Origin of the sequence: Maribacter luteocoastalis, assembly GCF_048890225.1 — a bacterium.
GTDB lineage: Bacteria > Bacteroidota > Bacteroidia > Flavobacteriales > Flavobacteriaceae > Maribacter > Maribacter luteocoastalis.
Genome location: NZ_JBMFZG010000010.1, coordinates 1 through 57,671, shown reverse-complemented (window position 1 = coordinate 57,671; position 57,671 = coordinate 1). Strand labels below are relative to the sequence as shown.

Here is a 57,671-nt window from a genome sequence, read left to right as displayed (position 1 = left end):
AAATAAAGTTTTTATTGAAATCCCATAGTGTATTTATTCGTTATTTTTGGATATTTTAAGCTCATTTTGTCCCATTCGAAATAAAAATTCTAGAATTATTAATGTTTCTAAAAAGTTTATCCCTTGTCAATTATAAAAATTTTGAATCGAAAAATCTTGAATTCGATGCCAAGATCAATTGCTTTGTTGGTGATAATGGAGTAGGAAAAACAAATATTCTAGATGCAATATATCATCTCTCTTTTGGTAAAAGCTACTTTAATCCCGTTTCCTCCCAAAATATAAAACACGATGCTGATTTCTTTGTAATCGACGGACGTTTTGAAAAAAATGATCGGGAAGAAAAAATTGCCTGTAGCTTAAAAAGAAACAACAAGAAAATAATAAAAAGAAATGGTAAACCTTATGAGCGTTTTGCAGACCACATAGGCCTTTTGCCATTAGTAATAATATCTCCGGCAGATCGTGATTTAATTATAGAAGGTAGTACGGTAAGGCGTAAGTTTATTGACGGTGTTATTTCACAATCAGACAAAGAATATCTACAGGCTTTAATAAATTACAATAAGGTGCTAAGCCAGCGTAATGCATTGTTGAAGTATTTTGCCGTAAACCATACTTTTGACGCAAACACACTTGCTGTTTACAATGGACAATTAACCAATTACGGAAAAGTAATATTTGAAAAAAGAACCGCATTCCTAAACGTTTTCATTCCAATTTTCAAAGAACAGTATAAAGCCATTACAGGACAAGCAGAGGATGTAGACATAACCTATGACAGTAAATTATTATCACAAGAATTCAGCAAACTTCTGGTAACGAATTTGGATAAAGACAGAGCATTGCAATATACAAGTGTTGGCATACATAAAGATGATCTTAATTTTACCATATTGGACTATCCCATTAAAAAATTTGGAAGCCAAGGACAACAGAAATCATTTTTAATAGCCTTAAAATTCGCACAATTTCATTTTATGCAAGCCATTTCAAAAACAACACCTATTCTTATTTTGGATGATATTTTTGACAAATTGGATGAAAATAGGGTTTCCCATATCATCTCACTTGTCAACAAAGAAAATTTTGGGCAAATATTTGTGAGTGACACGCATGCAGAACGTACAGAGGATGTTGTAAAAAAAATACACCAGACCTATAAAGTCTTTAAACTGTAATATTGTAATCGATCATTACAATTTTGGATCGTTACCAAGAAAAGGTATTGTCGGATTTCATCGGGACTATAAAAGACATTAAAATTTAAACAGATGAAAAATTGGTTTATTATGTTGCTTACCTTTACCTTAATTTCATGTTCAGAAAAGGTAGCTCAGGAAGATTTAACTCTTATTAATGGATATTGGGAAATAACAAAGGTTATATTACCAGATGGAAACAACAAGGAATATAAAGTAAGCACCAGTATTGATTTTTTTAAGATAGATGGTTTAAAAGGATATCGCAAAAAGGTAATCCCAAAATTTGATGGTAGCTTTGAAACTTCTGATGATGCTGAGTTATTCACTATAAACAGAGGGAATGATTTGTTCCAAATACAGTATAAAAACAATTTGACCGAATGGCAGGAACATATTTTACTATTAAGTGAAGAAAAACTAGTACTGGCCAATGGTGAAGCCCAATACCATTATAAACGTTTTGAACCTATAAACATCACCTTATAATGCCAAAAAGAGAAAATGATAAAGTAAGTATGAAAGATGCCCTTTCGGCATTTATCCAAAAAAACAATCTACAAAACGGTATGGATAAAGTGGATGTTAGGACTGCATGGTCCAATGTAATGGGTAATGGCGTACAAAATTATACTACCTCTATAGAACTAAGACAAAATACCTTATTTGTAGCACTTTCCTCATCTGTACTTAGGGAAGAATTAAGTTTAGGCAGCTCCAAGATAATTCAAATGCTAAATGAGGAATTGCAAAAAGATTTAATAAAAAAGTTAGTATTAAGGTAATAACGCTTAAACTATACAATACAAAAAAGACCAGGCTTTTCGCACTGGTCTTTTTTGTATATAAACGTTTAACTTCTAGTAAATTTCCCTTCCTGAGAAATGAAAAGAACCTTCTATAGCGGCATTTTCATTACTATCAGAGCCATGCACAGCATTTTCGGCTATATCAGTTGCAAATAATTTCCTAATAGTACCTTCAGCAGCTTCAGCAGGGTTTGTAGCCCCGATTAAAGCTCTAAAATCCTCAACGGCATTTTCTTTTTCTAAAATTGCCGCTACTATAGGACCCCTAGTCATAAAAGTCACCAATTCACCAAAAAACGGACGTTCCTTGTGAATGGCATAGAACTCTTGTGCATCCCTAAGGCTTAGTTGGGTATATTTCATAGCTACGATTTTAAATCCAGCCGAAGTTATCTTTTCCAAAATAGCCCCTATATGCCCATTTTCAACAGCATCTGGCTTAATCATCGTAAATGTTCTATTTGTACTCATTTTCTTAAATTTTGGGCAAAAATACGTTTTTCCTTAGAATCCACAATTTTTAAGAAGAGTGTTGCGGCATTCTAACTACCATAAAATTCTCTCCTGTCAAATTAAATAATAAAGTATTGAAAGTGAATTATTATGTTTTTTTACAATTTCCAATACATCTAAATTCAAAATTAAAACTTTGGGCTTAAAGCTTATAGTATTAAATTGTATCTTTGCCCGCATGAATTTTGAGCACATAAATGCACTTAAAAAGCTACTCTCAACTCCCAGGAAAATAGCAATTATACCGCATAAAAATCCTGATGGAGATGCCATTGGCTCTACCTTGGGTTTATGGCATTACCTTGTAAACGAAGGTCAAACTGCCACCATAGTTTCTCCAAATGATTTTCCGAAATTTTTAAAATGGATGCCCGGTGCAGATAAAATTTTAAATTTTGAGAGGCATAATAAAGAAGCAAAGAGAACTATTGAAGAGGCTGATATTATTTTTACCTTAGATTTTAATCACCTTGGCAGGGTTGGGCAAATGGCTGATAGTTTGGAACAAGCCAATGCTATTTTTGTAATGGTAGACCACCATCAAGAACCATCTGACTATGCCATGATTATGTATTCTGATGTAACCATGAGCTCAACCTGTGAAATGGTATACAATCTAATTTCCTTGTTGGATGGTTTAGATCATATTACTCCTGAAATAGCCAATTGTATTTATACGGGCATCATGACAGATACCGGTTCATTTAAATTTAAGTCTACCACTAGTCATACACATAGGGTTATAGCAGATTTAATGGATAAAGGTGCAGAAAATACAGAGATACACCACAAAATATATGATACTAATTCTCCCAGCAAGTTGCACCTCTTGGGATGTGCTCTTAAGAATATGGTAATATTAGAGGAATATAGCACTGCCTATATCACTTTAAGTCAAGAAGAATTAGATCTTTACCACTATGAAAAAGGGGATACCGAGGGTTTTGTAAATTACGGTCTTACTTTAGACGGAATACGGTTTGCAGTAATTTTTATTGAAAACAAAGAAGAAGGTATTATTAAAATTTCTTTCAGGTCTGTTGGCGATTTTTCTGTAAACGAGTTTGCTCGAAAATTCTTTGAAGGGGGTGGACATAATAATGCCGCAGGGGGAAAAAGTGACAAAAACATGGAAGAAACAACCAGCTATTTCAAATCATTATTACCTCAATACAAAATAGCTTTAAAACAATGAAAAAAGGACTATTAATCCTTATTACATTACTGGTTTGTTGTTGTAAAGGGCCAGAACCCAGAAAACCGGTACAGCGAAAAAGTGGTAGTTTTTTTAAAGCTTCGGTAGAAAGAAGCAAGAAACTATTAGAAAATGAAGAAAAACAAATTCTACAAATTATAAAGAAAGATTCTTTAAAGCATTACACACATAGCTCTGCAGGTTCCTGGTACCACTACCTAAGCGTAAACGACACTACCGACTATACCCCACAAACAGATGATTTAGTTGTAATGACCTACAATTTGTTAAGCTTGGATAATGATACGATATACTCACAATCTGAAATTGGAATTGTCACGTATAAAGTAGATAAGCAAGAACTGTTTCAAGGCTTACGTGACGCTGTTAAACTATTAAAAGAAAAGGAAAAGGCAACATTTTTGTTTCCTTCATCTTTAGCGTTTGGTTACCATGGTGATAACAATAAAATTGGCACTAATGTTCCAATAAAATCAACTATATCCATTTTAAAAATCGAGAAAAATCAAAATAACATCGAAAATTAAATTTAAAACTATGATCAAGAGAATATATGTGGCCATGATCTTTGCATTAGCATTGGCAAGCTGTAAAACAAGTAAACGGGCAGACTTAGGAGATGGTATTTTTGCAGATATCAAAACAAATAAAGGCGATATCATTGTTAAGTTAGAACACGAAAAAACCCCGGTTACCGTAGCAAATTTTATTTCTCTTGCCGAAGGAAAAAACCCGTTTGTTAGCGAAAATTACAAAGGTAAAAAATACTATGACGGACTAACATTTCATAGGGTAATGAAAGATTTTATGATTCAAGGTGGTGATCCAACCGGTACGGGGAGTGGTAATCCAGGATACAAATTTATGGACGAGTTTAATGATTCTTTGGTACACAGCAAAAAGGGAATACTCTCCATGGCCAATGCAGGACCAACCACTAATGGTAGTCAGTTTTTCATAACACATGCACCAACTCCTTGGCTAAATGGAAAACATACTGTATTTGGTGAAGTCATAGAAGGAATGAGTGTTGTAGATTCTATAGCAAACGTGCCAACTGCAGCTGGGGACAAACCCATTGACAGTGTTAAGATGAGTACCATAGAAATCATTAGAAACGGAAAGGAAGCCAGGCGCTTTGATGCTGTAAAAGTAATGACCGAGTATTTTGACAATGAGGAAGAGAGGCTAGCTGCCATTGAAAAAGAAAAGGCAGAACAGCAGGCAAAAATAAATGCCATGAAAGGTGAGTTAGCCGCAGAAATTGCAGCTCAAAAAGAACAAGCAAAAACATTGGTATCTGGACTTAAAGTTTTGGTTTTAAATGAAGGGGATGGTGAAAAACCAAAAATAGGTCAAAAGGTATTTGTAATGTACGCTGGTTATTTAAACGATGGTACCTTGTTTGACAGCAACTATGAAGAAGTTGCACAGAAATATGGGAAATATGATGAGCGAAGGGCTCAAGGTGGTGGCTATATGCCCGTTCCAATGGATTATAGCCCAGAATCTAGATTAATTGCAGGTTTTAGAGAAGGTTTACTAACTATGAAAGTTGGAGACAAAGTTCGTTTGTTCATACCACCCCATTTAGGCTATGGTGAACAAGGTGGTGGTCCTATCCCGCCAAATGCTGATTTGGTATTTGATGTAGAAGTTACTGGGATACAGGAATAACATTCTAATAATGAATAAAAAGCCCCATTTAAAATATAAATGGGGCTTTTACTTTTTATACATTTATGGTGTGTTTTGAAGTATGGCCAACAAAAATTCCCAAAATTTCTGAACCGATCTTATACTTACCCTTTCATCTGGTGAGTGTGCCCCTTTAATTGTTGGTCCAAAACTTATCATATCCATATCTGGATAATTTTGTCCTAAAATACCACATTCCAATCCCGCATGGCAGGCCACTACCCTAGGCTCTTTTTTAAAAAGTTCAGTATAAATTTGTTTTAAGCCCGCCAAAATTTCTGAATTAGGATTTGGTTTCCAACCAGGATACGAACCTTTGAAATACACCTCAAATCCTGCCAATTCAAAAACAGATTTTAAGGAATTTGCTAAATCCATTTTAGCAGAATCTACGGATGACCTGGTTAAACAAGCGATTTCTATTTCTCCATCTTTTACACTGACCTTTGCAATATTGTTTGAAGTTTCTACCAAATCTTGAATGGAGGCACTCATTGCATAAACACCATTTTGGGCAGCATAAATACTTCGTATAAGCTTACTTTGTACGCTTAATCCCAACACTTTTTTAGCTGGATTACATGGCTGAATAGAAATCTCCAGCTTAGGTTCCATTATTGCTAGTTCCGTTTTAATTTCAGCACTTACCTTTTCTAGTTCAAATAGAAAATCAGCTGCTTGTGTTTTAGAAATATTAATGGCGCATCTGCTTTCCCTTGGAATCGCATTTCTTAATCCACCACCTTCCAACCAAGCTAACCGCATATTATATTTACTACCAACAAAAAGTAACCTGTTCATAATTTTATTGGCATTACCAAGTCCCTTATGTATGTCCATACCACTATGACCACCATTTAAGCCGCTTATAGTAATAGCATACCCAATATCGCCGAAGGAGGATTTTTTTTCGTTATAAGTCCTAACAGCAGTCACATCAATACCACCAGCGCAACCTATATCAATTTCATCATCTTCTTCAGTATCCAGGTTCAATAATATATCTCCCTTTAATAGACCTCCTTTTAGTCCAAAAGCCCCTGTCATTCCTGTTTCCTCATCAACGGTAAATAGAGCTTCTAGTGGTGGATGAGAAATATCATTACTTTCCAAAAGTGCCATAATAGCGGCTACTCCCATACCATTATCAGCACCTAATGTGGTTCCTTTGGCCTTTACCCAGTCATCCTCAACATACATTTCAATTCCTTGGGTATCAAAGTCAAACTCCGTATCCTTGTTTTTTTGGTGAACCATGTCTAAATGACTTTGCAACGTTATCATTTTTCTATCCTCCAAGCCTATTGTTGCAGGTTTTCTTATAATAACATTACCTACGTCATCGGTGAAAGTATCCAGTCCCAAAGATGTTCCAAAATCCATCATAAACGCTATAACCATTGCTTCTTTTTTAGAAGGTCTTGGTATTGCATTTAGCTTTGAGAAATTTGACCAAACCATTTTTGGTTCCAATTGCAATAGCTCTATATTCATACTTATGATATTATCATTCAAAAATACATACGGAAAAAGGATTTCACTATTTTTGAAGCAATGAAGATGAACTTAAAAACAGGTATTGCTGTTTCATTGATACCACAAATTATCCTGGTGAAATGGTTAGGCAACTATCCCGGGATTATAGAAAAATATTACAGTTTGGGTGTCTATCCCAAAGTTTCATCTTTTTTTAGAATGATGTTTGGTTGGATTCCATTCTCCATTGGTGATATACTCTACTTTTCTCTCACCATTGTAGCCATTATTTATGGCTATAGAAATCGTAAATTTATCTTTAGCAATAAGATTTCTTTTATAAGGGATGTTACAATGGTATTATCTATTGCTTATTTTACGTTTCACCTTATGTGGGGTTTTAATTATTACAGGGAGCCTCTATCCAAAAAATTGGATCTATCAGAAGCTAAAGACTATGAAGAGTTGGTTATATTCACCGAAGCATTAATAAGCAAGACCAATCAACTACAAAAACAACTAACAGGGGACTCACTACTAAGAGTTGAAATACCATATTCCCAAAATGAAATATTTGATAAAACCATTGATGGATATAAGGAATTATCGAAGCAATACGACTTCTTAAGTTATACCAAACCAAGTATCAAAACTTCTTTTTTCAGTACCGGATTAACCTATATGGGTTATGCCGGTTATCTTAATCCGTTTACAAACGAGGGGCAAGTTAATGGGGTATTGCCCAATTTTAGATTTCCAATAGTTACTGGTCATGAGATTGCCCACCAACTTGGATATTCAGCAGAAAACGAGGCCAATTTCATTGGTTATTTAGTGACAGCCAACTCGTCTGATCTTTATTTCCAATATGTAGCATATGCTTATGCTTTGGGGTATTGTTTAAGCGATATAAGAAGAGGTGATGTTACTGTTTTTGATAAAATGTTCGATAGTCTTCATCCTGGAGTTAAGGAGAACTTTAAGGAAATGTCAGTATTTTGGAGTAAATATGAAAATCCAATGGAACCCGTTTTCAAATCGATTTTCAACTCGTTTCTTAAGGCAAACAATCAATCACAAGGCATAAAAAGTTATAATGCGGTCGTATCCTTACTGGTAGCTTACCATAAAAAATATCCTTTAGAATAAACCAAAAAGAATCCCTTGAAGTGGAAGCTTTCCACAATATGAAGCTGAACATGAATGCTATTATTGAATTGACTACATATTGCCAGATAACTCGGCGATTACGCATTTCAAATACGATGATAAATCTACCAACGGTTTAAGAGAAACTAGTTTTGGGGTGGTTTTAACTCTAACATTCAAGATTGCATTGCTTAGGAAACAGTTGTACTTGTTGTCTTTCTTAAATGGTGATAGAACAAATACTAAAAGGAATTGGAGACCAGTCGGCACCGTATTTCTTACTTTCCAAAAGGATAATTAAAAAACAGTATTTAAAAAAGCTTAATTTAAAATCGAGCTTTTTATCAGTATTCCCATTATGGGTTTTTCATCGCAAACTTGCCCCCAAAATAGGCCATTGGAATATATGCCACTAAGATATCCAGAGCATTAAACCAGATAGGACCGTCTAGCATATACACGTTTACAGAACCTCCTATCAAAAAAAACACCCCAATAATGATGGCCATGGTCATCTTACGACTCGCGGCAATTTTAGCGGCTATAAAAGCCCCAGAAAAAGTACCGATAGCATGAGCTAAAAACGGAAAAATAAAATGTTTAGGCTCAAACAAATGCATGGTTTCCTTTAACCCATCCATAGTCGTGATATCACCACCTTCTGGCGGCGGAATAATACTACCGCTAATCATAACAATGAACATATTTACAATACTACCAACAATTACACCTACTATAACCGCAATTATATTTTTAAGTACCGGATTCATAATCAATTAATTATTGATTCAGTTTTTACTTGAATTCTATTATACCTCAACAAGTTAACTTATTTTTTCAACATTTATATATGCCCGTAGCGTTTTCAAAAAAACGGATAGCACCAATTAGTAAGGGACAAAATGTGCACCTCAAAAAGGAACATAAGTTACGCACTCGCCTATTTCATATTGCTTATCACGTGGACTCAAACAAACAAATCCGTCTGCTTTTGACAGGCTTGTTAAATCTCCGGAGCCATTTTCTACAACGGGAAGAGCGTGTAACTCATTGTTTTCCCAATGTGCCTTCACCTGTATAAATCTAGTTAAAAGAGGGGAAATTAGTAAATCGAAGGCAAGCTTAATGGTATTAGATGTTATTGGTATATTCCAAGAAGTGTGCAACCAAGGTAAAAAGTAAAGATGATAATTGGCAAAGGTGGAGACTGGATTTCCAGGAAAAGAAAATATAACAGTTTTTAGCTCTTTATGCACGCCAAACCAAAATGGTTTCCCTGGTCTTTGTGCCACGCGATGAAAAATTTTTTCCACTCCCAAACTTTCCATGACCTCCGGGATAAAATCAAATTTACCCTTAGATACCCCTCCACTCAATAGAAGAACATCATTCGCTTTCAGGGCTTTTTCTAAACCGATTTCAATACTACGCTTATCATCCTTTAAATGTAAGGAAGATGCTTCAATCATAGTTAAGGCAAGGGAAGCTTGCAAGGTAATACTGTTCGATTTTCTAATTTGATGCGGTTCTGGTACCACTTCAATATCCACCAATTCATTTCCTGTTGCTATAGCACATATTTTAGGATTCTTTTTCACCATTACCATGTGCTTACCAACAGATGCCATAACACCTATTTCTGCGGGTGATATTTTTACCCCTTCTTCCAATATTAAGTTACCCTTTACCTCATCACTTCCTTGGTAATGGATATTTTGTCCTTCATAAACCTCTTTAGTAATGGTTGCATATCCATCAGCAATTACCAAATGTTCGTACATGATTACCGTATCGGTATTTTCTGGTACAACTGCCCCAGTCATGACCTCCAAACAAGATGAAGCATTTATCAACTTTTGTTGTGGCATTCCGGCACTTGCAACACCTTCTATCTTAAATTTAGCATTCCCTTGATTAAAAGCCTTAAATTGAATGGCAATTCCATCTTTAGTGGCCCTATTAAATGGAGGGAAATCACGGTCGGCATTAATTGGTTCGGCCAATACCCGTCCCACACTTTTTAATAAGGGAATTTGTTCCACTCCCAAATCCAAGGAATGTTCCACAACGTATTTTATGGCTTTTTGAAATGTTATCATAGCAATAAATATAAAGAATATCAAAGCAGGTTAAATTACTTATTAGCATATTGAATTTTATATATACCCTTATTATAGGAGTTGTAATCCATTTACTAAAAGCACCCTAATCCCGACTATAAAAACCAGCAGTGCAGTTACCCTTTTAATACTATTTGCAGAGAGTTTTTTTAGACTGATACGAATACCTAATTGACCTCCAAAAAATACGGCAATCACTAAATACATAGTTTCTACCCAAGGCAAACTAAGCGAATCGGCCAAAACCAGACCAGCTAAGCCAGATATAGAATTGACTAAAATAAAGAAACTGGCTAAAGCTGCTATTTTAATAGCCTTGTCCCATTTTAAATGATTTAGTATGGGTGCCAAGAAAATACCACCACCAATACCTACAAGACCTGACAAAAAACCAATACCCGAACCTAACAAATAGCTGATAAATTTTGGATACTGTTTAGTCTCTTGTTTTGTTGTTTGAACCGAAAATGTCTGAAGTGCCAAAAACAAAGCTGATAATAGTAATGACACACCTAAAATAACGAAGAATATATTTTCCTTTAAACGAAATGAAGCGCCGATAAATGCCAAAGGAATGCTGGTTATTACAAATGGCACAAAGTCCTTTAGTTTAGCATGCCCATTTTTAAAATACAGGTATGTACTGCCAGAAACGACAATAAGGTTACAAACTAAAGCTATGGAACGGATAACAAAAAAACTTGAAAGAAATAGTGTTAATAATGCCAAATAACTAGAGCCCCCACCAAATCCTACTGAGGAATACAAGGTTGCTATGATAAAGAAACCAAAACACAGGAGCAACAAGTTCTCAATGGGTATTTGCATAGGAATTTATCTGGTTCATACCGCCAACTACATTAATAAATTCCGATTTTGGAAATAGTTCTTGCAATAAAAGTATTGCCTTTTGACTTCTAATACCTGATTGACAAATAAGATAAACTGGCTTGGTCAAATCAATACTATCGGTATGATCTTTTAAAAGATCCAAAGGAATATTTTTGGCTCCTTTTAAATGACTGTTTTTAAATTCTTTTCTAGAACGAACATCTATCAATTCCAAATCATTATCTACCAGTATATGATTAAATGCAATTGCCTCTACAGATTTTATAGGGACATCGCATTGAAAATCATATGATTTAGCCAGTGCTCGTATATTTAAATTTTCTAGCTTCACATCAAACTTTATTCTTTGTACACGCTGTGTAAGTCCATCGTAAAGCAATACTATTCCAGAAAGTACATCCCCTATTCCAGCAATTACCTTTACAGCTTCCAAAGCCTGTAGATTCCCGATAATGCCTGGCAAAATACCTAAAACACCATGCTCATTGCAGTTTGGCACTTCATTAGGCTTTGGCATTGTTGGGTACAAACAACGATACGTTGGTCCATTATTGAAATTAAAAACGCTCACTTGGCCTTCAAATCCATGCAACGCGCCATACACCAAGGGCTTTTTTAATACAACACAAGTATCGTTCACTAAATATCTAGTAGGAAAATTATCAGAAGCATCCACAACCAAATCATACTTTTCAATAATTTCCAAAGCATTGGAGGTATTTAAAAAAGTATGATAAACATGAATTGAGGTAGATGAATTTTGTGCTTTTAGCTTTTCCTTGATTGCGGCCACTTTAGATTGCCCAACTTGTTTTTCCGTATAAATAACCTGGCGGTGTAAATTAGAAATAGAAACGGAATCATTATCTACTATTCCCAAAGTCCCCACACCCATAGCGTTTAAATACATCAATACCGGTACTCCTAAACCACCAGCGCCAATAACCAATACACTTGCCTTAGCTAACTTAGCCTGACCTTCTTCCCCAAAACCCTTTAAGATGGCCTGTCTTTGGTATCTTTCTTGGTTCATATTGCCAATTTTTGCAATACCTTCTCATAATCCGATTGTGAATTGGCATTGGTCAAGACTTCTTTCCTCTTCGGAAACACCAATTTAATGTCATTATCAATAAGAAATTTACGTGGGCAGGTACCATTGCCGGCTTCCAAATACGTTGATGAAGCTTCAAATGACATTGGTTCCCAAATTGCACATAAGGGTTCTGGTAGTGGATTATCCTTATCGGCAAAAGCGGTTGCCATTTTTGTATTGTCCCTTTGAGCAATCAACTCCTCTACTGCTTGTTTATCCATTAAGGGCAAATCACAAGCCAATACTAACCATGCCACATCTGGATATGCTTTATGCGCAGAAAACAGACCATTATATGGCCCTTTGAATTTGTTTTCATCAACAATTACATCAAAATTGGCTACTTCGTTCTCTTGGTCGTCCCTTATGCTTAAAAACGCCTTATCACAAACCGATTCTAATAACCGATAAAGATATTCACGTTGGGGAACACCATGGTATGTAATTAGGCCTTTATCCTGGCCCATACGTGTACTCTTGCCTCCAGAGAGGACCAAACCAAATATTTTAACGTTGGAAGTCATTTTTACCACCTGTTTTTTGCTCCAGTTTAACTTCTGTGATTACAATATTATGGGACAATGCCTTACACATGTCATAAATGGTCAACGCCGCAACAGTAACCCCTGTTAGGGCCTCCATCTCAACACCGGTACGTTCATTACATTTAACGGTACATTGAATATCAAAGGCATTATTTTGCGGAATAATTTCAATATTAATTTTAGATAGGTTTAATTGATGACATAATGGAATTAATTCCGATGTTTTCTTTACCCCTTGAATACCTGCAATTACTGCTGTTTGAACTATGCTTCCCTTTTTTCCTAAAAAATCTTGGGCTGCCAATAATTTAAAAACAGCTGTGGGAAAAAGTACCCTCCCAGATGCAACCGCCATTCTTGTTGACGCAACTTTTTCGGAAACATCTACCATTTCTGCATTGCCCTCAGCATTTATATGTGATAGTTTTTGATCCATTATCCTCCAATTGAAGTCATAGAATTTGAAAACACCCCCTTATATTTTTCTTGCGCTTCAAATCCTGTTTTTGACCTTTTTCCTATAGCATCCAATACTTCCAATTTTATATTTTCTTCAGAATTTGGACCACGCATTATTTCCCTTAAATTGACACTTGCCTTGGCATACAAACAGGTTATAACATCTCCTGTTGCCGAAATACGCAAACGGTTGCAGCTACCGCAAAAAGTACGACTAAAACTAGGTATTACACCAAAAGTGCCTTTATAGCCAGGGATTTTATAGTTGATTGATGTTGATGTTTTTGGCGAGTCCAATTTGTAATAATTGGGATGTGCCTCTTTAATATGTTCCAATATTTTCTTGTAATCCCAAGCAATGGTCTGAAAAGACTTAGAACCACCATTAAACGGCATTTCTTCCAAATACCTTACAGATACATTATAATGCTTTGCCAAATCCAATATGGGCAATATATCTTGCGTATTCTGACCATCCAAGGCAATAAAATTAATCCGTACATTAAAGCCTTCAGAAATTAAACGTATTAGGTTATTATGCACAGTGTCATACTGGTCCCTTCTAGTTATGCGTTCAAAAGTAGCCCTATCAATAGCATCCAGACTAACATTAATATTTTTTATACCAAGCTCCTTTAATTCATTAATATAAGGGCCCACCAAAGTGGCATTAGTCGTTACCGATATATCTTTTAAACCTTCAAGATCTGCCAAATATCGTAAAAGCACCATAAGGTCCTTACGTACAAATGGTTCACCACCGGTTATCCTTATTTTATCAATACCCTGTGAGACTAAGATATCTGACAACCTACAAAGTTCATCAATCGTAAATAAATTGTTGTTTTCAGCAAAGTTGATACCCTCTGACGGCATACAGTAATTACAACGTAGATTACAACGATCTGTGACGGCTAACCGCAGGTAATTTATGGTTCTATTATGATTGTCAATTAGCATAAATAATTTAATCCTAGTTTAAAATAAATGTTTAAGCTTCTCCTAAGAACTACCCGAACTTTATGGATGGGCAGATACCCATACTGATTTATCCTTAAAAATTTCCTTTTTCCAAATAGGAACGGTGTTTTTAAGGGTATCAATCATAAACCTACAGGCCTCAAAACATTCTGATCGATGTGGTGAGGATGCACCTACAATAACAACGGGTTCCTCTACTTCTTTTTTACCAACAGCATGTTTTATCAAAACCTTGTTTAACGACCATTTCTCCAAAGCCTGTTCTGCGATTTTGTCCATTTCCTTAATGGCCATTGTTTTATAGGTTTCAAACTCCAAAGCGATAACTTCTTGGTTATTTGTAAATTCCCTAACAGCACCTATAAATACACATATTCCACCACTTTTAGGGTCGGACAACTCGGCATACGCCAAACCACAGTCAATATCATCAACTATTTCAATAATTTTTTTCATTATCCTCCGCTTACTGGTGGCATTATAGCCACCTCATCGTTCTTAGTCAAAGGTACGTCATCTGTAGCATATTCACTATTTACGGCAACTGCTAAAGATGTTAGTTTAGAAAATTCAGGATAGGTTTCCATCAAATTCTTTTTTAAAGCACCCACAGAACTAGGTAAATTGGTCGGTGATGTAAAAGCTATTTGTGATGCCCCAACAATATCTTTGGCAATTCCAAAAAAAAGTACTTCCATAAATTTACAAACTTGTATTTTTTTAGAAATCCAATTTAGGAAAAGTTAAAGGGACATCCTATTTGAAGATGTATTTTTAAGATAAATTAAAGAGAATTGCACACATATAACTACTTTCCAAACCGAAAACTATTTCATAAAACCAATTGCGATAAAAATAGTTGACAGATTAGACTATTTTTGTTTCAATGTATTTGAAAAAACATATCAGCAGTGTTCAAAATCCTTTGATCAAAAAAGCCCTATTGCTTAGGGATAAGTCCAGGGAGCGCAAGAAAACCGGACAGTTTATTTTAGAGGGAAAACGGGAGTTGGAAATTGCCCTTAAAGCCAATTATACAATAAACACGGTGTTATATTGTGATACATTGGTTGACATCTTAGAGATTAAAAAAAAATTACAGCTTAAAGAAACCGTTTCGCTGATATCCGTTTCTATAGAGGTTTATCAAAAAATAGCTTATAGAGATAGTACTGAGGGTATTGTGGCCATTGCAAAAGTAAAAGAACATGATATCGCCAACCTAAAGACAGTAAACAAAAATCCTTTGATTTTAGTTGCCGAGGCACCTGAAAAACCTGGGAATATTGGTGCTTTACTTCGTACAGCGGATGCTGCAAATTTAGATGCTGTAGTAATTGCGAATCCAAAGACAGATCTATACAACCCTAATATTATTAGGTCTAGTGTTGGCTGTGTTTTCTCAAGAAATATTGTAACTGCCAGTACTTCTGAAATTATCGGCTATTTAAAGAATAATAATATCGCAATATATTGTGCGGCACTATCCGCTTCCAAAGATTATACTGATGTAAATTTCAAAAAATCCTCAGCTATAGTAGTGGGTACGGAAAGTACTGGATTAAGTGATGAATGGTTGTCCAATTCAAATCAAAATATTATCATTCCCATGGAAGGTGCAATAGATTCCATGAACGTGTCTGTATCAGCTTCAATACTTATATTTGAAGCTAAAAGACAGCGAAAGTCAATCTAGCCGCTATGGCAAACTTGAATCTTAAGTCTTTAATTCCACTGAATTTTATGGGTAATCAACCACTTATTTTTATTTGTATAGTTTCAATTTTAATAGGTGAATACCTTTTGGCCACGGTGCTGAACTATTTAAATTCCAAACGTTTCAATGACCCTATACCTGAGGAGCTACAAGATATTTATAATACAGAGGAGTATAACAAATCACAACAATATAAAAAAACAAATTATAGATTTGGATTATTAACATCTACATTTTCGTTGGTATTAATACTAAGCTTTGTAGTTTTAGGAGGTTTTAAAGAAGTCGACAATTATGTTGCCAACACATTTGAAGCCCCATTGTTACAATCACTGTTGTTCTTTGGAATAATTATGATAGGAAGTGATCTATTAAGCACGCCACTTGCTTATTATCAAACCTTTATTATTGAAGAAAAGTTTGGTTTTAATAAAACAACGGTTAAAACATTCTTTTTGGATAAAATTAAATCTTGGGCAATGATCATTGTTATTGGAGGCATTATTCTTTCATTGGTATTTAAATTCTACCAATGGGCTGGTACAAATTTTTGGTGGTACACATGGATTTTAGTTGCTGCTTTTATCTTGTTCATGAATCTTTTTTATAGCAAGTTAATTGTACCGTTATTCAACAAACAAACACCTTTGGAAGATGGTGAATTAAAGTGGAAAATAGAATCCTATGCTAAAAAAGTAGGATTTGAACTTCAAAACATCTTTGTTATAAATGGTTCTAAAAGATCTACAAAAGCAAATGCTTACTTTTCTGGTTTTGGAAAAGAGAAGCGGGTCACGTTATACGACACACTAATCAATGATTTAGAAGATGAGGAAATAGTTGCAGTCTTGGCCCATGAGATTGGTCATTATAAGAAAAACCATATTGTTTTTAATCTCATCATCTCTGTTCTATTAACAGGGTTTATGCTTTTTCTTTTATCTTTATTTATCAATAATCCTTCGATAAGCATGGTGATTGGTGTAGAGAGACCAAGTTTCCATGCCGCATTAATTGGTTTTGGAATACTTTACAGTCCAATTTCTGAGTTTACTGGCCTGTTAATGAACTATATATCAAGAAAATTTGAATATCAAGCGGACAACTTCGCAAAATATACCTTATCCGCATCGCCCTTAATCTCATCGTTAAAAAAGTTGTCAAAAAATAGTTTAAGTAATCTTACTCCCCATCCAGCTTATGTTTTTATGAATTATTCGCACCCCCCGCTGATCAATAGAATCAGAAATTTAAAGGCATAATTTTTGTTGTACAACAGTTAGGATTATACTAACTTTAATCTAGTATGACACAAATAACATTAGAGGAAGAAAACAAACTTATTGCACAGCAATACAAAGAATTACTCCGTATTAGTTATCAGAACCTAACAGATGATGACAAAAAGCTTATACGTAGCGCATTTGAAGTTGCTGTAGACGCGCATAAAGACCAACGTAGAAAATCTGGTGAGGCCTATATCTTTCATCCCATATCGGTTGCCAAGATTGTTGCCTCTGAAATTGGTTTGGATGCGGTTTCCATTGCATCGGCACTTCTTCATGATGTTGTTGAGGATACTGCTTATACCTTAGACGATATTGATAGAATATTTGGTGAAACGGTGGCTCGTATAGTAGATGGACTTACTAAAATATCGCACTTAAAAAAGGATATGAACATCTCCCAACAAGCGGAGAATTTTAGGAAGATGTTACTTACGTTAAATGATGATGTTAGGGTTATCATAATTAAAATAGCGGATCGATACCATAATATGCTCACCATGGATTCCATGCCAGAGCATAAACAGGTTAAAATCTCGTCCGAAACATTATATATCTACGCACCTCTTGCGCATAGAATAGGCCTTTACAATATTAAAACAGAGTTAGAGGACTTAAGTCTTAAGTATACTGAGCCAGAGGTTTACCATGATATTAAAAGTAAAATTGAGGAGAGCAAAGAAGAACAACAAGCGTATATTGACGCATTCTCTGGTATAATTGATAATTCCTTAGAGAAAGAAGGCTTAAACTATATCATTAAGGGAAGGATGAAATCTATCTTTTCCATGCGTAGAAAAATGAAAGCGCAAAACGTAACTTTTGATGAAATCTATGACAAGTTTGCCATTCGGATTATTTACAAGTCGGATGCCAAGAACGAAAAATTCTTAGCCTGGAAAATCTATTCTATAGTTACAGACCACTTTACCCCTAATCCTGTTAGATTAAGGGATTGGATTTCCTCACCAAAATCTACTGGTTACGAAGCATTGCATATTACCGTAATGGGGCCAAAAGGGAAATGGGTAGAAGTACAGATCAGAAGCGAAAGAATGCATGAAATTGCAGAAAAAGGATATGCCGCACACTTTAAATATAAGCATGGTGATCAAAAAGAACAAGGCATTGAGGTGTGGTTGAACAAATTACAAGAAGCTCTGGAAAATGCCAACACCAATGCGGTTGATTTTGTTGAGGAATTTAAATTGAATTTATATTCAAAAGAAATTTTTGTGTTCACGCCAAAAGGGGAGTTAAAATCCTTGCCAAAAGGTGCCACTCCCTTAGATTTTGCCTTTAATATACATACAGAGGTAGGTATGCGCACAAGAGGTGCAAAAGTTAATGGTAAATTAGTACCGTTAAACACCACTTTAAGTAGTGGTGATCAGGTAGAAATCATAACATCGGACCAGGCAAAACCTAATCAGAACTGGTTAGATTATGCCACTACGGCAAGAGCACGTGCTAAAATTAAGTCGGTTTTAAGGGAGGAGAAAAAATCCATTGCTGAAGAAGGCAAGGAGATTTTAAGACGTAAATTAAAATCCCAAAAAATTTCATTGAATGAGGATTCCATTAATAAAATGGTAGTCTACTTTAAACTTAAGACAAGTTTAGATTTATTTTATCGTGTGGGTATGGGGTCTATAGACAATCAAATGTTAAAAGACTTTGCCTCATCTTACAGCAATGCCTTTATTAGCTTTTTTAAGAACAGAATGAGAAAATCTCCTGTACTTGAAGACATAAATAAAGAAGAAATTACCTCAAAATATGACCTATTGGTCTTTGGTAAGGAAGAGGAAAAACTGGATTATAAATTTGCCCAATGTTGTAATTCCATTCCTGGTGATGAGGTGTTTGGATTTGTAAGTGTTTCCGAAGGTATAAAAGTGCATAAGAAAAATTGTCCCAATGCTATTTCCTTGCAATCCAACTATGCTTATAGAATAATAAGTGCAAAATGGGTAGATTCCTCACAAGAGGAATTTAAGGCAGACATACAAATGACAGGTATTGACAATTTAGGTTTGGTTAGTGAAATAACGGAGATTATCTCTGACAATATGCACGTGAACATGCGAAATCTAAATTTTAGCACAGATGGCGGTACATTTACTGGTAAAATTACCGTTGTTGTAAAAAACCAAACCATACTTAAAAAATTAACCGATAACCTTAAACAAATAAACGGTATTGACAAAGTAGTCCGACTTTAGAAAAGAAATTGAAATTTAACTGTACATTTGCACATTAATGTAGCATATATGGCTTCGGATAAAAATCAGGAAATTGTAAAAAACGTTTTTACAACCTTTTTAGAGGAAAAAGGACATAGAAAAACACCTGAACGGTACGCAATTCTTCAAGAGATTTATGAAAGCGATGAGCATTTTGATATAGAGTCACTTTATATTAATATGAAGAATAAGAAATATCGCGTAAGTAGGGCTACCCTGTACAACACAATTGAATTATTACTGGAATGTAAATTGGTTCGTAAGCATCAGTTTGGCAAAAATCAGGCGCAATACGAAAAATCATACTTTGACCGTCAGCATGATCATGTAATCCTAACGGATACAGGCGAGGTTATGGAGTTTTGTGACCCTCGTATACAATCCATTAAAAAGACCATAGAAGAAGTTTTTGACATAAAAATCAATACACACTCTCTTTACTTTTACGGTACAAAAAACAAAACAGAAAACACGAACGATTAACCAAGTATATATTTTATTTAAATGGCAGTAGATTTATTGTTAGGCCTGCAATGGGGTGACGAAGGAAAAGGAAAAATTGTTGATGTATTAACTGAAAATTACGACATAATTGCACGTTTTCAAGGTGGTCCCAATGCCGGACATACCTTGGAATTTGACGGCATAAAACATGTTTTACACACAATACCCTCAGGTATTTTTCATAAAAACGCGGTAAATGTTGTTGGAAACGGTGTTGTGATTGATCCGGTGATTTTTGAAAAGGAACTAGATGCCCTAAAAAAATTCAACCTTGATATAAATGCTAAACTATTAATATCAAGAAAGGCACATTTAATACTACCTACACATCGTTTATTAGATGCTGCTTCGGAGGCCTCAAAAGGTAAAGCCAAAATTGGATCTACCCTAAAAGGTATTGGCCCTACATATATGGACAAGACAGGTCGTAACGGAATGCGCGTTGGTGATCTGGAATTAAGCGATTGGAAGGAAAAATACCGTAACCTAGCCAATAAACATGAAGCCATGATCAGCTTTTATAATGTGGATATAGAATATAATTTGGCAGAGTTGGAGGCAGATTTCTTCAAATCGGTTGAATCTCTTAAAAAACTAACTTTTATAGATAGTGAGGAATATTTATACCAAGCACAAAAATCTGGCAAAAAAATATTGGCAGAAGGCGCACAAGGTTCTTTGTTGGATATTGATTTTGGAACCTATCCTTTTGTGACTTCTTCCAATACAACAGCCGCTGGTGCATGTACTGGATTAGGTGTGGCACCAAACCAAATTGGTGAGGTAAAAGGTATTTTTAAAGCCTATACAACGCGCGTTGGAAGTGGGCCGTTCCCTACTGAGCTTTTTGATGAAGATGGTGAAACCATGGGTCGAGTTGGCAATGAATTTGGAGCTACAACAGGAAGACCAAGAAGATGTGGTTGGCTAGACTTGGTTGCTCTAAAATATGCCGTAAGGGTAAATGGCGTAACTGAATTAATGATGATGAAAGGTGACGTCTTAAGTGGATTTAAAAAACTAAAAGTTTGTACCGCATATAATTACAAAGGGGATAAAATTGAGCATTTACCTTATAATATTGAGGCAGAAAACGTGACTCCAATTTATACTGAAATGAATGGTTGGGCCGAAGATCTAACAAAAATGGATTCAGCTGATCAATTGCCAAAAGCATTAAATGATTATATAGATTTTCTTGAAAAAGAATTAGAAGTGCCAATAAAGATAGTATCTGTTGGTCCAGATAGGACTCAAACTATTCTTAGATAAAAAATTTTAAATAAAATTATAATAATTGAGCGGCGATAGAATTTCTATCGCCGCTCTTTTTTTAGTATATTGAATGGCTTAAAACAGTTGTATTAAACCAAAACCAATATATAATGAGACTCCCCACAGCACTTACAGTTACTTTGATGATTACTTTACTTGTAGCGTGCAAAACAGATAAAAAGAACAACATTACAGAAAATGAAGGTTCTCCTGGTGAAAAAGAATGGATTACCTTATTTGATGGAACAAGCACGGAAGGGTGGCGGGCTTATAATGGTGATAAATTACCACCTGGCTGGGTAGTTAAAAATGGAGAATTAACTTTTGATACAGAATTAGGAAAAGAACAGGACTATACTGGCGGCATTGATATTATATATGGAGCTGAAGAGTTTGAAAACTTTGAACTTTATCTAGAATGGAAAATACCAGAGGGTGGTAACAGTGGAATTTTTTATCATTTGAAAGAAGGGTATGATTCCCCACCCCAAGTATCTCCAGAATATCAATTAATAGATGATGAGAATTATGCGAGCATACATGATTTAACAGAGTACAACCTTAGTCTTGGCTATACAGACAAACCAGAGGAATTAAAACCTCTGCAACAAACAGGTTCTGACTATGCCATGCATGCAGCTGATCCCAATGGTAAAATACTATACCCCGTTGGTGAATGGAACACTACGCGAATTATTTTCACCCCTGAACAGGTAGAACACTGGTTAAACGGTAAAAAAATAGTATCTTTTGTACCGTGGTCAGACGATTGGTATGAGCGAAAAAACTCTGACAAATGGAAAAATAGCGTGGATTACGGAAAGTATAAAACAGGCTATATAGGATTACAGGATCATTCTAGTCCAATATGGTTTAGAAACATTAAAATCAAAAAATTATAAAATCAATTTCAAGATGAACAAAAGGGATTTCTTAAAGAACGCTGCGGCACTTTCTTCTTTCGCACTTTTACCTTCCGGGGCTTGGGCATTTACACCAAAAAAAAGATTGCGAACCGCACATATCGGTGTGGGTAATATGGGTGGGGAAGATTTGCGTGATATCTCATCACATGCCAAAGTGGACGTAACTGCCTTATGTGACGTAGACGCCAATAACCTGGCAGCAGCCAAAAAATTACACCCCAAGGCTAAAACCTATTCAGATTATAGGGTAATGTTAAAGGAAATGTCTAATGAAATAGATGCGGTAATTGTCTCTACTCCAGACCATACCCATGCCCCAGCATCTATAATGGCCATGGAAATGGACAAACCCGTTTATTGCCAAAAACCACTTACGCACTATGTTTCTGAAGCTAGGGCCATGAACAAGCTGGCAAATGAAAAAGGGCTTGTTACCCAAATGGGGATTCAAGTACATTCATTCTACGATTACAAATTAGCCACCTTACTTATACAATCTGGTATAATTGGCAAAGTACATACCGTTCACGCGTGGTCCCCTAAAAATTGGGGTTATGATGGTCCGGTACCGGAAGGTGAGGACAAGGTCCCGGAAAGTCTAGACTGGAACCTATGGTTGGGTACCTCTGCCAGAAGACCTTATAAAGAAGGTGTGTACCATCCCGGTAATTGGAGGAAATTAGTAGATTACGGTTGTGGTACTTTAGGCGACATGGGAGTTCATATTTTTGACACACCATACAATGCTTTGGAATTAGATGTTCCTCTTACCATTAAAAATGAATGTAGGGAACCCAATGGTTTTGGCTTCCCAGAAAATAATATCGTAACCTATGAATTCCCTGGCACCAAACAAACTGCGGATAGATTAAAATGGATTTGGTATGATGGACCAGGTGCCCCAAAAGATCATGAAGACCTTGCACTACCCGGTGCCGAAAGATCTACTGATATGGCAGATACATCTGAAAATAAGGAAGCAAGTGTAAAGGAGAAGATATCTTTAGAAACTAAAGTAGCCGGTGAAGGGGAATTACCCGAGCAAGGTGCCATGTTCATTGGTGAAAAAGGAAGGTTATTGTTGCCACATTTTATGCAATTGCCTAAGAAAATTGTAGATGGCAAATATGTAGATATTTCCGCTGAAATAGAGACTGTGGAAAAAGCGAACAATATGGGAAAACCTATTAGAAACTATGCGTCCGAAGGCCCTAAGCATTACCACCAGTTTGTTGATGCTTGTCTAGGCAAAGGAGCAACAAGTGCACCATTTTCTTATGCATCAAAACTAACCGAGACTATATTATTAGGTGTCATTGCCGGTAGGTTCCCAAATAAGACTTTACACTGGGATAGTGAAAATGCAAAATTCGCAGAAGAAGAAGCCAACGTTTTCTTGGCAGGTGATTATCGAGAATTTTAATAGTGTTTTTTTAATTGTAGGGATTACACTAAAATTTATTACAAATTAAAAAAGCCACTTTAAAGTGGCTTTTTTATACCTATATTTAAAAGGCATTTATCAAAGTTAATAAATCGACTTCATTATGAAATTCCTATTCAAATCCTATATCCAAAAATATTGGACGTTTATCCTCATTTTTATTCTCCTTTCGTGCACAGAAAAAAAAGAGGCCATAGTTACGATTACACCAAATAATAGCATTACGCTAATTGGCAACAATCTGGGTTCTAGAATGCAAAATTATGGTTTCTTTGAAACAGAAATGCATTTACGATTTCCTAACGATTCATTGTTTATTAGAAATATGTGTGATGGGGGCAACACTCCCGGTTTTAGGCCACACTCATCTAGAAATACACCTTGGGCCTTTCCTGGCGCAGAAAAATTTCAAACAGAATTAGCAAAGGATTCTGGAAGTGAAGGTTTTTTCCCAACGCCGGATGAATGGCTTGCCACATTAAAATCGGACATTATATTAGCATTTTTTGGATTTAACGAATCCTTTGAAGGTGAAGCTGGACTAGCTAACTTTAAATCAGAACTAGAGGCTTTTATCCATCATACGAAAAAACAAAAATACAATGGTAGCTCTTCTCCACAACTTGTTGTAGTCTCTCCAATTGCTTTTGAAAACCTTTCGAATAAAATGGACCTCCCCGATGGTGTAAAAGAAAATGCGAATCTTAAATTGTATACCCAAGGCATGAAAAGTATATGTGAGGCAAACCAAGTCTCATTTATAGATGTTTTTACACCATCCTTAAATTGGTATGAAGAAAAGGAAGATTACACTATTGATGGTTCTCAATTGAATGAACATGGATATCAAAAATTTGCCGAATATCTAGCCGAAAACCTAACTGGCATCCCAGCTACCAAAAGAAGTAATAAAAATACTTTGGTTGAGGCTGTAAAAGAGAAAAACTTTTATTGGCATAACGATTTTAAAATACCGAATGGAGTTCATGTTTATGGTAGAAGACATGCGCCTTACGGACCAGATAATTATCCTTATGAGATTCAGAAAATAAGGGAAATGACACAAATAAGGGACACTGCTATTTGGTCTATGTTACAAAACAAAAAATATGATGTTGCCAATGCAGATTTGAACACGCTTTCCTTGCCCCCTGTCGAAACCAATTATAATTTAGGCGATAAAGAGGAATTAATGCATTATAAATACGGTGAAGAAGCAATATCTACCTTAACGGTACCTAAAGGCTACAAGGTTGATTTATTTGCATCGGAAAAAGAATTCCCTGACCTAGCCAACCCGGCCCAGATATCTTTTGATAATAAGGGAAGACTATGGGTGGCAACACTTCCCTCCTATCCACATTATAAGCCAGGAGACCCTAAACCAAACGACAAATTGCTCATTTTAGAGGATACCAATAATGACGGTAAAGCTGACAAACAAACCGTTTTTACAGAAAATTTACATTTGCCTATTGGTTTTGAGTTCGCACCAGAAGGTGTATATGTTAGCCAAGGCACCAATCTAAAGTTATTTACAGATACAGATGGTGATGACAAAGCAGATAAAGTTGAAATTGTATTAAGTGGTTTTGATGATCATGATACCCACCATGCAATTTCTGCATTTTGTGCAGATCCTTCAGGAGCCTTTTATATGTCTGAAGGCATTTTTCTACATACCAATGTTGAAACATCATATGGACCGGTAAGGGCTACCAACGGTGGATTTTACAGATATAGCCCAAATAGAAAAAAACTGGAACGAACGCTACAGGTTGCTATTCCCAATCCCTGGGGAATAGCTTTTGATGAATGGGGGCAAGATTTTTTCTTGCACACTTCGGGTCCAAAGGTAAATTGGATGATGCCCAGCTCCCTAAAACCAATATATGGTGTATTTTCTCCTCTTACTGAAGAGTTAATTGAGGAAGCACATCGTGTTAGACCAACATCTGGAATGGAATTTGTCTCCAGCCGTCATTTCCCAGATGAGGTACAAGGAGATATGTTGTTAGCTAACTCCATTGGGTTTCTAGGCCTAAAACAACATCAAATGATGGAAAACGGAACAGGATATACCTCTAAACATAGACAAGATCTAATTACCAGCACAGACACTAATTTCAGACCCGTGGAAATGGAGTTTGCCCCTGATGGGTCATTATATGTAGTAGACTGGCACAACGTATTGATAGGGCACATGCAGCATAATGCCCGTGATCCATTGCGTGATCATGTGCATGGTAGAATTTACAGGATCACATATCCGTCTAGACCCTTGGTTACACCAGCAAAAATAGATGGCGCCAGCATACCTCAACTTTTAGAGAACCTAAAACTACCTGAGTATAGAAGCAGGTATAGAACACGAAGGGAATTAAGGGGACGCAACCAATCTGAAATATTAAGTGCGGTAACAGCTTGGGTTGCCAGGTTAGATGAACAAGATCCGAAATATGACCACCATAAATTAGAGGCCCTTTGGGTTACTTGGGGGCTAAATAAGGTAGACCAAGTACTTTTGGAGGATTTACTCGCATCTAAAGACCATAGAGTACGTGCCGCAGCGGTAAGAGTTGTTCGTTATATGGGGCATCAATTACAGAACTCACTAGTATTATTAAAAACAGCTGCAGCGGACAATCATGGCCGCGTTCGTTTAGAGGCAATTACAGCTGCTTCATGGCTTCCAAAAGAAGAAGGTATGGCTATATTGGATGTTGCACGTGCACACCCTTTAGATGAATGGATGAAAGACGCTTTCAATTTTGCAGAAACTAGGCTAAACAATAACTTTTTAGAGAAAGATGATGAAAAAGTATTGGCGACCCACTTAAAGGGTGATGATCTTGAAAAGTTTAAAAAAGGAAAAAAAATATACGAAACCGAGGGGTATTGTATCACTTGCCACCAAGAAAGTGGTTCCGGATTACAAAAAGCAGGTTATCCCACTTTAGTTGGTCAAGAATGGGTAACAGGCAATGAAGACCGACTTGTAAAACTGGCACTCCATGGTTTGTATGGACCAATGGATATCATGGGAAATCATTATGAAGGCCAAGTACCCATGATGGCTTTCAAAGGGCTTTTAAATGATGATGAAATAGCGGCAGTCCTAACGTATGTAAGAAACGCATTTGGCAATAAAGCATCGGTAATAAATCCCGAAAAAGTAAAAGAGATCCGTGATGAAACCAAAGATCGTAATACCTTTTACACACCGAAAGAACTATTGGAAGAACATCCAATGTAACAATAATAGATACAAATAATGAAAAACATTAAAGTTGGGTTCATAAAATGTACTGTGGGTATCATAAGCTTACTTTTTATGGCCTGTGGTACAGAAAAAAAGGAAAGTAAACCTATCAACGAAACAAACGACAAACCAATTCATATTGTTTTTGTAACCGGAGATGAAGAATATAGATCTGAAGAATCTATGCCAATGCTTGCCAGATTGGCAAAACGAGAATTAGGTGCAAAAGTTACCGTTTGCTATGCCCTAGATTCTACAGGAATTATCGACCCAAATAGAACGGACCATATCGCAGGATTGGAAGCCTTGGAAACAGCGGATGTAATGGTCATGTTTACACGATTTAGAAATTTGCCAGACCATGAGCGTAAATTCATTACCAATTATGCCAATTCAGGTAAACCCATGGTAGGATTTAGGACCTCTACACACGCTTTTATGTACAAAAATGACTCTATTCTGGCAGAAACCTACAATAACAAATGGCCTACAGAAGTTTTTGGTCAGCAGTGGATTACCCACCATGGCCATTTTGACGATGGCAAATTTCCCGTCACTAAAGTTACCTCTATTGCTGGCGAAGAGAACAACCCAATTCTAAAGGGGTTTAAACCTATTGACGCCTATTCTTGGTTATATCATGTAGATGGTGGGGATTGGAAGTTACATGGAGACAGCAAACCCATACTTGAAGGCCACTCAACCAAATCACAACATGAAATGGATGGTAATCTAGATAAGTTTCCCTTGACCAATCCAGTTGCGTGGACCAAATCATTTACCGGTGAGTCTGGAATATCGGCCAGAGTATTTTTTACAACCTTGGGACATCCATATGATTTCAAATTGGAAGAAGTTAGAAAAATAGCCGTACATGGAATTTTCTGGGCACTTGGCAAAGAAAATCAAATACCAGAAAATGGAGTTAATGTTGATTTGGATACACCATATGAACCTAATAATTCTGGATTCGGAATGCGTTATAAACAAAATATGAAACCAACACCTATTAACTAGTACTACTAAAAGATTCCTAAACTAAAGTGTAGCTGCTTTAAAAAATCCTATTTTTGAAAAAAATTCAGTCTTGCATAACACAGTTTTAGGAATAATCCTGCTACTATTCATTCAACCCATATTCGGTCAAGCAGAACCAGAGGAACCAAAACAGATTAACATTGTCTATGGGGCTAACTTCACTAAAAATGAGAAAGAATATCCTGGCGCCTCAATATTTAGTAAGGATGAAAGACAAGTTCAGTTTGAGCACCAAGGGGCAGATTTATGGTGTGATGTAGCCATTTTTTTTCAACGTGAAAACCGCTTAGAAGCTATTGGTAACGTAATACTTAAGCAAGGGGATTCCATTGAAATGACCGCCAAAAAAATTAATTACTTAGGCGATACCAAACTGGCAAAAGCATGGGGAGAAGTAATTTTGACCAATGCAGACATGACCTTAAAAACAGATACTTTACGATTAGATAGAATAAAACAAGAAGCTTTCTACCAAGATCAAGGAACAGTCATCGATTCCGCAAATACCCTAACAAGTAAAATTGGAAGGTACTTCATGGAATTGAAAAAATATCAGTTTTTAAATAGTGTTCATATAGACAATCCAAAATACACCGTTGATTCCGAACAGTTAGATTATTATCAAACTTCTAAAAACGCATATATGTATGGCCCATCCACTATACTTGGCGAATCATACAAGATATACTGTGAAAGAGGGTTTTACGACACAAAAATAGAAAGTGGTTACGGTATTAAAAATACTCGAATAGATTACAACAACCGTATCATTGAAGGTGATAGCGTTTATTTTAATAAGGCTGATGAATTTGCCTCTGCCACTAATAATATTACGGTTACAGACACTATAAACAATGGTATTATCAGGGCCCATTATGCCGAGGTTTTCAAAGCTAAGGATTCCGTTTTCGCTACCAGAAGAGCTGTTTCTATTTCCGTTCAAGAAAAAGATTCGTTATATGTCCATGGGGATACATTAATGGTAACTGGCAAACCTGAGGATAGGATATTAAGGGCTTTTAGGAATGCGAAATTCTATAAAAAAGACCTTAGCGGAAAATGTGATTCCATCCATTCTGAAGAAAAAACCGGTATAACCCAACTCATACGCAACCCAATTTTATGGAATGGTGCCAACCAAATGACGGGTGATAGTATTCATCTTATATCTAATCTTGAAACGGAAAAACTAGATTCGTTGAAGGTATTGGAAAATGCTTTTATCATTTCTTTGGACAGTATTAGTATGAAGGGTTACAACCAAGCAAAAGGCATTAATTTATATGGTCAATTTATCGAGAATGAATTAAAAATAATTGACCTCGTACAGAATACCGAGGTAATTTATTACATGTATAACGATGATGATGAACTTATCGGAATAGATAAGACAATTTGTAGTTCCATTCGCATAACCATGGCCAACAACGATGTAGAGGATCTAACATTTTACACCATGCCTGATGGTACCATATTTCCTGAAAAAGAACTGCCAGAAAACAGTAGGATTCTCAAAGGCTTTGTTTGGCGAGGTGACGAGCGAATAGTTACAAAGGAAGATATTTTTGATGAAGATGACAACAATCTTGAATTGGTAGTAATTAGGGGAATTGACAACCCTATTGATATTGATGCAGAGGAGGCGGAACGCAATAAAAATGAAAGTGACCCCATTAACCAAGCCCCCAATAATAAAGCAACAGATCCAAGGAATCCCCAAAAACCTAAGAAATAAATACTCCTGTGACAAGCCCACATAACCTTTAAAAGAAAGTAAAATAAACATAGTAACGCAAGCGTCGGGAGCATTTAAAATCTCGATTATCGAGTAAAGCAGTTGTTTTATGCAAAATGATTTTCTAAAATACCAAGCACAGACCTCGCCATACCCATTAGGCATAGAAATATCACATGCCAAAGGAAGTTATATTTATGATATTGAGGGAAATGCACATTTAGATTTGGTTGCTGGCGTTTCTGTATGTAGTCTTGGCCATTGTCACCCAAAGGTAGTGGCCGCAGTTCAGGAACAAGCGCAAAAATATATGCACGTAATGGTTTATGGGGAATATGTGCAGTCGCCTGCCGTGGAATATACAAAGCTATTGGCCAAACATCTCCCCAAGTCCCTAGAAACAACATATTTGGTAAACTCTGGTACCGAAGGTATAGAGGGGGCCATCAAACTTGCTCGTAGATATACTGGTAGGTCAGAAATAATATCGGCCAAATTTGCCTATCATGGAAACACTATGGGAAGCTTAAGCCTCATGGGATACGAAGAACGTAAAAGCGCATTTAGACCCTTACTCCCGGATGTTTCCTTTATTCAATTTAATAACGAAAATGAATTGGATAGAATTACGGACAAAACAGCTTGTGTCATACTGGAAACTATTCAAGGTGGAGCTGGTTTTATAGAGCCAAAAAATGGGTTTTTGGAAAAGATAAGAAACCGTTGTACCAAGGCAGGCGCGCTATTGATCCTAGATGAAATTCAGCCCGGTTTTGGGAGAACCGGTAAATTATTTGCATTTGAACATTATAATTGCACACCAGATATATTAGTGGTTGGCAAAGGTATGGCCTCAGGACTTCCAGTTGGAGCATTTGTCTCTAGTAAAGAAATAATGGATTCCTTACAAGAGAGCCCAAAACTTGGTCATATTACCACTTTTGGCGGCAACCCTGTTATTGCCGCGGCTTGTTTGGCAACCTTAAAAGAAATATTGGACAGCTCTTTGATGAAGGATACCTTAGAAAAGGAAAAATTGTTCAGAAGCCTACTAATCCATCCAAAAATCAAAGAAATCAGAGGTAAAGGACTTATGCTCGCGCTTATAATGGAAACCGAAGAAATAGCCAATGAATTGATATTACGGGCAAAGGACAACTGCTTAATCTTATTTTGGCTTTTATTTGAAAAAAAAGCGGTAAGAATAACCCCTCCATTAACCATTTCAAAAGAGGAAATTATAGCTGGTTGCACACTGATTCTCAAATTATTGGACCAATCACAACAATAACCTGTTAACTAATTTGTTAATAATATAGCGTTAACCCCAAACTAAATAGAAGGGCAAAAGCTTACTTTTATTTACATAGTTTAACCAAAACGTTACTATGGCGTTAGAATCTAACGAAAGACCGGACCAGCCCATTACCAAGTTTGAATCCATGTTAAAGACCGATGACGTCTATTTCTTTGATGCGGAAGATTTTGAAGATATCATCCATCATTATCTAAACAACGGTAAAATATCTTTAGCAAAAAAAGGTATAAAAATAGGGTTACAGCAACACCCTGGCTCTATAGAGCTTAAGTTGTTACATGTGGAAGTTATGGTTTTCGAAAATAATTTGGCTACTGCTGAAAAGTTATTGGACGAGCTACAGCTAGTAGATGCCCATAATGAGGAAATATTGATACAGCGTGCCAATATCTATTCAAAAAAAGACAACCATGAAGCTGCAGTAGCATTGTTACAAAAGGCTTTGGACCTTACCTCCGACACATTTGATATTTATTCACTTTTAGGGATGGAATATCTGTTCATGGATGATTTTAAATTGGCCAAGGAAAGTTTTATGCGTTGTGTTGATTTTGATAACGAAGATTACTCTTCCCTTTATAATGTTATTTATTGTTTTGAATTTTTAGAGGATTTTGATGGTGCCATTGGTTATCTAAACCAATACTTGGAAAAAAATCCTTATTGTGAGGTTGCCTGGCATCAATTAGGTAAACAGTATTATGAAAAATCAATGTTCAATGAAGCCTTGACCGCTTTTGACTTTGCTATAATATCTGACGATTCTTTCATAGGTGCTTATTTTGAAAAAGGTAAGGTTTTAGAAAAATTGGGCAGGTATAAAGAAGCTATAGAAAATTATGAGACTACAATTACCATAGAAGATCCTACATCCCATGCATTTTTAAGAATAGGAAAGTGTTACGAAAAGTTGAAGAATAATGACATGGCCAAGTATTACTTTTATCAAACGGTACATGAGGACCCTCTTTTGGACAAAGGCTGGTTGGCCATCACCAATTTTTATCTTCGAATCAAGAATTATGATAAGGCTTTATACTACATTAACAAAGCACTGAATATTGATAGTGAGAATCCGTTATACTGGAAAAAATGTGCTAAAATAAATCTCGCCCTTAAAAATTATGATCAAGCGGATTTTGCTTTTAAACAGGCGGTGGACCTCGGTAATTTTGAGTTGAATACGTGGATTGATTGGGCCAACGTGGCAAAGACTAACGGGGATCTTGTAGGAGCCATTCAAATTTTAGAACAAGGCAAACAATTTTATCCAGAAAACATTGACATCCTGTATAAAACTGCCGGTTTTTTACTTCATTTAGGAGATTACATCAACGCCCGTATTGTTCTTTTAGACGTTTTAAAATTAGATAAAGACCAAAAAGAATTAGAATTATTCAAATCACAATTTCCTGAATATGCTAATTCTGATTGGGTAAAAACGTTTTTAAGCGAAACGAAAAAAGGATACTAAGCCTTCGTAAAAATTCATATGCAAGAAAGAAAAAACAAGGATTATGTTTTTGTGACGTTAAAAGGCATGGCAATGGGTATTGCTGAATTGGTTCCCGGTGTTTCCGGTGGCACCATTGCATTCGTGACCGGAATTTATGAAGAGTTCATCTCCTCCATAAACAATGTGAACGTAGTTACCTTTAAAACATTGAAAAATGAGGGTTTTAAAGCCTTCTGGAAGAAACTTAATGGTAATTTCTTATTGGCCCTTTTCATTGGTATGCTGATTAGCATCTTATCTTTATCTAAAGCAATTACTTGGCTATTGGACTATCATCCAATACCAATATGGTCTTTCTTTTTTGGACTAGTCTTGGCGAGTGTGATTTTTGTAGCAAAGGCCATTAAAAACTGGAATATAGTGTCTGTTTCGTTATTCATTATAGGAACAGTTTCGGCATTCTATATTACTACCTTGCCCCCTTCTGCAAATACAGATGGCCTACCATTTTTATTTTTCTCAGGAGCCCTTGCCATTTGCGCTATGGTTTTGCCTGGCATCTCCGGTGCATTTATTCTAGTACTCTTAGGTTCTTATAAAACCATTTTAGATGCCGTAAACGATAAGGATTTTAAAATTGTTATCACCGTGGCACTAGGAGCAATTTTTGGGATTTTGAGTTTTGCCAAACTACTTAAATGGATGTTCTCTAATCATAAAGATGCCACCTTGGCTATCCTGACTGGTTTTATTTTAGGATCTTTGAACAAAATATGGCCTTGGAAGAATATTTTAGAGGTAATAAAGATTGGTAAAAAAGAAATTATTATCGACGAAAATATTTCTCCGTTTGCTTTTGAAGGTGATAATCAATTAACCTTTGCCTTAATTGCCGCGATAATTGGTTTTTCCCTTATTTTTATACTGGAAAAAACCGCTTCAAAAAAGTAAGCAGCTCCCCAAAAATGCAAAATACAAGAACCTTATTGGATAAATTGTTCCTTATAATTAAGGGATTATGTATGGGTGCCGCAAATAAGGTACCAGGGGTCTCTGGCGGTATAGTTGCATTTGTTGGTGGTTTTTATGAAGAATTCATTTACTCTCTGCAAAAGATAAATGCAAAGGCTTTTAAGCTAATCATAAATGGTAGGTTCAGAAGTTTTTACCGTTATACAAACGGAACATTTTTGAGTTTGCTCATATTTGGTATGTTGGTCAGCTATTTTAGTGTTTCTAAAGTATTGGATTATTTTCTAGAAAAAAAAGAGTTGTTTGTATGGGCAGCATTTTTTGGAATGATTTTAGGGTCTATCTATTACATCGCAAAAGATTTTGAGCATTGGAACAAGAAAACTATTTCTGCTGCAATACTAGGCTTAATTGTAGGTGTGGCCATAAGTTTTTTAAGTCCCGCCAAAGAGAATGATAATTTATTGTTTATATTCTTTTGCGGAATCATTAGTGTTTCCGGGATGACATTACCAGGGCTTTCTGGATCCTTTATACTTATCCTTTTAGGAAATTATGTACTATTACTTGTTGATTCCGTTAACGCACTTTATGACACATTTTCTGAGATTCTAATAGGGGATTATAGTTTTGTAAAAGATAAAGGAAGACTTAAAACCTTAAAAATTTTAGCAGTCTTTACATTGGGTTCTGCTACAGGTTTAGTTTCACTTTCCCATATTTTGAGTTATGTACTAAAGCATTACAAGCATATAACCACCGCTGTAATTTTAGGGTTTATTACCGGTTCTTTAGGTGTAGTATGGCCTTGGAAAAGAACAATATTCAAAACAAATGATGAAGGCCTATTGTTACTAGATTCCAATGGCAAAGAAATAATTGTGAATTACGAACGATTTACCCCTGGTTTACAAAACCTAGAAACTTGGTGGGCTTTATTCTTTGTAATTTTTGGCATCAGCATATTACTATTTTTAGATTGGTATGGAAAAAATAGAAGGAAAACAATATAAGTTTGGACTAGTGGGCAGGAATATTTCTTATTCCTTTTCCCGTGGTTATTTCGCTAAAAAATTTGAAAAACTCGGTTTAAAGGGATATAGTTACGAAAATTTTGATTTGTCCAAGATTGAAGAATTTAAGGATGTTATCACCAAAGTAGATGACTTAAAAGGTCTTAATGTTACTATCCCATATAAACAAGACGTTATACCATATTTGGACAAATTATCTGATGCGGCTAAAAAAATTGGTGCGGTCAACACCATCAAGATAAGTGAAAAAGGCTTAATTGGCCATAATACAGATGCGTATGGCTTTCAAAAATCCATTGAGCCCTATCTCAAAAAGCACCATAATAAAGCTTTGATTTTAGGGACTGGAGGGGCCTCTAAGGCTATTGCCTATGTTCTTGACAATTTAAATATTGCTTATGCCTTTGTTTCCAGAACAGGAAAAAACAATGGTTACACCTATGAAGAATTATCAAAGAAGGTTCTTCAGGACCATTTGGTAATTATTAACTGTACTCCGATAGGAACATTTCCAGATATCGAGGCCAAACCAAATCTACCCTATCAACATATTGTTGAAAACCATTTACTATTTGACCTTATCTACAATCCTGAAAAAACGGCATTCTTAAAAAAAGGTGAAGAAAAAGGGGCTACTATTTTAAATGGCGCTAAAATGTTGGAATTACAAGCAGAACAAGCATGGAAGATTTGGAATACGTAAGTATACCATTTCTACTAACCTAAATTACCTTTACCGATATAGCAAACCCAAAAATCAATTTGATTTTTAAAGAGATCTATATTTTAAAAAGAATCTTCTAATTCTTTGCAATTCCTATGGTTGTCACTATCTTGTAAACACCTAATTATGGATGATGTCAGAAGAAAAAGAACAAGAATTACCTAAAGTTAAGGTAACGGAAAATAACTCGGAAACTACCAAGCCACAAGATACAGGGACGGACAAAAATTCTGAGCCAATATTGGAAGAGCAGGAAATACCTGAGGTCGATTCCGTTTCTACTTCAAGCGAGGCGGTTGACAAGGACGCTTTAGAGGAAATAGATGATAGCAATGCTGAGGATGCAGAAGATATAGATACAGCCAAAAGACATGATATCCCAATGTTGGATTATCATGTTTTGTCAATTGAAAATCTTGTGGGAGAACTTCAAAAACTAGTTCGTAACGAGAAGGTCCAGGCAATTAAAAAACATGTAGATGGAATTAAGGATGAATTTAATTTAAAATTTCAAGAATTCATCGAACAAAAGAAAGAGGATTTTGTCTCCAATGGTGGCAATGAAATTGATTTCCGGTATAACTCTGTCACTAAAAGACAGTTCAATGAAGTGTATAGTGACTACCGTGAAAAACGCAATCAATATTACAAAAACCTAGAAAAAAGTCACAAAGAAAATTTAGCGCATAGGTTAGCGTTAATTGAAGACCTAAAGGGGTTGGTAAATGTTGAGGAAGATATAAATACCACGTATAAAAACTTTAAGGACATTCAGGAAAAGTGGCGTAATGCTGGACCAATTCCTAGAAATAATTACAATGATGTTTGGAGGACCTATCACCATCATATTGAAATTTTTTATGATTTTCTGCATTTAAATAGGGAGTTACGTGACCTAGACTTTAAACACAATCTTGAGGAAAAACTAAAAATAGTAGAACGTGCGGAATCACTCGCCATTGAGCCAGATTTAAACAGGGCTTTCAGGGAACTACAAGTTTTACATAAAATTTGGAAAGAGGATATAGGCCCTGTTGGTAAAGAACATAGGGAGGAAGTTTGGGAGCGATTTAGTAAGGCTACCAAAACTATACATGAAAGACGACAAGACTACTTTAAGGAATTAGATAAATTAAGTGAGCAAAATCTTGATAGAAAAAAGGAAATAATAGAAAAAATACTTCTCCTTTCCCAAAACGCTTCGAATAACCATAGAGAGCTTCAAAAACAAATTAAGGAACTAGAAGCCTTAAGGGATGCATTTTTTAAAGCAGGTAAAGTTCCACAAAAAGAAAATGAAAATACCTGGAGTGCCTTTAAAAATGCCGTGAGAGCATTTAATAAAAACAAAAATGCTTTTTACAAAAACCTAAAAAAAGACCAACACGATAATCTAACAAAAAAAAGAACCTTGTTGGATATTGCCATTTCATTACAGGATAGTGAGGATTTTGATGCTGCAACTGCTGAAATGAAACGCATACAAAGTGAATGGAAGAAGATCGGTCATGTGCCCCGCAAGTATTCGGATAAACTCTGGAAAGATTTCAAAACAGCATGCAACCACTATTTTGATAGACTTCATGTTAATAAAAATGATGCCAATAAGGAAGAATTTGAGAACTTAAAACTCAAGGAAGCTATTTTGGAAAAGATTAAGGTTTGGAAGCTATCAGATAATAGAGAAGTAAATATCAGTGCCCTAAAAAATTATATTTCTGAGTGGAAAAAGATTGGACACGTCCCCTTTAAGCAAAAAAACATAAATCAGAAATTCAATAAAATTATTGACGCCCTTTTCCAAAAATTAAACATAAGTAAACCAGAATCAGAATTACTTAGTTACGGTAACAAGATTCAAAACATTTCTGAGAGCGAAAACCAAGAAAGAGCAATCTATAACGAGCGTAGTTTTATTCGAAAGAAAATGGATGAAAGCAAAAACGAAATTCGACAGTTAGAAAATAACTTACAGTTTTTCTCCAATTCATCGGAAGATAGTCCAATTGTGAAAGATGTGATAAAAAAGGTAAATGAGCATAAGGAGGCATTATCCTCTTGGAAAGCAAAGTTGAAGAAATTAAATATCATGGAGAACAACTTGCATAAAGAGGTTGAGGATAATGATGATTCTGAAGAAGAGTAATTCGTTTTCAAAATTTTGTTGAAATAAGTAAGCTCAAGTAAATACCCTTAAAGCTTGTAGGTATGATTTATAAAGTGCTGTTCATGATAAGCTTTATTAGTTATTCAGTTGTAGCACAGAATAAAATTATTCTTGATAGGTCAACAAATCAAGGATTTATTATTAAAAAGACAGCAGCATATTACGTATTGACTAATAAATGTAATATCTGTCATGCCGCCAAAAAACGGCAATCAATATTTACATTGCACAATATGGATAGTTTGTCCGAAGCAATCAACCTTCAAGTATTTATTAAAAAGAAAATGCCAAAAGGCAAAAAGAATAAACTAACATTAGAAGATGAGCGTCAACTAAAAGCTTGGTTAAATTCTTTGTAACAAAAAAAGAGCTGATTACAGCTCTTTTTTTGTTACGCTATAAACCAATTATTACTTGGCAACATTAACCGCTCTGGTCTCCCTTATTACGGTAATTTTAACTTGTCCAGGATACGTCATGTCCGTTTGTATCTTTTGTGATATTTCAAAAGATAATTGGGCTGCTTTCTCATCATTTACTTTTTCACTCTCAACAATTACCCTTAACTCCCTGCCTGCCTGTATGGCATAAGCTTTTTGAACCCCACTAAACCCAAATGCAATTTCCTCCAAATCCTTTAAACGTTGAATGTAAGAATCTAACACCTGTCTTCTTGCCCCTGGTCTAGCACCACTTATCGCATCACAGACTTGAACTATAGGAGCTATAAGGGTTTTCATTTCAATTTCATCATGGTGGGCGCCTATGGCATTACAGACTTCCTCTTTCTCTCCATATTTCTCTGCCCATTGCATACCAAGAATAGCATGTGGTGTTTCAACTTCGGCTTCCGTATTAGGTACTTTACCTATATCATGCAGAAGACCAGCCCTTTTGGCGATTTTTGGATTCAAACCCAGTTCTGATGCCATAACACCGCAAAGTTTTGCAACCTCCCTAGAGTGTTGTAATAAGTTTTGTCCGTATGAAGATCTATACTTCATTCTACCCACAGCTTTTATCAATTCTGGATGCAGGCCATGAATACCTAAATCTATAACAGTACGTTTACCAATCTCAACAATTTCACCTTCTATCTGTTTTTCTGTTTTCTTTACGATTTCTTCAATACGAGCTGGGTGAATTCTACCATCCGTAACCAATTTATGCAATGATAAACGAGCCACTTCCCTACGTACACTATCAAAACATGAAAGTATTATGGCCTCTGGTGTATCATCTACAATAATCTCTACACCTGTTGCAGACTCCAGTGCCCTAATATTACGGCCTTCACGTCCAATAATCCTACCTTTAACATCATCTGACTCAATATTAAAAACAGACACGCAATTTTCTACTGCTTCTTCGGTCCCAATCCGTTGAATGGTATTTATTACAATTTTTCGAGCTTCTTGCTGTGCGGTCAATTTTGCCTCCTCTACCGTAGTCTGTATGTAGCCCATGGCATCGGTTTTAGCCGTTTCCCTGAGGCTTTCTATCAATTGATTTTTAGCCTCATCTGCAGACAAACCAGAAATAACCTCAAGCTGCTGAACTTGACTTTTATGTAACTTATCAACCTCAGATTGTTTCTTTTCGTAGTATTCCTTACGATTTTCCATGTCCTTCAACTTTCCGTCCAACTGGGAGTTGAGCTGCTTGTTTTTGGCCAATTCACTGCTTATCTGCGACTCTTTGTCACGGGTACGTTTTTCTGCTTCGTTAATTTTTTTATCCTTATTGATGATTACCTTTTCATGTTCTGCCTTTAATTCCAGAAACTTTTCCTTGGCTTGTAAAATTTTATCTTTCTTAATATTCTCCCCTTCTAAATTAGCCTCTTTTAGAATTTGAGCGGCATCTTTTTTAGCATTGGCTATAGTTTTGGAGGCTCTGCCTTTTTCCATAAACTTGGCAATGGCAAACCCAATTGCCAGACCAACTATACCAACTATTATAATCATTGTACTATCCATAGTGTAATTTATTTATAAAAAAAGCCCACATTGGAGAAGTTTTGTACAAACTCCGTTAAACAGGTTTAGGGCTAACAGACTGATCAAGGATCCTTATACTAGTAAGGCTTGCTTTTACAACCTAAACTCACCCTTTTTAAACAAATTAATGTTGAGTTCGTCAAAAGATATTACCAATGTGGGCAGTAACTTAAATTTATTTTTAAGAACGTATGTATTTATTTTATAGCCAGCTTGGAATTCACCAAATCACTAAGCGCTTTTAGGCGCTCCTCCGCTTCTTTAGATCCTTCCTTTTGATCTATGCCCTTCTGCTCTATTTTGGATGCAAATTGCAAGGCACACATGGCCAAAACATCTTGTTTATCCCTAACGGCATAACTTTGCTCAAATTTTTTGGCCAACTGTTCTATATTTTTGGCCGCTTTTCGTAAACCTTCTTCTTGACTTGGATCTATAGTTAAAGGATAGACCCTATCTGCAATAGAAAGCTTTATTTTGAGCTTTTCAGACATATTATTTAAACATTATTCCGAAAGTTGGGTTATACAAAGATCCAACTCACGTATTAATGTATTTATTTTAAGCTTAGCTTCTGTTTTATTCGTATTACTGCCAAGCATAGAATTTGCCAATTTGAGCGAATTATACTTTTCTTCCCATTCAGAAACCGTTTTTTTTGCGTTTTCTTGGTTGGATTTTATAGTCATTAATTCAGTTTCCAAATCTTTGTTGGTTTGTTGCAAGAGCTCCAACCTATGAAGTAACTTACTTACCTTGTTTTCTAAAGTATCAACGATTTGAATTAATTCGCCCATATATTAAATTCGATGCGATCTACACAAAGTTAACATTCATTCCAAGACTTAGCAATACTTTTTACATTTATTCTTACAAGAAATTTTAGTGCTCCTTTAAAAAAGTAAAAAGCCCATTGATTCTTAATATTTGGCATAGACAATTTTCAAGAATTGGACATGTTTATTTATTTTCGTAACACATTTGAACGCTATGACAAAATATTTGTGCTACTGCCTTTTCTTATTGCCAACACTTTTTTTCGGCCAAGAAAAATATCCGCAAGAAGCCTTTAGGCCCCCGATGGATATACCTATTATTTTGGCAGGGACATTTGGTGAGTTACGTTCTAACCACTTTCACTCTGGAATAGATATTAAAACCCAACAACGCGAAGGAGTACCCATCTACGGAATTGGTGAAGGCACCATAACTAGAATTAAGGTTTCACTTTGGGGTTATGGAAAGGTGCTTTATATAGCACACCCAAATGGGTATACCTCTGTTTATGGCCACTTGCAAAAATTCTCCCCTAAAATTGAAGAATATATTAAGGAAATCCAGTACAGTAAGAAATCATATGAAGTAGAGGTCTTTCCTGATTATGGGGAGCTGAAAATTGAAAAAGGAGAATTGATAGCCTATAGCGGTAATACAGGGGGCTCTGCTGGACCACACTTACATTTTGAGATTAGGAGTAGTATATCTGAAAAGCCTACCAATCCTTTATTATATAACATTAATGTTGCCGATGCTACAAACCCAACACTTGAAAGTCTGTTCGTGTATCCACTTTCAGAAGATTCCCAAGTAAATAATAGTATTGAAAAAGTACAGGTTAATTTCACCAAACAAAATGATGGTACCTTTTTAGCAGAAAAAGTAAACGCTTATGGTAAAATTGGCATTGGTTTTATTGGGTTTGACCGTCAAGATATGGCTGCCAATAAAAATGGGGTGTATTCTGTTTCGCTATCTGCCAATGGAAGGACATATTCTTCCTATGATTTTGAATCATTCTCATTTGGTGAAACAAGATATATTAATACGTTAATTGATTACGATTATTTTGGTAGGTACAATAAACGTATTCAAAAATGCTTTAAGTCTCCAGGAAACTATTTAAACATCTATAATGAAATTTACAATAACGGTATTATTGAAATTAGTGATGGTCTAAGTTATAACTTAGATTTAATAATCGAAGATTTAGCAGGCAACAAAGTGCAAGTCAGAATTCCTGTAGAAGGAAAAAATGATACTCCCAAAGATGCCATTAAACATGCTATAACCCCAAACTTTGTAATAGCAAAGAAGCCTAATAATTATGACTTAGGTGTTGCCAAGGTTTATTTTCCAGAAAATACGTTTTATGAAGATTTTTATATCGATTTAGCAAAAGGAAAAGACACGGTTACCATACATACCAATACGGTACCTGCACATCGTAATTTCACCATTACTTTTGATGCCTCCAAATATTCTGCTGAGGAACAAAAACAACTTTTTATTGCAAGGTTGGACAGAAATCTTAAACCAAGTTACCTTAATACATACAAAAGAGGTGGCACCTTTACCGCGAGAACCCGTGATTTAGGAACATATACGCTTGCAAAAGATACAATTGCCCCAAAAATTCGGAATAAAAATTTTAAAGAAAAACAATGGCTTAACAATTATAGATACCTTAGTGTACATATTTCTGATGATCTTAGTGGTATAGATACCTACACGGCAACATTGAACGGTGAATGGGTATTAATGGAATACGAACCAAAAAGAAATACATTGACCTATAATTTTGATGATAAAATTTTGGACAAAAAACAATGTGTACTTAAACTTACCGTTACAGATAACGTAGGAAACACTAGCACAATGACCACATCGTTCTTTAGAAAATAAAACTCTTGAAGTTTTGTAAACTCACATGTATCACTTTTTTATTGTGCCAGTTAATCAGCTTTGCGCAAACTGCCACTATTACAGGAATAGTACTTGATGAGGAAAATAGACCCATACCTAATGTCAACATCACTTCTGAATCAAAAGGAACTATCACGAACAACAATGGTTTTTATCTACTTGAAATAACAGCGGATGTAAAGACAACTATATTATTTTCACATTTAGGACATAAAGACATTACCATTAAGGACCTCCTGTTAACCACCAATGAGACTTTTGAATTTAATCCAGTTTTTAAAATTGCAGTTGAACAGGTTGATGGTGTTACGGTAACCGCCAGAGGAGAAAAAAAAGTAGAATGGATCACCACTATTTCAACAGAAAAAATTCTTAAGATTCCAGGTGCAAATGCCGGAGTGGAAAATATATTAAAATTACTTCCTGGGGTTTCCTCTAATAATGAACTAAGTACCCAATACTCCGTTAGAGGAGGCAATTATGACGAAAATCTAGTCTATGTAAATGAAATAGAAGTTTATAGACCATTCTTAATAAGGTCTGCACAACAAGAGGGACTAAGTTTTGTAAATAGTGACTTGGTTAAAGATGTTAAATTTTCTTCCGGTGGGTTTCAATCCAAATATGGAGACAAATTATCCTCTGTACTTGATATTACATATAAATCCCCAACTTCTTTTTCGTTAAAGGCAGATGTTAGCCTGTTGGGTGTAAACACCAATATAGAGACAAGATCAAAAAATAAAAAACTAAGTAGTGTTACCGGTGTACGATATAGAAACAATGCGTTATTAGTCAATAGTCAAAATACACAAAGTAACTTTAAGCCTTCCTTTACTGATGTACAAAGTTATATTACGTATCAATTCAGCAATAAAATAAATCTGAACTTTTTAGGTCATCTTTCTGTAAATGATTATCAAAATGAGCCTTTGAATAGTCAAACCAACTTTGGAACCCTAAATGACCCAAAGGCCCTGATCATTTATTACGATGGTAAAGAAAACAATAGATATACCACCGCATTAGGAGCGATAAAAGGTAACTACTATTTAAATGAATACACAACTTTAAAGTTGATTACATCAATCTATCACACTACGGAAGAAGAATATTCAGATGTGCGCGCCTCTTATGAATTAGGTGAGGTAGATAGTAATTTAAATAGTAGCACATTCGGCGATGCCTTTAACACTAGGGGAATTGGGTCACAGTTCAATAGATCCCGAAATGATCTGGATGCCCTTATCTTTAATTTGAACCATAAAGGAGTACATAATAAGGAAAATCAAGTTTTAGAATGGGGAGCCAAGTATATACATGAAGATATTCGTGACCAACTTAGGGAGTCAGAGTTTATAGATTCTGCAGGGTTCTCGGTTAGACCGCCAAGACCTGAATTTATTAACAACCAACCAGAATCCCCTTTTAATGCACCATTAGTAGCCTATAATAGCTTAAATGCTTTTAACACTATTAAAACAAATCGCTTTAGCGGATTTGTTCAATATAGCAATCAAATAGAGTCCCGTTCAAATACTTATTATTATAATATTGGGGCCAGGGTACATCATTGGACAGTAAGTGGACATAATGTGCAAAAAGTAGCCCAAACCATTGTAAGCCCTAGAATACAATTTGCCTTAAAACCTAACTGGGAAAAAGATATCCTATTTAAATTAGCCACTGGTGTCTACCAACAACCTCCTTTTTATAGAGAATTAAGGGACAGGGAAGGTGTTGTAAAACCAAATGTTAAAGCACAACAATCTATTCACTTTGTACTCGGAAGTGAATACAGTTTTCTTTTATGGGATCGACCTTTTTCACTCACCAGTGAATTTTATTATAAAAACCTAACCAATGTAAACCCATACACGTTAGAGGATGTACGTATAAGGTATGAGGCAACAAATGACACCAAGGCCTATTCATACGGTACCGAAATACGCTTAAATGGCGCCTTTGTTCCAGGTACCGAGTCATGGATTAGTTTAGGGTACTTAAAAACTGAGGAAAATAGAAATAATAAAGGATTCATATCTAGACCTACCGACCAACGGTTTAAATTGGGAATACTTTTCCAAGATTACATTCCTACAATACCAGATTTAAAAATGTATTTGAATTTGGTTTATAGTACAGGTGTACCAGGTGGGTCGCCAAGTTATGCAGACCCCTATATTTTTCAGAATAGATTAAGAGATTATAAACGTGCAGATTTAGGAATTTCATATATTTTTGTGGGCAAAGAAAAAACACACGATAAAAATCATTGGTTGCATCGGTTTAAGGAACTAAGTCTTGGCTTTGAAATATTTAATCTTTTTAATAACCAAAACTCCATAACAAATACTTGGGTGAGGGATGTTGACAGCAAAAACGAATTTGCCGTCCCAAATTATCTTACTTCAAGGGTATTGAATCTTAAGCTAAGACTGCGACTTTAAAAAAGTAACATGTTAAGATTACTCTTTATTTTAAGCCTACTGGCCTCTTTACAAATGAGCGCCCAAAAAAATATTTACGAAAGTGCAAAGTTCGACGAATTAAGTGCAGACCATAATACATTGGCCATTTTGCCTTTCTTGACCAAATTAGATTTAAAGGACAAAGCTACCACAGAGGATTTGAAATCATTAGAAGAGAAAGAAGGGTATGCTGTACAGGATGCATTGGAAACTTATTTTTCTAAAAGAAAGAAAAAGAAAAAACTTCCAGTAGAGTTTCAAAACACCAAGGATACTAAAGCTATACTAGCTCAAAAAGGGATAGACTATGCCAATATAGATGTTTACACTATTAAACAATTAAGTGAAATTTTAGGGGTAGATGGTATCATTAGTGGGAATATTGACTTAAACGTTCTCTTATCCAAAGGTGTTTCTACGGATTTTAATATAACCGATTATTTTTCAGGTAATGCAGATTATGGCAGAATAGGTGTAAAGATTAGTGATGGGGATACAGGTAAATTACTTTGGAAATATGAGAAAGAGATCAACAAGAAAACGGGTAAGAATACCACAGACCTAATAGATAGGATGATGAAACTTGCCATTCGTAAGTTCCCGTATGAGCGCGAAAGAAAAAAAGACAGAAAGAACAAAGAATAGCTACTCCTGCGTAAATTCCTTTAATACTGCAATAGTATAATCTATTTCCGCTTTGGTATTGTATTTGGAAAATGAAAAACGAAGGGAAGGCCTATTGAGGTCTTCTTCACTTAAAATTTGTGTCAAAACATGAGACCCTTTATCACTTCCAGATTGGCAAGCACTTCCTTTAGAACAAGCGATTCCTTTAATATCTAGATGAAATAAAAGCATAAGCGCTTTTTCAGGGCTAATAGGAAGGCAAACATTTACCAAAGTATACGTGCTTTTATCCAAATCCCCAGAAAGACCATTAAATTTTGCTTCTGGAATAAGTGTATTTACCTCCTCAATAAAATATTTTTTGAGTTCAAGAACAATGGTTTTCTCTTCATCTAAGTGATCATATGCCAAAGTAAAAGCCTCTTCCAAACCAACAATATTATGAAATGATTCTGTCCCAGCCCTATAACCTCTTTCCTGTGACCCACCCGAAATCAAACTGCCCAAACCAGAATTTTTTCTAATAAAGGCAAAACCAATACCTTTTGGACCGTGAAATTTATGTGCAGCTGCAGCTAGAAAATCAACCGGAACTTCTTTAACATTCCAAGGAAAATGACCAATAGATTGTACGGAATCTGAATGAAACAACGCACCATGTGACTTTACCAGCGTTGCAATAGATTGTATATTTATAATATTACCAATTTCATTGTTCACATGCATTAAACTCACTAATTTTTTAGAATTGTCTTTTTGCAACAATGCTTCTAAATGTTTTTCATCAGGGTTACCAAAAGCATCTAATTCAACAAACCACAAATTAACCAACCCCTTTTCTGCTAATTCCTCTACAGTATGCAATACGGCATGATGTTCTATTTTGGAAGTAATAATGGTAGCAACACCTAAATCCCTTACAGCACAACGCAAAATCATATTATCGGCCTCCGTACCACCTGAGGTAAAGATAATCTCAGATGGGTACGCGTTTAAGTACTTTGCAATTGTTTTTCTAGCACTCTCTATTGCTGTTTTAGCCGTTCTACCGAAACTATGCGTGGATGAAGGGTTACCATAATTATTGGCAAGGGCTTCTTGCATTTTAACTATGACTTCTTCCCTAACCTGTGTAGTAGCCGCATTATCTAGATAAACATTTTTCATTGAAACCGAGGTGAATAAGTAGATGGCAAAAATAATTTAAATAAAGTTAATTTACACTTAAATGGTTTGAAACCTAATTAGTGAAATCCAATAATTACTTTAAATTTGGAACATGAAAAAATATGTTTTATTTGCCAGCTGTCTAATGTTATTTTCTTGTAACGATGGTGATCTTCAAATAGAAACTTTGGATTTTGATAGTATAAAAACCATAAAATCCTGTAGTGCAATTTCTGTGAGTTCGGCCAATGTACTGTTCAAGATAAATAATGACGAAGCTTTAATAATTGAATTGCCAAACGGGGTGATTAAAAATGAAGCTACTATAGAAGATATAATAAGTCAAGTTCCAGCAGCTGCTAAAATAACATATCGCATTTTCTCCGATAATGTAACAGAAAGTTATTTTTGCGATGATGTACCGCCAGTTACGCCAATTGTTACTGAGGAAATTACCGCAGAAGACGGTCAAGTGTTTATAACTACGGTAGAAATTGACGCTAACACTTATGAACACACCATAAGGCTAAGTGGCATTTCGCTCGTAACCGGCAACGATAATAGAATAACAGATCTTCAAATCAATGAGTTTGGCACGGTAACCACTAGTTTATAAGAATTATTGGTTTTGAAAAATATAAACCTCCGTAGCACCTAAGCCGTACTTTTGGTAGTTTGCATCATAGTATTTGATATTTTCGTATTTTTCAAATAGAAAGTTTAACTCTTCCCTCAATATACCTTCTCCAACCCCGTGTATAAAAACTACCTTTTGTAGTCGTTTCGATATTGCAAACTCTAACTGGTGTTTTGCGGTTTCCAACTGAAGATTGAGCATATCATAATTACTTAAACCTTTAGGATTCCTAACCAGCTGATTAATATGAAGGTCTACCTCCATTTTTGGGAGACTTCGCTCTTTTGGTCTTAACAAGGTAGCTTTTCTGCGTTTGGGTTGTTCCTTTTCTTTCTTTACTTGTGCAACTTGGTAATTGCTAACAGTAATATCATTCTCTACCTTGACCAATTCACTTTGGTCATACCGAATAGGAAACCCGTCTTCGTCACTAATGGTTATGCCGTTTTCATCAATCTTAATGACCACTCCCTTTACAATATCATCTATGGCCTCTACCCTATCCCCTATTTTAAAAACAGCCATATTTTAATTTTAATTACACAAAAATAATGGTAATTTTCCAGTATTATATTTTATGTATAACCATGCGAACCTTATATTTTGTATTCTTTTTAGGAATTGAGCAATATATGTTGCCCTGTTTTACTAAAAAGATATTTGGATTTGACTGCCCAGGTTGTGGCTTACAACGTTCTTTGGTCTTGCTACTAAAAGGGGATTTTAACGGTGCTTTTCATATGTACCCTGCAATATATCCCATGTTACTTTTATTCGTGTTTCTGGCATTAAATTATTTTATAACAATCAGATTTTCCAACAGCATTAAAATAACCCTAATAAGTGTAACGGTTGGGGTAATAGTAATTAATTATATATCAAAATTCATTTAACCTAACCTTTAAATCATGGAACAACAAAAATTACCCAATGTAACTGCCGTTATGGCCCTAGGCATAGCCTCTATTCTTTTATGCTGGTGTTATGGAATATTAGGATTGATATTAAGTATCGTAGCCCTTGTTTTAGCTATGAGCAGTACAAAGTTATATAAGGCCAATCCAGAAGACTATACCAATTACTCAGCGCTAAAAACAGCAAAAATCATTGCAATAATTGGTCTTATCTTCAATTTATTGTTCATTTTATTCATAGTTTGGATGATAACGGCACTTGGTTGGGATGTAATTATGAGCCAAGATCAAGAGCTGATCCAAGAACGTATGAACGATTTATTAAATTAAGTAAATGCAGCAACCATTACCAGGAGCAAGCAATGCTCTTACCTTTGGCATATTATCTATTGTTTTAACCATTTTTTGTTGTGGTCCATTTGGAGCTATTTTTAGTTTTATTGGATTAAGTAATGCCAAAAAAGCAGAACAAGTATACAAAGCAGATCCTGAGGCAATGTATAGTGGGTATGAAAATGTTAAAACAGGTCGAATTTTGTCTTATATAGGCTTAGGACTTGCTTTAGTTGGGTTATTATTATGTATTATTTACTTCGGTGCTATAATAGCAATATTAATGGCCTCTGGGGATTTTTAATATCCTTCCTAATATTCAAAAAAATCCCCGAAAAGTATCGGGGATTTTTTTATTTTTTAAATTCTTCCAAGGTTTTCTTTATAATAGCAACACATTCTAGTAACTGTTCCTTGTTCATAACCAAAGGTGGAGCAAACCTAATTATATTGCCATGAGTAGGCTTAGCAAGAAGTCCATTATCCTTTAATGCCATACAGATATCCCAGGCAGTAGAACTTGTCTCGGTATCATTTATTAAAATAGCATTTAACAATCCTTTTCCACGAACAGATTTTACCAAATCACAGGTAGGTATAAAATCGTTCAACTCTTTTCTAAAGAGTTCACCTAAATCAAATGCATTTTGAGCTAATTTCTCGTCCTTTACCACTTCCAAAGCTGCCATCCCAACTGCTGCGGCAACAGGGTTACCACCAAAAGTACTACCGTGATTACCTGGTCTAATAACCTCCATTATAGTATCATTGGCCAAAACAGCGGAAACTGGGTAAGCACCACCAGACAATGCTTTTCCTAAAATTAAAATATCAGGTTTGGTTTCAGGAGTTCCACTACAATGCTTATCTACACAACCACAGTTTCCACACGTAGCCAATAACCTTCCAGTTCTTGCTATTCCAGTTTGTACTTCGTCGGCAATAAACAATACATTATGTTTTTCACATAAGGCCTTTGCGGTACTTAAATATCCTGGAGAAGGCACATATACACCGGCTTCACCTTGGATTGGTTCTACTAGGAACCCTGCTACATTATTATTTGTGGTCAAAGCCTGCTCTAATGCTTTTAAGTTATCGTATTCAATTTTTATAAAACCTGCCGTATATGGTCCAAAATTTTTCCTTGCCACGGGATCATTGGAAAATGATATAATTGTAGTGGTTCTTCCGTGAAAGTTATTTTCGCAAACTATAATTTGAGCTTCATTCTCTGGAATACCCTTGATCTCATAAGCCCATTTTCTACAAATTTTCAAAGCAGTTTCTACTGCTTCCGCACCCGTATTCATTGGCAAGAGCTTATCAAAATGAAAGGTTTCCGTTACATATTTCTCGTATTTACCTAACATATCATTGTAAAATGCTCTTGAAGTCAAGGTAAGTGTTTGCGCTTGTTTCACCATCGCATTCACAATTTTTGGATGACAATGACCTTGATTTACAGCGGAATATGCTGATAAAAAATCAAAATACCTGTTTCCTTCCACATCCCAAACATAAACACCGTCACCTTTGCTTAGTACAACTGGTAATGGGTGATAATTGTGGGCGCCGTATTTCTCTTCCAATGCAATAGCATCTTCAGAAGTGATGTTTTCTAAAACTGACATAATAAAAATTACTTTAAATAAAACTTTAGCAATTCCTTCAATACCTTTTTCCTTTCGAAGAGTCGAAAATTCAGCGTAGGAGAGAAATCATCCTTGTAGAGTCACAAAAATACTAATTTATAGCTACAAAATAAAGGAAGAATTACATAGCTCAAAAATCCATGTTAATACTAGCGCTAACTATATTCCCAATCCAAAGAAACCGTTATTTTTGCCCCATGCGTAAAAAGAAAACTAGACAGATCTTTGAAAAGGTAGTAGTAGTGGATGCCGGGGCAAAGGGAAAAACAATAGGCAAGGCACCAGATGGTAGGGTTATTTTCCTCACTAATACAGTGCCTGGTGATGTGGTAGATGTCATGACCACAAAAAAAAGAAAAGCCTATTTTGAAGGTGTAGCTACCAAGTTTCATTCATTATCAGATAAAAGAGTTACACCGGAATGCGAACATTTTGGTGTCTGTGGTGGCTGCAAATGGCAAGATATGGGTTACGCTCACCAACTTAATTATAAACAAAGTGAGGTTGAAAATAACTTAAAACGAATAGGTCATTTAGAGTTACCAGATATTACACCTATTTTAGGGTCTAAGGAACAATACTTTTATCGTAACAAAATGGAATTTTCATTTTCAGATAGTAGATGGTTGACCTTAGATGAGATAGAATCGAATAAAGAAATAGACGATAAAAACGCTTTAGGCTTCCATATCCCTGGTATGTGGGATAAAATACTAGATATTAAAAAATGTCACCTTCAGCAGGATCCCTCTAATGCCATTAGATTAGCCGCCAAAAGTTTTGCTTTAGAAAATAATATGGCTTTTTTTAACCCTAGAAATCAAGAAGGGCTGTTGCGAACTTTAATGATTCGTACGTCATCAATAGGTGAAATAATGGTGCTTATTCAATTCTTTCAAAATGACGAGGCCAAGCGAATACTATTATTAGATTATTTAAAAAATAAATTCCCCGAAATAACATCCCTTCTATTTGTAGTTAACCAAAAACAGAATGATACTATTTATGATCAAGAAATAGTATGTTATCATGGCCGTGATCATATTTTTGAGGAGATGGAAGGCCTTAAATTTAAAATCAATGCCAAGTCCTTCTATCAAACCAATTCAAATCAGGCATATGAGCTCTATAAAACAACACGTGATTACGCAGGCCTAAGTGGCGATGAACTAGTTTATGATCTTTATACTGGTACTGGTACCATTGCCCAATTTATAGCTAAGAATGCAAAAAAAGTGGTGGGTATAGAATCTGTTCCAGAGGCCATTGCGGATGCCAAAGCCAATGCAAAACGCAATAATATAGAGAATGTAGACTTTTTTGTTGGGGACATGAAAAATGTCTTCAATGAAAAATTTATATCCGAAAATGGTATTCCAGATGTAATTATTACAGACCCTCCAAGAAACGGGATGCATAAAGATGTAGTACAACAGATACTAAATATAGCTCCTAAAAAAGTGGTTTACGTAAGTTGCAACTCAGCCACCCAAGCGAGGGACTTAGAGTTAATGAAACATATGTATGATGTTACCAGAGTGCAGCCTGTAGATATGTTCCCACAAACACACCACGTTGAAAATGTTGTACTTTTAGAAAAGAAAAAATAGCATGAAAAAAATATTCGGCATTTTACTTTTCCTCTTCATTATTGGTGTTGGTTCTTGTGAAAAAGATGATATCTGTGTTGAGGGAGATACTCCATTAATGACCATTGGATTTTATAATTTATCAGATACCACCACCCTGAAGAATGTTACTAGCCTAAGAGTGGTTGGTGAAGGGAAAAGTAGTACTGTAAACACAGTTACAGATAGGGCCAACGCACAAACAATTAGTATTCCTTTAAAGACCGATGCTAATCAAACAAGCTTTTTACTCATATCTAATTCCGCAGATGATGATAATGGGACAGAAACTGGTAATATTGATACGATTACTATTTCTTACAGTAGAGTAGAAGACTTTAAATCACGCGCTTGTGGTTTTATAGTGAACTATGAAAATTTAAATATTCAATTAAAAGGCGATTCCAATAATTGGATTCAAGATTTAAGAGTAGCCCAATCCAATATTATTAACTCAGATTCTACACATGTTAAGATATTTCACTAGTTTTCTATTAGTACTGGGTACTTCGATTGGTTTTGCCCAAAATAAACCCATAGATACAAAGCCAAAGGATTCTGTTGTATATGAACAGTCATATGGCTTAAGGGTTGGCATAGACCTAAGTAGGCCCATAACCTCTTATCTAGATGAAAATTATACAGGAATTGAAGTTGTTGCCGATTATAGATTAACACCAAAAATATATTTGGCAGCCGAGATAGGAAATGAAAAAAAAACCAAACAAGAAGATCTTTATAATTTTACAGCATCAGGCAATTATATCAAAATTGGTGTGGACAACAATACCTATGCCAATTGGTATGGGGAACATAACTCAATTTTCATGGGAGGCCGATTGGCATTTAGCTCTTTTGAAAATACGCTGAACAATTATCAAGTATTTGACTCTAATAGATATTGGAACCCAGACGGGTTTGCAACTAGCTCAACTACCCCTGAAGAATTTAAAGGTTTACATGCCACTTGGTTAGAAGCTGTATTTGGCACTAAAGTAGAGCTATTTACTAATTTGTACTTGGGAGCAAGTGTTCGTTTAGCTTTCCTTTTAAGTGAAAAAGAGGATGAGCGATTTCCTAACCTTTTTATTCCTGGTTTTAACAAAGTAACCGATGGAAGTAAATTTGGTGTTGGTTACAATTATTCTATTTCCTATTTTCTTCCTTTATATAAAAAGAAAAACAAGTCCAAAAAGAATAGTGGAGAAAAAGTAGAACAAACAGAATAACTTAAAGTTCTTTAAAACCTTTAATAAATACCCATTTCATCATCAGTTTTTCTACACCTTTAATCTTCGCAACTGCAAATTTAGGAGCCAAAACCATAGCAAATAAAGCGGCTATTAGTGAAATGTAAGTGCTGCCAACTTCTAAAAAATAGGCCAGGCCAAATCTTAGTACAAGAAAAATCAAAGCAAATCCCAAAAAATTTAATACTATAGCTTTGTGTTTATTTTTCATTATAGGGTATCATTTTGATATTTAGCTTTTTTACTACCCTCATACATTTCATACTTAACCAAACGGGACTCTAAATGACTATTAAAGACCTTAATTTTCCTAGAAGGTCTTAAACCTACATATTTTAAAGCCTGCAAATTGGATGTAATCAACCAAGCATTGGTGCTTGGGTAGCCCTGTTTTAATGTGTCTCCTATGGCGCCATAAAAATTTTCCATTTCTATATCCAATCTTTCCCCATATGGTGGGTTAAAACACATATGCAAAGGACCCTCAGATTGTTTCTTTGTTTTAAAAAAGTCCTCTCGCTGAACAGTAATATAATCAGCCAGATTCGCGTTTTCAACATTATCAATAGCCTTTCTTACGGCGGACGGTGCTTTGTCGTAGCCTATGATTTTATGTCGGAATTCCCTAGTTTTCTTTAAACTGGCATCAATTATTTTTTCGTACAGTACTTCATCAAAATCAGGCCATTTTTCAAATGCAAAACCTTTACGATTAATATTGGCAGGTATATTACAGGCAATCATGGCAGCTTCAATCAACATTGTGCCACTTCCGCACATTGGATCAAGAAAATCGCGTTGCCCATCCCAACCACTCAATAATAGTAATCCGGCAGCCAAAACCTCATTTATTGGTGCAATATTCGTTGCTGTACGGTAACCTCTATGGTGTAGTGAATTTCCAGAGCTATCTAAAGAAACGTTACAAGCATTCTTATGAATATGGATGTTGATTTGTAGGTCTGGGTTCTTAACATCCACATCTGGACGTTTGCCTTCTACATCCCTAAATTTATCCACGATGGCGTCTTTGACTTTTTGGGAAACAAACAATGAATGGGTAAACTCATCGGAGAATACAGTGGCGTCTATAGCAAAAGTCTCATCAACCGTAAAATAATCTAACCAATCCATATGGTATATTTTTCTATATAAATCTTTTTCGTTTCTCACCGGAAAAGAGTGTATTGGTTTTATTATCTTGATAGCTGTTCGCAGACAAAGATTGGCTTTATACATAAAACCAGTATCCCCTTCAAAAGAAACATTTCTAGTGCCCTCCACAACATTGCTTGCACCAAGGTTTTTAAGTTCTTTTGCTAGAATCTCTTCGAAGCCAAAAAGAGTTTTGGCAATCATTTTAAAATTACTTCCCATATTCAATTTTTCAAGTACCGCAAAAATACGCTAATTTTGACGCTGTACCAGCAATCCAAAAGTTGACTACAATTTAGCCTAACTACTGATCAATGATATATTTTCTGCCGGTTCTCGGTGTACTTCTAAGCTTTGCTTTTGTCCTTATAGCAAAACCAAAAAAGAAAGAACATTTTAAATTGCTTTTAGCATTTAGCGGCGCCTTTCTTTTATCGTTAACAATTTTTGAATTATTGCCCGAAGTATATGAAAATGGAAATGCCAAAACCATGGGCATTTGCATCATGTTCGGTATACTACTTCAAATATTTTTAGAGTTTTTTTCAAAAGGTGCAGAGCATGGGCATGTACATTTCACAAATAAAAACACACATTTTCCGTGGTTACTTTTTACTAGTTTGTCTTTACATTCCATACTTGAAGGCCTTCCAATAATTTCAAATAATAATATCGTTTACGGCATTTTAATTCATAAAATTGCCATTGCAATAATATTGAGCATCTTTCTGTTAAGAGCAAAAATAAAACCATTGTATTGTGGATTATTTATTGTGCTATTTTCGTTAATGACCCCATTTGGGACCTTTCTAGCTGATAATTTTACCTTAATTTCTAAATATCAAAATCAATTAAACGCAGTGGTAATAGGGGTCTTATTGCATATTTCCACAATTATACTTTTTGAAAGCTCTGAAGGACATAAATTTAATTTGAGAAAACTTATTGTAATTATAATGGGTATCGTTATAGCTTATTTCATATAATGTTCAGCAAAAATGAATCTAGATTACTTAGGGAGGAATTTTGGATAGCGTTTGGAAAATCCTATCCAAGAAAATGGATTTTATACAAAACTAAAATCAAGGGGTTGTCTTTTAAGTTTCATTTTGGACTTAAAAATGCAATGGTTTCTTTAGACATAGATGGTGATTTAGAAAACCGCATCCAGTTATGGGAAAAACTAATGGCTTTAAAATCAATACTTAAAGATGAATTTATTCCTGAAATAATATTTGAAGAATATCATATTTTAGAAAATCACAAGGAGATTTCTAGAATTTATATAAAGAAATCCCAAGTATCCATTCATAATAAAAACTCATGGCGAGAAACCATGGAATTTTTAAATGATAAGATGGCAACCTTCGAAGAATTCTTTACAGAATATCAAGATATCCTTAATCCATAATAGGAAAAATGTTAATTTAACAAACCTTCCCTTATACCTTTCTCTAATCCCGTTAATTGAGCAAGACCCATAGCTCTTCCCACAAGTGAATAACCTGAATAAAAATCGTTTTGTCTTTTCTTGTCATCAAGTAAAACATGACCATGATCAGGTCTCATAGGAATATTAACCACCTCTTTTCCAGACTTACTTCTTCTTTGTTGTTCTTGAACAAAGGCCTTCATAACCTTTTCTATAGGTACTGAACCTTGTAAATGATCAGCCTCGTAAAAACTTCCATCATCCTGCCTTTGAACATTTCTTAGATGGATAAAATGAATATTGGGTCCAAAATCATTAACTATTTTAACCAAGTCATTCTCAGATGATGCTCCTAGCGACCCGGAACAAAAGGTTAAACCATTACTTGGTGAAGGACAAGCATCCAAAATGAATTTTAACTCGTTGTAGTTTGAAGCAATTCTAGGTACGCCAAATACAGAAAAAGGTGGGTCATCCGGATGAATCGCCATCTTTAAACCTAACTTTTCAGCTTCAGGTATTATAGCTTGTAAAAAATAAGCCAAATTATTCTGTAATTCTTTCTTACTTATATTAAGTACAGTGGCATGATTTGCTTTAAAATCTTCAATTGAAATTAATTTTCTAGAGCCTGGCATTCCCGCTAAAATGGCATCTCTTAAATTATCCCTTTCGTTGTCCTTAAGAGAATCAAAATAATTTTTTGCTATTTTTAAAACTTCACTAGAATAGGATCTACTCGCATTTTCACGTTGTAGGATATATAAATCAAAAGCAGCAGCGGCAATTGGGTCATACTGAAGAGCCGAAGCCCCATTAGGCAAATGAAAATCCAAATTGGTCCTTGTCCAATCTATTAGTTGCATAAAATTATAGCACACAACCTTAATATTATTTGCTGCTAAATTCTTAAGTGTTTGGATATAATTTTGAATATATACATCCCTTTCTGGCAGGCCATATTTTATTGAGGTATGAATATTTACACTTTCCACAACAGACCATTCCAAACCATGTGATTCTATCTCATTTTTTAGCGCTAAAATGGTCTCTAACGGCCATATATCCCCTAAAGGTATATCTTGACATGCAGCTACAATACCTTCTACCCCAATTTGTTTTATATCGGTTAGAGAAACACCAAATGAGGGTCCGAACCACCGAAAAGTTTTTTTAAGATATTCCATTATACACCAGAAAAAGAATTAAACCCACCGTCAACATCATAACACACTCCAGTAACAAAACTAGAAGCATCACTTAAGAGGTAATGTACCATCCCGTTTAACTCTGATGCATTCCCAAATCTTGCCATAGGTGTATTTGTAATAATTTTAGAGCCTCTTTCAGTATAAGAACCATCTTCCTTTGTTAAAAGACTCCTATTCTGATTCCCAATAAAAAATCCTGGAGCAATAGCATTTACTCTAATTTTATCTGAAAATTTAGATGCCATCTCATTAGCCATCCATTGAGTAAAGGTATCTACGCCAGCTTTTGCCATGGAATATCCCAAAACTCTTGAAATTGCTTGTTTAGAAGCCATAGACGATATATTAATAATTGAACCATAACCTTGTTGAGCCATTAATCCACTTAAAACAATGGTTGGTATAACGGTTCCAAATAAATTTATTTCCAATACTTTTTGAGTATCGGAAATTGCAATATCATAAATGCTCTGCGATGCAGATAATGTTGCGCCTGGGATATTACCACCAGCTAAGTTTATAAGACCATCAAGTCCTTCAAAAGTAGAAGCAATTTCCTCTTTAACTTCTAATAATGCTTCCTCATTTAATACGTCAACTTCGTAAATAGTAGTTTTGCCTTGTTTTAATTTATCAAGTTCATTCTTTTTATCACGTAATTTGTTAAGTGACCTACCTAATAAAATAACATGGGCGCCATGAAGTACTAAATACTCAGATATTGAACCACCTAGGGTACCAGTACCGCCGGAAAGTGCAAATATTCTATTTTCAATTGAGAATAAGTTTGTCATTGATTATAATCTAATAATTGGTAACCCCAACATAAAGGATTTTATTTAAAAACTAAAATAAACAAGATAATTGAGAATTACTTAAATTAAACAGCACTTATTACAAAAACAGTAATTTTAGTAGGAAACCAAACAAAATATAACATTACTATTTACAGTACTAAGTCAATTAAATGAGATTGGCAATTAGATTACGTATCCTAACATTTTTTCTTTGCAGGCTAATATTTTAAATTAGCTCTAATCCAAGACCCAAAAAGGCCTTCTCGTTTTGCAAGAAGACCTTTTTCATACCCAGCCTTGGCAGATATGATGCGCTTTGTTTCATTTTTTACGTCCTTTAGTAATATTTTCCCATAAAAAAAGGCCCCTTACATCACTGTAAGGGGCCTTCGAAAAAGGCGGCTACCTACTCTCCCACTTGGTATAGCAGTACCATCGGCGCAAACGGTCTTAACTTCCCTGTTCGGAATG

General features: G+C 35.4%; 57 protein-coding genes, 1 rRNA gene and 1 other RNA gene. 36 read left to right on the top strand and 23 right to left on the bottom strand.

Annotated elements, in window-relative coordinates; translation table 11 throughout:
* Positions 1-101: 101 nt before the first annotated feature.
* The 3 genes from recF (at position 102) to ACOCEA_RS16200 (ending at position 1,987) form a co-directional block, all read left to right on the top strand.
* Positions 102-1,181, top strand: coding sequence for a DNA replication/repair protein RecF (gene recF / locus ACOCEA_RS16210; protein ID WP_420757317.1), 1,080 nt, complete (start codon positions 102-104; stop codon positions 1,179-1,181).
* Between the two features lie 93 nt (positions 1,182-1,274).
* The gene (locus ACOCEA_RS16205) at positions 1,275-1,691 is read left to right on the top strand and encodes a lipocalin family protein (RefSeq protein ID WP_420757316.1); all 417 of its coding nucleotides are present in this window, start codon (positions 1,275-1,277) and stop codon (positions 1,689-1,691) included.
* Entirely contained in the window at positions 1,691-1,987 is a 297-nt protein-coding gene (locus ACOCEA_RS16200) for a DciA family protein (RefSeq protein ID WP_420757315.1), read from the top strand. Before ACOCEA_RS16205 ends, ACOCEA_RS16200 begins: the two co-directional genes overlap by 1 nt.
* A gap of 75 nt (positions 1,988-2,062) precedes the next feature.
* On the opposite strand, the gene ACOCEA_RS16195 is transcribed toward ACOCEA_RS16200, so the two are convergent.
* Positions 2,063-2,482 (bottom strand): nucleoside-diphosphate kinase, encoded by a 420-nt coding sequence (locus tag ACOCEA_RS16195; RefSeq protein WP_420757314.1) that lies wholly within the window; start codon positions 2,480-2,482, stop codon positions 2,063-2,065.
* Between the two features lie 220 nt (positions 2,483-2,702).
* On the opposite strand from ACOCEA_RS16195, the gene ACOCEA_RS16190 reads away from it, so the two are divergent.
* From ACOCEA_RS16190 to ACOCEA_RS16180, 3 genes are read left to right on the top strand one after another with little or no spacing between them, the layout of a single operon-like run.
* The gene (locus tag ACOCEA_RS16190) at positions 2,703-3,719 is read left to right on the top strand and encodes a DHH family phosphoesterase (protein WP_420757313.1); all 1,017 of its coding nucleotides are present in this window, start codon (positions 2,703-2,705) and stop codon (positions 3,717-3,719) included.
* Positions 3,716-4,267 carry a gliding motility-associated peptidyl-prolyl isomerase GldI gene (gene gldI, locus ACOCEA_RS16185; protein WP_420757312.1) on the top strand — a complete coding sequence of 184 codons (552 nt, stop codon included), beginning with the start codon at positions 3,716-3,718 and terminating at the stop codon, positions 4,265-4,267. Before ACOCEA_RS16190 ends, gldI begins: the two co-directional genes overlap by 4 nt.
* 10 nt (positions 4,268-4,277) lie before the next feature.
* Positions 4,278-5,417, top strand: coding sequence for a peptidylprolyl isomerase (locus ACOCEA_RS16180; protein WP_420757311.1), 1,140 nt, complete (start codon positions 4,278-4,280; stop codon positions 5,415-5,417).
* A 63-nt stretch (positions 5,418-5,480) separates the two neighbouring features.
* Here the strand turns inward: ACOCEA_RS16180 and ACOCEA_RS16175 are convergent, their stop codons facing one another.
* A complete protein-coding gene (locus ACOCEA_RS16175; RefSeq protein WP_420757310.1) occupies positions 5,481-6,932 on the bottom strand; it encodes an aminoacyl-histidine dipeptidase in 1,452 nt (483 codons plus the stop codon).
* A 66-nt stretch (positions 6,933-6,998) separates the two neighbouring features.
* On the opposite strand from ACOCEA_RS16175, the gene ACOCEA_RS16170 reads away from it, so the two are divergent.
* Positions 6,999-8,063, top strand: a complete 1,065-nt coding sequence (locus ACOCEA_RS16170; protein WP_420757309.1) for a DUF3810 domain-containing protein — start codon at positions 6,999-7,001, stop codon at positions 8,061-8,063.
* Between the two features lie 356 nt (positions 8,064-8,419).
* Here ACOCEA_RS16170 and ACOCEA_RS16165 read toward each other — a convergent pair whose 3' ends face one another.
* From ACOCEA_RS16165 to ACOCEA_RS16125, 9 genes are all read right to left on the bottom strand, one after another.
* Positions 8,420-8,833 carry a hypothetical protein gene (locus tag ACOCEA_RS16165; protein WP_420757308.1) on the bottom strand — a complete coding sequence of 138 codons (414 nt, stop codon included), beginning with the start codon at positions 8,831-8,833 and terminating at the stop codon, positions 8,420-8,422.
* Between the two features lie 141 nt (positions 8,834-8,974).
* Positions 8,975-10,162 (bottom strand): molybdopterin molybdotransferase MoeA, encoded by a 1,188-nt coding sequence (locus ACOCEA_RS16160; protein ID WP_420757307.1) that lies wholly within the window; start codon positions 10,160-10,162, stop codon positions 8,975-8,977.
* A gap of 72 nt (positions 10,163-10,234) precedes the next feature.
* Complete coding sequence (locus tag ACOCEA_RS16155; protein ID WP_420757306.1) at positions 10,235-11,011, bottom strand: sulfite exporter TauE/SafE family protein; 777 nt, start codon at positions 11,009-11,011, stop codon at positions 10,235-10,237.
* Entirely contained in the window at positions 10,995-12,068 is a 1,074-nt protein-coding gene (moeB, locus tag ACOCEA_RS16150) for a molybdopterin-synthase adenylyltransferase MoeB (RefSeq protein WP_420757305.1), read from the bottom strand. Before moeB ends, ACOCEA_RS16155 begins: the two co-directional genes overlap by 17 nt.
* Positions 12,065-12,655 (bottom strand): molybdenum cofactor guanylyltransferase, encoded by a 591-nt coding sequence (mobA, locus tag ACOCEA_RS16145; protein WP_420757304.1) that lies wholly within the window; start codon positions 12,653-12,655, stop codon positions 12,065-12,067. The genes moeB and mobA overlap by 4 nt, the downstream gene beginning before the upstream one ends.
* The gene (moaC, locus tag ACOCEA_RS16140; RefSeq protein WP_420757303.1) at positions 12,639-13,112 is read right to left on the bottom strand and encodes a cyclic pyranopterin monophosphate synthase MoaC; all 474 of its coding nucleotides are present in this window, start codon (positions 13,110-13,112) and stop codon (positions 12,639-12,641) included. The genes mobA and moaC overlap by 17 nt, the downstream gene beginning before the upstream one ends.
* Positions 13,112-14,095, bottom strand: a complete 984-nt coding sequence (gene moaA / locus ACOCEA_RS16135) for a GTP 3',8-cyclase MoaA (protein WP_420757302.1) — start codon at positions 14,093-14,095, stop codon at positions 13,112-13,114. Before moaA ends, moaC begins: the two co-directional genes overlap by 1 nt.
* Before the next feature lie 60 nt (positions 14,096-14,155).
* Positions 14,156-14,572: a molybdenum cofactor biosynthesis protein MoaE gene (locus tag ACOCEA_RS16130; RefSeq protein ID WP_420757301.1), complete on the bottom strand. Its 417-nt coding sequence runs from the start codon at positions 14,570-14,572 to the stop codon at positions 14,156-14,158.
* Positions 14,572-14,814: a MoaD/ThiS family protein gene (locus ACOCEA_RS16125; protein WP_420757300.1), complete on the bottom strand. Its 243-nt coding sequence runs from the start codon at positions 14,812-14,814 to the stop codon at positions 14,572-14,574. Before ACOCEA_RS16125 ends, ACOCEA_RS16130 begins: the two co-directional genes overlap by 1 nt.
* A gap of 188 nt (positions 14,815-15,002) precedes the next feature.
* Between ACOCEA_RS16125 and ACOCEA_RS16120 the strand changes: the two genes are divergently transcribed.
* The 17 genes from ACOCEA_RS16120 to ACOCEA_RS16040 all read left to right on the top strand — a co-directional run bounded on the left by ACOCEA_RS16120 (position 15,003) and on the right by ACOCEA_RS16040 (position 37,579).
* Positions 15,003-15,812, top strand: coding sequence for a TrmH family RNA methyltransferase (locus ACOCEA_RS16120; RefSeq protein WP_420757299.1), 810 nt, complete (start codon positions 15,003-15,005; stop codon positions 15,810-15,812).
* 5 nt (positions 15,813-15,817) lie between these two features.
* Positions 15,818-17,095: a M48 family metallopeptidase gene (locus tag ACOCEA_RS16115; protein ID WP_420757298.1), complete on the top strand. Its 1,278-nt coding sequence runs from the start codon at positions 15,818-15,820 to the stop codon at positions 17,093-17,095.
* 44 nt (positions 17,096-17,139) lie between these two features.
* Positions 17,140-19,344 carry a RelA/SpoT family protein gene (locus tag ACOCEA_RS16110; RefSeq protein WP_420757297.1) on the top strand — a complete coding sequence of 735 codons (2,205 nt, stop codon included), beginning with the start codon at positions 17,140-17,142 and terminating at the stop codon, positions 19,342-19,344.
* Between the two features lie 48 nt (positions 19,345-19,392).
* Entirely contained in the window at positions 19,393-19,848 is a 456-nt protein-coding gene (locus ACOCEA_RS16105) for a Fur family transcriptional regulator (protein WP_420757296.1), read from the top strand.
* 21 nt (positions 19,849-19,869) lie between these two features.
* Positions 19,870-21,141, top strand: coding sequence for an adenylosuccinate synthase (locus ACOCEA_RS16100; protein WP_420757295.1), 1,272 nt, complete (start codon positions 19,870-19,872; stop codon positions 21,139-21,141).
* Between the two features lie 113 nt (positions 21,142-21,254).
* A complete protein-coding gene (locus ACOCEA_RS16095) occupies positions 21,255-22,046 on the top strand; it encodes a 3-keto-disaccharide hydrolase (protein WP_420757294.1) in 792 nt (263 codons plus the stop codon).
* A 13-nt stretch (positions 22,047-22,059) separates the two neighbouring features.
* Positions 22,060-23,493, top strand: coding sequence for a Gfo/Idh/MocA family protein (locus ACOCEA_RS16090; protein WP_420757293.1), 1,434 nt, complete (start codon positions 22,060-22,062; stop codon positions 23,491-23,493).
* A gap of 124 nt (positions 23,494-23,617) precedes the next feature.
* Positions 23,618-26,770 (top strand): PVC-type heme-binding CxxCH protein, encoded by a 3,153-nt coding sequence (locus ACOCEA_RS16085; RefSeq protein ID WP_420757292.1) that lies wholly within the window; start codon positions 23,618-23,620, stop codon positions 26,768-26,770.
* 18 nt (positions 26,771-26,788) lie between these two features.
* On the top strand, positions 26,789-27,793 hold the full coding sequence (locus ACOCEA_RS16080) for a ThuA domain-containing protein (protein ID WP_420757291.1): 1,005 nt from the start codon (positions 26,789-26,791) through the stop codon (positions 27,791-27,793).
* 70 nt (positions 27,794-27,863) lie between these two features.
* A complete protein-coding gene (locus ACOCEA_RS16075) occupies positions 27,864-29,549 on the top strand; it encodes an OstA-like protein (RefSeq protein WP_420757290.1) in 1,686 nt (561 codons plus the stop codon).
* A 109-nt stretch (positions 29,550-29,658) separates the two neighbouring features.
* Complete coding sequence (locus ACOCEA_RS16070) at positions 29,659-30,840, top strand: aspartate aminotransferase family protein (RefSeq protein ID WP_420757289.1); 1,182 nt, start codon at positions 29,659-29,661, stop codon at positions 30,838-30,840.
* A gap of 97 nt (positions 30,841-30,937) precedes the next feature.
* Positions 30,938-32,341: a tetratricopeptide repeat protein gene (locus ACOCEA_RS16065; RefSeq protein WP_420757288.1), complete on the top strand. Its 1,404-nt coding sequence runs from the start codon at positions 30,938-30,940 to the stop codon at positions 32,339-32,341.
* An 18-nt stretch (positions 32,342-32,359) separates the two neighbouring features.
* Positions 32,360-33,274 carry a DUF368 domain-containing protein gene (locus tag ACOCEA_RS16060; RefSeq protein ID WP_420757287.1) on the top strand — a complete coding sequence of 305 codons (915 nt, stop codon included), beginning with the start codon at positions 32,360-32,362 and terminating at the stop codon, positions 33,272-33,274.
* Positions 33,275-33,288: 14 nt separating this feature from the next.
* Positions 33,289-34,308 (top strand): DUF368 domain-containing protein, encoded by a 1,020-nt coding sequence (locus ACOCEA_RS16055; protein WP_420757286.1) that lies wholly within the window; start codon positions 33,289-33,291, stop codon positions 34,306-34,308.
* On the top strand, positions 34,280-35,032 hold the full coding sequence (locus ACOCEA_RS16050; RefSeq protein ID WP_420757285.1) for a shikimate dehydrogenase family protein: 753 nt from the start codon (positions 34,280-34,282) through the stop codon (positions 35,030-35,032). The genes ACOCEA_RS16055 and ACOCEA_RS16050 overlap by 29 nt, the downstream gene beginning before the upstream one ends.
* Positions 35,033-35,186: 154 nt before the next feature.
* Positions 35,187-37,199 carry a DUF349 domain-containing protein gene (locus tag ACOCEA_RS16045; RefSeq protein ID WP_420757407.1) on the top strand — a complete coding sequence of 671 codons (2,013 nt, stop codon included), beginning with the start codon at positions 35,187-35,189 and terminating at the stop codon, positions 37,197-37,199.
* An 83-nt stretch (positions 37,200-37,282) separates the two neighbouring features.
* Complete coding sequence (locus ACOCEA_RS16040; RefSeq protein ID WP_420757284.1) at positions 37,283-37,579, top strand: hypothetical protein; 297 nt, start codon at positions 37,283-37,285, stop codon at positions 37,577-37,579.
* Between the two features lie 51 nt (positions 37,580-37,630).
* Here the strand turns inward: ACOCEA_RS16040 and rny are convergent, their stop codons facing one another.
* From rny to ACOCEA_RS16020, 4 genes are all read right to left on the bottom strand, one after another.
* Positions 37,631-39,199: a ribonuclease Y gene (gene rny, locus ACOCEA_RS16035; RefSeq protein ID WP_420757283.1), complete on the bottom strand. Its 1,569-nt coding sequence runs from the start codon at positions 39,197-39,199 to the stop codon at positions 37,631-37,633.
* A gap of 47 nt (positions 39,200-39,246) precedes the next feature.
* Positions 39,247-39,356, bottom strand: a non-coding RNA gene (ssrS, locus tag ACOCEA_RS16030) — 6S RNA.
* A gap of 61 nt (positions 39,357-39,417) precedes the next feature.
* Positions 39,418-39,714: a cell division protein ZapA gene (locus tag ACOCEA_RS16025; protein WP_420757282.1), complete on the bottom strand. Its 297-nt coding sequence runs from the start codon at positions 39,712-39,714 to the stop codon at positions 39,418-39,420.
* Positions 39,715-39,726: 12 nt separating this feature from the next.
* Positions 39,727-40,017 (bottom strand): hypothetical protein, encoded by a 291-nt coding sequence (locus ACOCEA_RS16020; protein ID WP_420757281.1) that lies wholly within the window; start codon positions 40,015-40,017, stop codon positions 39,727-39,729.
* A gap of 193 nt (positions 40,018-40,210) precedes the next feature.
* Here ACOCEA_RS16020 and ACOCEA_RS16015 point away from each other — a divergent pair, with 193 nt between their 5' ends.
* Genes ACOCEA_RS16015 through ACOCEA_RS16005 form a run of 3 tightly spaced genes read left to right on the top strand, consistent with a single transcriptional unit; the run spans position 40,211 to position 45,039 of the window.
* Positions 40,211-41,902: a M23 family metallopeptidase gene (locus ACOCEA_RS16015; protein ID WP_420757280.1), complete on the top strand. Its 1,692-nt coding sequence runs from the start codon at positions 40,211-40,213 to the stop codon at positions 41,900-41,902.
* A 41-nt stretch (positions 41,903-41,943) separates the two neighbouring features.
* Positions 41,944-44,373 carry a TonB-dependent receptor gene (locus tag ACOCEA_RS16010; protein ID WP_420757279.1) on the top strand — a complete coding sequence of 810 codons (2,430 nt, stop codon included), beginning with the start codon at positions 41,944-41,946 and terminating at the stop codon, positions 44,371-44,373.
* 9 nt (positions 44,374-44,382) lie between these two features.
* Positions 44,383-45,039, top strand: coding sequence for a hypothetical protein (locus tag ACOCEA_RS16005; protein WP_420757278.1), 657 nt, complete (start codon positions 44,383-44,385; stop codon positions 45,037-45,039).
* On the opposite strand, the gene ACOCEA_RS16000 is transcribed toward ACOCEA_RS16005, so the two are convergent.
* Positions 45,040-46,188, bottom strand: a complete 1,149-nt coding sequence (locus tag ACOCEA_RS16000) for a cysteine desulfurase family protein (protein WP_420757277.1) — start codon at positions 46,186-46,188, stop codon at positions 45,040-45,042.
* 112 nt (positions 46,189-46,300) lie between these two features.
* Between ACOCEA_RS16000 and ACOCEA_RS15995 the strand changes: the two genes are divergently transcribed.
* Positions 46,301-46,804 (top strand): hypothetical protein, encoded by a 504-nt coding sequence (locus ACOCEA_RS15995; RefSeq protein WP_420757276.1) that lies wholly within the window; start codon positions 46,301-46,303, stop codon positions 46,802-46,804.
* 3 nt (positions 46,805-46,807) lie between these two features.
* On the opposite strand, the gene ACOCEA_RS15990 is transcribed toward ACOCEA_RS15995, so the two are convergent.
* Entirely contained in the window at positions 46,808-47,350 is a 543-nt protein-coding gene (locus ACOCEA_RS15990; RefSeq protein ID WP_420757275.1) for a Smr/MutS family protein, read from the bottom strand.
* 26 nt (positions 47,351-47,376) lie between these two features.
* Here ACOCEA_RS15990 and ACOCEA_RS15985 point away from each other — a divergent pair, with 26 nt between their 5' ends.
* The 3 genes from ACOCEA_RS15985 to ACOCEA_RS15975 are packed head-to-tail and all read left to right on the top strand — an operon-like array spanning position 47,377 to position 48,376.
* Positions 47,377-47,718 (top strand): DUF2752 domain-containing protein, encoded by a 342-nt coding sequence (locus ACOCEA_RS15985; protein WP_420757274.1) that lies wholly within the window; start codon positions 47,377-47,379, stop codon positions 47,716-47,718.
* Positions 47,719-47,733: 15 nt separating this feature from the next.
* Positions 47,734-48,069, top strand: coding sequence for a CCC motif membrane protein (locus tag ACOCEA_RS15980; RefSeq protein WP_420757273.1), 336 nt, complete (start codon positions 47,734-47,736; stop codon positions 48,067-48,069).
* A gap of 4 nt (positions 48,070-48,073) precedes the next feature.
* The gene (locus ACOCEA_RS15975; RefSeq protein ID WP_420757272.1) at positions 48,074-48,376 is read left to right on the top strand and encodes a CCC motif membrane protein; all 303 of its coding nucleotides are present in this window, start codon (positions 48,074-48,076) and stop codon (positions 48,374-48,376) included.
* A 49-nt stretch (positions 48,377-48,425) separates the two neighbouring features.
* Here the strand turns inward: ACOCEA_RS15975 and rocD are convergent, their stop codons facing one another.
* Entirely contained in the window at positions 48,426-49,706 is a 1,281-nt protein-coding gene (rocD, locus tag ACOCEA_RS15970; RefSeq protein ID WP_420757271.1) for an ornithine--oxo-acid transaminase, read from the bottom strand.
* Positions 49,707-49,924: 218 nt separating this feature from the next.
* On the opposite strand from rocD, the gene rlmD reads away from it, so the two are divergent.
* Genes rlmD through ACOCEA_RS15955 form a run of 3 tightly spaced genes read left to right on the top strand, consistent with a single transcriptional unit; the run spans position 49,925 to position 52,584 of the window.
* Complete coding sequence (gene rlmD / locus ACOCEA_RS15965; protein WP_420757270.1) at positions 49,925-51,337, top strand: 23S rRNA (uracil(1939)-C(5))-methyltransferase RlmD; 1,413 nt, start codon at positions 49,925-49,927, stop codon at positions 51,335-51,337.
* A 1-nt stretch (position 51,338) separates the two neighbouring features.
* Positions 51,339-51,842: a DUF6452 family protein gene (locus ACOCEA_RS15960; protein WP_420757269.1), complete on the top strand. Its 504-nt coding sequence runs from the start codon at positions 51,339-51,341 to the stop codon at positions 51,840-51,842.
* Positions 51,823-52,584: a DUF6048 family protein gene (locus ACOCEA_RS15955; protein ID WP_420757268.1), complete on the top strand. Its 762-nt coding sequence runs from the start codon at positions 51,823-51,825 to the stop codon at positions 52,582-52,584. The genes ACOCEA_RS15960 and ACOCEA_RS15955 overlap by 20 nt, the downstream gene beginning before the upstream one ends.
* Before the next feature lies 1 nt (position 52,585).
* Here the strand turns inward: ACOCEA_RS15955 and ACOCEA_RS15950 are convergent, their stop codons facing one another.
* The gene (locus ACOCEA_RS15950; protein ID WP_420757267.1) at positions 52,586-52,816 is read right to left on the bottom strand and encodes a hypothetical protein; all 231 of its coding nucleotides are present in this window, start codon (positions 52,814-52,816) and stop codon (positions 52,586-52,588) included.
* Positions 52,816-53,982 carry a THUMP domain-containing class I SAM-dependent RNA methyltransferase gene (locus ACOCEA_RS15945; RefSeq protein WP_420757266.1) on the bottom strand — a complete coding sequence of 389 codons (1,167 nt, stop codon included), beginning with the start codon at positions 53,980-53,982 and terminating at the stop codon, positions 52,816-52,818. The genes ACOCEA_RS15950 and ACOCEA_RS15945 overlap by 1 nt, the downstream gene beginning before the upstream one ends.
* 92 nt (positions 53,983-54,074) lie before the next feature.
* On the opposite strand from ACOCEA_RS15945, the gene ACOCEA_RS15940 reads away from it, so the two are divergent.
* Positions 54,075-54,746 carry a ZIP family metal transporter gene (locus tag ACOCEA_RS15940; RefSeq protein ID WP_420757265.1) on the top strand — a complete coding sequence of 224 codons (672 nt, stop codon included), beginning with the start codon at positions 54,075-54,077 and terminating at the stop codon, positions 54,744-54,746.
* Positions 54,746-55,171 (top strand): DUF4268 domain-containing protein, encoded by a 426-nt coding sequence (locus ACOCEA_RS15935; protein ID WP_420757264.1) that lies wholly within the window; start codon positions 54,746-54,748, stop codon positions 55,169-55,171. Before ACOCEA_RS15940 ends, ACOCEA_RS15935 begins: the two co-directional genes overlap by 1 nt.
* Positions 55,172-55,182: 11 nt before the next feature.
* On the opposite strand, the gene uxuA is transcribed toward ACOCEA_RS15935, so the two are convergent.
* The 3 genes from uxuA to rrf all read right to left on the bottom strand — a co-directional run.
* Positions 55,183-56,379, bottom strand: coding sequence for a mannonate dehydratase (gene uxuA / locus ACOCEA_RS15930; RefSeq protein ID WP_420757263.1), 1,197 nt, complete (start codon positions 56,377-56,379; stop codon positions 55,183-55,185).
* The gene (locus tag ACOCEA_RS15925) at positions 56,379-57,197 is read right to left on the bottom strand and encodes an SDR family oxidoreductase (protein WP_420757262.1); all 819 of its coding nucleotides are present in this window, start codon (positions 57,195-57,197) and stop codon (positions 56,379-56,381) included. Before ACOCEA_RS15925 ends, uxuA begins: the two co-directional genes overlap by 1 nt.
* Positions 57,198-57,593: 396 nt before the next feature.
* Positions 57,594-57,671: ribosomal RNA gene (rrf, locus tag ACOCEA_RS18010) — 5S ribosomal RNA — on the bottom strand; the annotation flags it as partial.

Coding starts and splice junctions, on each gene's coding strand:
- ACOCEA_RS16195 (WP_420757314.1), bottom strand. CDS start 2,482: ATGAGTACAAATAGAACATTTACGATGATTAAGCCAGATGCTGTTGAA.
- ACOCEA_RS16130 (WP_420757301.1), bottom strand. CDS start 14,572: ATGAAAAAAATTATTGAAATAGTTGATGATATTGACTGTGGTTTGGCG.
- moaC (WP_420757303.1), bottom strand. CDS start 13,112: ATGGATCAAAAACTATCACATATAAATGCTGAGGGCAATGCAGAAATG.
- moaA (WP_420757302.1), bottom strand. CDS start 14,095: ATGCTAATTGACAATCATAATAGAACCATAAATTACCTGCGGTTAGCC.
- ACOCEA_RS16170 (WP_420757309.1), top strand. CDS start 6,999: ATGAACTTAAAAACAGGTATTGCTGTTTCATTGATACCACAAATTATC.
- ACOCEA_RS16040 (WP_420757284.1), top strand. CDS start 37,283: ATGATAAGCTTTATTAGTTATTCAGTTGTAGCACAGAATAAAATTATT.
- rlmD (WP_420757270.1), top strand. CDS start 49,925: ATGCGTAAAAAGAAAACTAGACAGATCTTTGAAAAGGTAGTAGTAGTG.
- ACOCEA_RS16095 (WP_420757294.1), top strand. CDS start 21,255: ATGAGACTCCCCACAGCACTTACAGTTACTTTGATGATTACTTTACTT.
- ACOCEA_RS16065 (WP_420757288.1), top strand. CDS start 30,938: ATGGCGTTAGAATCTAACGAAAGACCGGACCAGCCCATTACCAAGTTT.
- ACOCEA_RS16020 (WP_420757281.1), bottom strand. CDS start 40,017: ATGGGCGAATTAATTCAAATCGTTGATACTTTAGAAAACAAGGTAAGT.
- ACOCEA_RS16060 (WP_420757287.1), top strand. CDS start 32,360: ATGCAAGAAAGAAAAAACAAGGATTATGTTTTTGTGACGTTAAAAGGC.
- gldI (WP_420757312.1), top strand. CDS start 3,716: ATGAAAAAAGGACTATTAATCCTTATTACATTACTGGTTTGTTGTTGT.
- ACOCEA_RS15950 (WP_420757267.1), bottom strand. CDS start 52,816: ATGAAAAATAAACACAAAGCTATAGTATTAAATTTTTTGGGATTTGCT.
- ACOCEA_RS15945 (WP_420757266.1), bottom strand. CDS start 53,982: ATGGGAAGTAATTTTAAAATGATTGCCAAAACTCTTTTTGGCTTCGAA.
- ACOCEA_RS15980 (WP_420757273.1), top strand. CDS start 47,734: ATGGAACAACAAAAATTACCCAATGTAACTGCCGTTATGGCCCTAGGC.
- ACOCEA_RS16100 (WP_420757295.1), top strand. CDS start 19,870: ATGGCAGTAGATTTATTGTTAGGCCTGCAATGGGGTGACGAAGGAAAA.
- ACOCEA_RS16005 (WP_420757278.1), top strand. CDS start 44,383: ATGTTAAGATTACTCTTTATTTTAAGCCTACTGGCCTCTTTACAAATG.
- ACOCEA_RS16205 (WP_420757316.1), top strand. CDS start 1,275: ATGAAAAATTGGTTTATTATGTTGCTTACCTTTACCTTAATTTCATGT.
- ACOCEA_RS15925 (WP_420757262.1), bottom strand. CDS start 57,197: ATGACAAACTTATTCTCAATTGAAAATAGAATATTTGCACTTTCCGGC.
- ACOCEA_RS16000 (WP_420757277.1), bottom strand. CDS start 46,188: ATGAAAAATGTTTATCTAGATAATGCGGCTACTACACAGGTTAGGGAA.
- ACOCEA_RS16125 (WP_420757300.1), bottom strand. CDS start 14,814: ATGGAAGTACTTTTTTTTGGAATTGCCAAAGATATTGTTGGGGCATCA.
- ACOCEA_RS16110 (WP_420757297.1), top strand. CDS start 17,140: ATGACACAAATAACATTAGAGGAAGAAAACAAACTTATTGCACAGCAA.
- uxuA (WP_420757263.1), bottom strand. CDS start 56,379: ATGGAATATCTTAAAAAAACTTTTCGGTGGTTCGGACCCTCATTTGGT.
- ACOCEA_RS16045 (WP_420757407.1), top strand. CDS start 35,187: ATGTCAGAAGAAAAAGAACAAGAATTACCTAAAGTTAAGGTAACGGAA.
- ACOCEA_RS15995 (WP_420757276.1), top strand. CDS start 46,301: ATGAAAAAATATGTTTTATTTGCCAGCTGTCTAATGTTATTTTCTTGT.
- ACOCEA_RS15955 (WP_420757268.1), top strand. CDS start 51,823: ATGTTAAGATATTTCACTAGTTTTCTATTAGTACTGGGTACTTCGATT.
- ACOCEA_RS15985 (WP_420757274.1), top strand. CDS start 47,377: ATGGTAATTTTCCAGTATTATATTTTATGTATAACCATGCGAACCTTA.
- ACOCEA_RS15935 (WP_420757264.1), top strand. CDS start 54,746: ATGTTCAGCAAAAATGAATCTAGATTACTTAGGGAGGAATTTTGGATA.
- ACOCEA_RS16180 (WP_420757311.1), top strand. CDS start 4,278: ATGATCAAGAGAATATATGTGGCCATGATCTTTGCATTAGCATTGGCA.
- moeB (WP_420757305.1), bottom strand. CDS start 12,068: ATGAACCAAGAAAGATACCAAAGACAGGCCATCTTAAAGGGTTTTGGG.
- ACOCEA_RS16200 (WP_420757315.1), top strand. CDS start 1,691: ATGCCAAAAAGAGAAAATGATAAAGTAAGTATGAAAGATGCCCTTTCG.
- ACOCEA_RS16015 (WP_420757280.1), top strand. CDS start 40,211: ATGACAAAATATTTGTGCTACTGCCTTTTCTTATTGCCAACACTTTTT.
- ACOCEA_RS16090 (WP_420757293.1), top strand. CDS start 22,060: ATGAACAAAAGGGATTTCTTAAAGAACGCTGCGGCACTTTCTTCTTTC.
- ACOCEA_RS16080 (WP_420757291.1), top strand. CDS start 26,789: ATGAAAAACATTAAAGTTGGGTTCATAAAATGTACTGTGGGTATCATA.
- rny (WP_420757283.1), bottom strand. CDS start 39,199: ATGGATAGTACAATGATTATAATAGTTGGTATAGTTGGTCTGGCAATT.
- ACOCEA_RS16120 (WP_420757299.1), top strand. CDS start 15,003: ATGTATTTGAAAAAACATATCAGCAGTGTTCAAAATCCTTTGATCAAA.
- ACOCEA_RS16155 (WP_420757306.1), bottom strand. CDS start 11,011: ATGCAAATACCCATTGAGAACTTGTTGCTCCTGTGTTTTGGTTTCTTT.
- recF (WP_420757317.1), top strand. CDS start 102: ATGTTTCTAAAAAGTTTATCCCTTGTCAATTATAAAAATTTTGAATCG.
- ACOCEA_RS16025 (WP_420757282.1), bottom strand. CDS start 39,714: ATGTCTGAAAAGCTCAAAATAAAGCTTTCTATTGCAGATAGGGTCTAT.
- ACOCEA_RS16085 (WP_420757292.1), top strand. CDS start 23,618: ATGAAATTCCTATTCAAATCCTATATCCAAAAATATTGGACGTTTATC.
- rocD (WP_420757271.1), bottom strand. CDS start 49,706: ATGTCAGTTTTAGAAAACATCACTTCTGAAGATGCTATTGCATTGGAA.
- ACOCEA_RS16105 (WP_420757296.1), top strand. CDS start 19,393: ATGGCTTCGGATAAAAATCAGGAAATTGTAAAAAACGTTTTTACAACC.
- ACOCEA_RS15940 (WP_420757265.1), top strand. CDS start 54,075: ATGATATATTTTCTGCCGGTTCTCGGTGTACTTCTAAGCTTTGCTTTT.
- ACOCEA_RS16055 (WP_420757286.1), top strand. CDS start 33,289: ATGCAAAATACAAGAACCTTATTGGATAAATTGTTCCTTATAATTAAG.
- ACOCEA_RS16070 (WP_420757289.1), top strand. CDS start 29,659: ATGCAAAATGATTTTCTAAAATACCAAGCACAGACCTCGCCATACCCA.
- ACOCEA_RS16165 (WP_420757308.1), bottom strand. CDS start 8,833: ATGAATCCGGTACTTAAAAATATAATTGCGGTTATAGTAGGTGTAATT.
- mobA (WP_420757304.1), bottom strand. CDS start 12,655: ATGACTTCCAACGTTAAAATATTTGGTTTGGTCCTCTCTGGAGGCAAG.
- ACOCEA_RS16160 (WP_420757307.1), bottom strand. CDS start 10,162: ATGATAACATTTCAAAAAGCCATAAAATACGTTGTGGAACATTCCTTG.
- ACOCEA_RS16175 (WP_420757310.1), bottom strand. CDS start 6,932: ATGAATATAGAGCTATTGCAATTGGAACCAAAAATGGTTTGGTCAAAT.
- ACOCEA_RS16050 (WP_420757285.1), top strand. CDS start 34,280: ATGGAAAAAATAGAAGGAAAACAATATAAGTTTGGACTAGTGGGCAGG.
- ACOCEA_RS15960 (WP_420757269.1), top strand. CDS start 51,339: ATGAAAAAAATATTCGGCATTTTACTTTTCCTCTTCATTATTGGTGTT.
- ACOCEA_RS15990 (WP_420757275.1), bottom strand. CDS start 47,350: ATGGCTGTTTTTAAAATAGGGGATAGGGTAGAGGCCATAGATGATATT.
- ACOCEA_RS15975 (WP_420757272.1), top strand. CDS start 48,074: ATGCAGCAACCATTACCAGGAGCAAGCAATGCTCTTACCTTTGGCATA.
- ACOCEA_RS16115 (WP_420757298.1), top strand. CDS start 15,818: ATGGCAAACTTGAATCTTAAGTCTTTAATTCCACTGAATTTTATGGGT.
- ACOCEA_RS16190 (WP_420757313.1), top strand. CDS start 2,703: ATGAATTTTGAGCACATAAATGCACTTAAAAAGCTACTCTCAACTCCC.